Below are 57,671 nucleotides of genomic sequence, written 5' to 3' on the forward strand. Positions count from 1 at the left end.
CCGCGCCCTGACCAGGGGGGCGGTCTGTTCCTGCCTGATGGCCATCGAGCATATCGAGACCGACGAGGAACTGATCGTCACCAACGGCGACCAGGTGATCGAGGCCGACATCGCCGCGGTGGTCCATCGCTTCCGGCGGCAGCGGCTGGACGCGGCGGTGATCACCTTCGATTCTGTCCATCCCCGCTATTCCTACATCCGCTCCGGCGACAACGGGCTGGTGGTGGAGGCGGCGGAGAAGCGCGTCATCAGCCGCCATGCCATCGCCGGCTTCTATTATTTCGCCGCCGGCCGGCTGTTCGTCGAGGCGGCGATGGACATGATCCGCCACGACGTGCAGATCGACGGCGCCTTCTACATCGCCCCCACCCTGAACGAACTGGTGCTGACCGGCCGCCGGGTCGGCCATTGCCCGGTCTCCGCCGACCGCTACCACAGCTTCTATGCGCCGACGCTGATCCCGCAGTATGAACGGCTGCTGCAGGGTCGCCGCCTCGCCGGCGGCGCCGGGGCCGCCACGGGACCGAAGCGGCTCAACGTGCTGATCCCGATGGCCGGCCGCGGCAGCCGCTTCGCCCGCGTCGGCTATGCCAAGCCCAAGCCCTTCATCGACGTCGCCGGCCGCACGATGATCGAGCGGGTGCTCGACAATCTGGCGATTCCCGGCGCCCGCTACATCCTGATGGGCCGACGCGAGCATTTCGAGGCCGAACCGGAGCTGGCCGCCCAGCTGGAGGCGCGGCCGGACGTGGTGCTCTGCCCGGTCGATCTGGAGACGGAAGGCACCGCCTGCACCGTCCTGCTCGCCCGCGGGCTGATCGATGGCGACGAGCCGCTGCTGATCGCCAACTGCGACCAGATCGTCGATTTCGACTGCGCTTCCTACATCGACGATGCCGTTCGCCGCGGGCTGGACGGTTCCATCCTGGTGTTCCGCGACAGGGACCGCGACCCGAAATGGTCGTTCGCCCGGCTGGGCGAGGACGGGCTGGTCCGCGAGGTGCGGGAAAAGGTGGCGATCTCCGATCTGGCGACGGTGGGCATCTACCATTTCCGCACCGGCCGGATCTTCATCGACGCGGCCGTCGACATGATCGCCAGCAACGACCGGACCAACGGCGAATTCTACACCTGCCCGGTCTACAACTACGCCATCGCCGCCGGGGCGCGGGTCGGCGTCTTCGAGATCGCCGCCGATGCGATGCACGGCCTCGGCACCCCGGAGGATCTGGAGCGCTATCTGGCCTGTGGTACCTGTGTTGATGGGGTCGGCGCCCCGTGAACGCCATCATCCCGCTGGCCGGGCCGGACTTCATCCATCCCCGCTTCGGCATCCGCCCGCTGGTCGAGGTGGAAGGCGAACCGCTGGTCCGCCGGGCGATCACCGGCCGCCCCTGGTGGCGCGACGGAACGCTCGGCCCCGCCGATCTGGTGTTCGTCCTGCGCGACCTGCCGGAGGCGCAGACCGTGCAGGACTTCCTGCGCGACTGGTTTCCCGGCTCGCGCGCCCTGCGCCTGTCCGACCTGACCGGCGGCGCCCTGCTGTCCGCCCTGGCCGGAACGGCCTTGCTGTCCCACCCGGCGGCGCCGGTCTGCGTCGATCTGGTGGACATCCTCTATGACGGCCCGGCGATGGCCGGTCTGTTCGCCGATCCGGCGGTCGGCGGCGTCCTGCCCTGCTTCCAGTCTGACGAGACCTGCTACAGCTATGCCGAGATCGCTACCGATGGATCGGTGGTCCGCACGGTGGAGAAGCGGGTGATCTCCTCCCACGCCTCGGCCGGGACCTATCTGTTCCGCGACGCCGCCCTGTTCCTGCGTGCCGCCGCCCATTCGCTGGAGCATGCCGACACCCTCGCCCACAAGGGGGCGCTGTTCCTCTGCCCGGCGATGAACGGCGTGATCGCCGAGGGGCTGCGGGTGCTGCCGGTTCCGGTCGGCAACGTCCGTCCGGTCAGCAAGAGCTTTGCCGAGCCGGCCGGGAAGGACGCCGACGTATGATCGCTCCCCGCGACGTTTCGGTGGTGGTCCAGGGTCCCTGGAGCCCGGACCAGACCCCCCAGGCACTGGCCAGCGTGCGCGCGCATCTGCCGGGCGCGCAGATCGTCCTGTCGGTGTGGAAGCAAGGCCCGGATTTTCCGGCCCATGCCGTAGACGCCGACACCGTCCTGCTGAACGCCGATCCGGGGGCGGTCGACCTGCGCGGCCTGCTTCATCCGGATATCGAGTATCGCACCGCGACCGCCTCTTCCAACTTCAACCGGCAGGCGGACTCCACGCTGGCCGGCCTGCGGCTGGCCGATCGCCCCTATGCGCTGAAGCTGCGCACCGACATGGTGCTGGAGCATGCGGGCTTCCTGGCCTATCCGGCGCTTTTCCGGGGGATCCCTGTGCCGATGCGGGTGTTCGGCGAGCGCATCGTCACCACCAACGTCCGTTGTCCGCAGCGCTCCTTCGCCATGTTCGTGCAGGATTTCTGCTCCTTCGGCCGGACCGAGGACATGCGGCTGCTGTGGGAGGCCGAGCGGCATCCGTCACGCGAGGCGCTGCTCGCCATGCCGCGGGAGGAGCGGGATGTCCGGATCCTGGTGCCGGAACAGCAGCTGGTGGTCTCCGCCCTGCGCCGCCGGCACGAGATCCCGATGCCGAATTCGCTCGCCAACGGCCCGGCCCTGGCGGAGCTGACCGAACGGGCGGTGGCGGGGAACTTCGTCTGCCTCGACGTTCGGCGCTTCGGCGTGCGCACGCTGAAGCCGTCGCTGGAGTGGGTCAACAGCGCGGATGCGATGCGGCTGTCCTGGCTGTGGATCCTGCGGGCGAGCTACGAGGAATATCTGTCCTGGTGCCGGCGCCATTGCGGCGAGGCCGTGGATGCGCTGATCGCGGAGTGTGGCGACGGCTACGCCCCGGCGATGGAGGATGCCGCCCTCAAGCAGCGGCTGGTGACCGCTCCCAACACCCTGGCGCCGCAGCCGTTGTTCGACGAGGCCCTGCGCTGCTGCCTCGCCGGACGGAACGACGATGCCCTGCATGGGGCGACCACCCTGCAACGCGCCGGCCTGCGCGATCCGGCGCTCGACCGGCTTTTCGAACGGCTGGGCCACCGGCCGCCGGGGTGATTTCCGGAGTAGGACCGGGTGTTCAGGCGGAAGGCCGGCCGGGCTGCCCGCCGCATCGCTCCTCGCACCAGTGGCGCCACATCAGCCGATAGGCGCTCTCCAGGTTGCGCATGAAGCGCGCCTCGTCGCACAGCGCCGAGGTTCGGACCCGCTCGCGCATGCCCATCCGCAGCCGCATCAGCCGGCCGAGGTCGCCAGCCAGTTCGGCGGCGATGGCGGCATAGCGGTCGGGGGTGGCGGCGACCAGCTCCGGCAGGCCGATGGAGGCCATCAGGCTGGAGCCGACGCGGGCGGCGTGCCGCCCCCCCGCCAGCGTGACCAGCGGCGCCCCCATCCACAGCGTGTCGCAGGTGGTGATGGTGCCGTTGTAGGGGTGCGGATCCAGCGCGATGTCGATGCGGTTGTAGGCGGCGAGATGGCCCGCCGCATCCTTGATGAAGCCGACGAGGTCGAGCCGGTCCGGGTCGATGCCGGCGGCGGCGAAGCGTGCCCGAAGCCCGGCGGCGGTGCCCGGATCGGACAGCGGCCGGTCCTTCAGCAGCAGGCGCGCATCCGGCACCCGCCGCAGCACCGCCGCCCACAGCCGGACCGTCTGGTCGGTGATCTTGGACAGCTTGTTGAAGGAGCCGAAGGTGACGTGTCCGGTCGCCCCGGCCGGCAGCGGCACCACCGCCGGCGCATCGGACGGCGGACGGAAGCACAGGAAGGGCGGCGGCAGCCGCACCAGCGTCTCCACCGCATGGCCGTCGGTGGACCCGACCGGGTCGCTGACCGGATCGACGATGCGGTAGCCGACCGTCTCCATGCCGGTGCCGTTGGGATAGCCCAGCCACGTCACCTGCACCGGCGCCGGCCGGCGGGCCAGCATCGGCAGCCGGTTCAGCCCGGAATGGCCGGCGAGATCGACCAGGATGTCGAGGCCGTCGGCCTGGATCAGCTCGGCGAGGGCGGCATCGTCCAGATGGCCCACCGTGCGCCAGCCGTCGGCCTGCGCCTTGAAGCGGGCGGTGTAGGCGTCGGCATGGGTGTCCGGCAGGATCGAATAGCAGACGATCTCGAAACGGCTGCGGTCGGCGGCTTCGAACAGCGGCGTGAGGAAATAGGCGCCCAGATGCTCGCGGAACTCGACCGACAGGTAGCCGATGCGCAGCCGCCTCTCCGGGTCGGGGCGGTTGGCATGCGCCACCGGTGCCGCGGCGGGCCGGCCGAAGCGCTCGTCGAAGCGGCGGTGCTCGGCCAGCAGCCGGTCACCGGGAAGTTCGAGGTAATTCAGGCAGAGCAGACGCTGGCTGGCGATGCGCGGATCGCCGGGAGCCAGCCTTTCGGCCTGTCCGAAACACAGGGCCGCCGCCGCCGCCTCGCCGCGCATCTGCCGGACCACGCCCAGGTTGAACCACAGGTTGGCTTCCTGGTTCGGGTCTGCCTGGATCGCCCGGCTCCACAGCCGCACCGTCTCGTCCAGCCGGTCGTTGCCATAGGCGTCGCCACCCAGCCCGACCCAGGGCCTGGCGTAGTCCGGCCTGAGGGCCAGGGCGCGGCGCAGCGCCGCCACCCCCTCGGCCGGCCGGCCGAGTTCGCTCAGGACGAAGCCCAGATTGTTCCACAGGTCGGCCGCCATGCCGTCCCCGGCCAGCAGCTCGCGGTAGAGCGACGCGGCCTCCTCCAGCCGTCCGCCGACGAAGGCGTCGAGCGCCCGGCGCTTCAGGGCATCGTTTGAGGACGACGCAGCGGAAGACGGCCGGGCGGCCGAGGGAACGGTGGGCAGGGACATCAGGCCAGTCGGGCTTCGACCTGTTCGCACAGATAATGGTACAGGCAGATGTGGACCTGCTGGATCAGCGGGGTGGAGCGCGAGGGCACGTCGAGCAGGATGTCGCTCAGCTCCGCCATCTTGCCGCCGCCCTCGCCGGTCAGCGCGATGGTGGTCATGCCCAGGCTCTTCGCCACCTCGAAGGCGGCGATGACGTTGCGCGAGTTGCCGCTGGTCGAGATGCCCAGGATGACGCCGCCCGGCTCGCCATAGGCTTCGGTCTGGCGGGAGAAGACGGTGTCGTAGGAGTAGTCGTTGCTCCAGGCGGTCAGCACCGCCGGGTTGGAGCTGAGGCAGATCGCCTTCAGGCCGCGGCGCTCCTTCAGGAAGCGGCCGACCAGCTCGCCGGTGATGTGCTGGGCGTCGGATGCCGAGCCGCCGTTGCCGCAGACCAGCAGCGCCTTGTTGGCGCCGAGCGCCGCAGTGACGGCGGCAACGGCGGCCTCCACCCGGGCGGGATCCAGGCTGTCCATGGTGCGCCGCAGGACATCGATGGCGGCGGTGAGGCAGCCGTGCAGGGCGGCGGCGGAGTCCTGGGAGGCCATGGGCGGAACACCTTTGTGCTGAGGCGGACGATATGGGGCGGGCAGGAGGAGTGCCGGGGCCGGCCTGGACGGTCTCCGGTCCGGTGCGCAGTGCATCCTACGGATCACCGTCGCCTGTCAACCGGGCGCCACGCAATGACCGCTTTGCCACACCGGGCGGAAAGCTTATTTTCCACCGATGCTCCCGAAAGCGGGAGAGTGGATGGCGGAACTGGCCCATGACAACGCGAACGGTCCGATTAGGGCCCCTCAGCGTGAAGATGTACTGTGCGATTGGCATGATCGCCGTGTCTTGGGCCCAGCTCGAGGACATGGTTTCGCTGTGCATCTCACGCCTTCTCGGCACCGACCATACCGATTTCCTTCCCATCGCCTCCAACATGCAGGTCAAGGCCCGCTTCGACGCGCTGAAGACCATCGCCACCCTGCGTCTGCCCGCCGACGAGGCCAAGGCATTGATCGCCCGCTGCGACGAGGCGCTGGAGCTGGGGCGGGAGCGCAACAAGATCCTGCACGGCTCCTGGATCCAGGGGGAAACCGACGACGTCGCCATCCGCCTGAACTACCGCGCCCATGGCCGCGTTTCCGCCAATGCTCCGGTCATCTCCGCCCGCGAGATCGCCGAGATCAGCGACCGCATCACCATGCTGACCGAAGGCTTCGCCCAGATCCTGCAGCGGCTGGGTCTGCTCGATCCGAAGAATCCGATGCGAAGCCCGGCGCGCGCCGCCGGGGGCGATGGCGGCGGCAAGCCGCGGGAGGCGGTCGAGGACTGAGGCGCTCCCGCCGTTCCCCTTACCGCCGCCTCCTACTTCCAGGGATCGAAGGTTTCCAGGGCGGCGTTGCCGGGGGCGGGGCGCAGCAGCATGTGCGGGGACGGGTTCAGCGCCGCGGCGGTGGCGGCGAAGGAACCGGTGCTGATCGCCAGGATGTCGGAGCGGGTCAGGACATGGAAGTCCTGCAGATAGTCCAGCCCCTCCCACTGGATCGGGAAGTCGTCCTTCGTTACCGGGGAGAAGCGGGCAAATTCCGGCACCACCTTCGGCTCGTCGGTGGCAATGAACAGGACCGGATCCTCCAGCGTCGGCCACAGCCCGTCCAGCCAGTCGAGATAGAGCGACAGCGGCGTGTAGTCCTGGTTCCACCAGTCGGTCTGGCGGATATGCACGGCGACCAGGGTACGGCCGCGGCGGCGCAGCATCTCCACCGGCGGTTCCAGGAAGCGGTCCCAGCAGGACCGCGGCGTCAGCCAGGACAGGATGTCGGCCCGCCGTTCCTTCACCATCGCGTCGACGGGCGAACCGCCCAGGAACAGGTCGCGGTCGCGGAGCGGATTGGCCACCCGTTGCGCGAAGCCGTCGGCGAACTCCCTGCGGCCGCGCAGCCAGCCCTGGAATTCCGGCAGGATCGCCGGATCGAGCCGGGGGTCGTCGAGGTCGAAGAAGGCGTGGCCGACCCAGTCTGGGGTCAGGAACTCCATGCCGTAGGTGTCGGCATAGAGGCGGACGGCGACATACTCGTTCACGGTCTGGGCGAAGCGGCCGTAATTGCCGAGCGAGGCCATGCTGAGCCAGGGGCGGTCGCGCCTTGGCTCCCGCCGCCGGTTCCATCGGGCGTCCGGCGCCAGCGAGCAGTCGAAGCGCATCAGCGAATAGGCGATGTAGGCCGGCGAATAGTTGTTCTTCAGCTCCACGGCCCGTTCCAGCAGCGCATAGGCGCCGTCCGCGTCCCCCTTGGCCCTGAGCACCTCGGCAAGCCCGGTCATCGCCTCGGCATAGTCGGACCGCGCGCCCATGGCGCTGCGGAAGGCCAGTTCCGCCCGGTCCAGCTCCCCGGACAGCAGCAGGGCGATGCCCAGGTGATGGATGGTGTCGGGGGAGGCCGGGTTCCGGCGCAGCGCGAGGCTCAGGATCGGCACCGCGGCCGCCGGGTTCCGGGCCTTGTAGGCGGCTATGCCCTTGACCAGCAGCGCACCGGCGTCCTCCGGGGCAGCCTCCAGGATGCGGTCGCAGATGGCGCTGCTGATGTCGAGCCATCCGGAATTGCAGTAGTCGAGCGCCTGCCGCACGGCATCGGGCAGGGACAGCCGCTGCCCGGCTATGGTTTCGATCCGGATGGACATGACGGTTCCGAAGGCTCTTGCTAAAGGGCTACCCCACATGGATCGGCCTGACTTGCACCCTTGTCCGCGAGGGGTCAAGTTGCCTCGTTGCAAAGCCTCAAGATTTCACCGATCTTCCCGGCCGTTTCGCCAGCACCCGTCCCGCTCCAGGATGCCAGTTCCGACATGACCTCGATCCAAGACATCCTGAAGAAGGCCGTCGGCCTGCATCATGGCGCGGAAGCCGGCCGCGCGGCGGCGCTCTACCGTTCCGTCCTGGCGCTGGAACCCGCCCAGGCGGATGCCCTGCATCTGCTCGGCCTGCTGGTCCGCCGCGACGGCAGGACGGCGGACGGAGCGCTGTTGATGGCGCGCGCGCTGCTGCTGGAGCCGATGCATTCGGGGCGCTCCTCAACCGCGCCCTCACCTTGCAGCAGCTCGGGAAACTCGACGAGGCCGCGGCGCATCTCCGGCGCAATCTGGAACTGGACCCGGCGTCCGACATCTCCCTGTCGCGCCTGGCCAGCGAAGCGCTCGCCTGCGGCCGGCTGGCGGAGGCGGGCCGGCTTCTCCGCCGCTCCGCCGTCTTGGGAGCGGCCGGCGGGACCCCGGCCGACCGGCAGCGCCGTGCGCTGGAGCGTCTCGCCACCGCCCGCGCCCTGCGCGAGGACGCGGAGGACCGGACCCTGCCGCCGGGGCTGGTGGTGCGCGGGGTGTTCCGCGACAGCAGCGGCTATGCCTTCGCCGTCCGCCGCTTCGTCAGGGGGCTGGTGGAGGCGGGAATCCGGGTCCGGCTGGTCGACCTCAACTATGCCGACACCGACAATCTTCCCGACGACCAGATCGATCCGCTGCTGTTCACGCTCGACCGGCCGGTGCGGGCAAAGGCGGTGCTGACCATCACCACCCCGCCGGCGGTGGAAGCGGTTCCCGGTCTGAAGACCATCAATTACACCATGTTCGAGGCTCTCGACATTCCGCCCCTATGGGCGGCGCAGAGCCGGCGCCACGACCATGTCGTCGTCGCCACCGGGTCCTCGCGCGAGGCGTGGCTGCGCGCCGGCCATCCGCCCGACCGCGTCCATGTCAGCCCCGCCGGCGTCGACGCGGTGGAGGCCGGCAGCATCCCCCTCTCGGCCATCGTCGACAGCGCGGGCCGCCGCCTGTCCGATTACCGGGTGCGCGTCCTCAACGTCTCCGACTTCAACGACCGCAAGAACCTCGACGGTCTGCTGCGGGTCTGGCTGGGCACGACGCGGGCGGAGGATTCCGCGGCCCTGCTGCTGAAGGTCGGCAAGGGCGGCGGGGTTTCCGACGGCATGCGCGACCTGCTGGCGCGGGTGTCGGTGCGGACCGGCCGGACGCTGGCCCAGGCGGCTCCGATCTTCATGGTGGAAGGCAAGCTGTCCGATGCGGACATGATGGGGCTGCATGCCGCCTCCACCCATTACTGGAGCATGTCGCACGGCGAGGGCTGGGACCTGCCGATGGCCCAGGCCGGCGCCATGGGCCTGACCCTGCTGGCGCCCGATCACAGCGCCTACCATGCCTATCTCGACGACCGGGTGGCGCACATGATCCCCAGCCCCGTCACGCCCGGCATCACCGCCTACGCCGCCCAGGACTGGTGGAGCCCCGACGAGGGCGAGGCCGCACGCCTGCTGCGCGCGGTCATCGACGATCCCGACGGCACCCGCCGCTCGGCACAGGCCCACCTGCTGGAGCATTTCAGCTGGCAGGCCGCCACCCGCCGCCTGATCGACCTTCTGCGGGAGCTGGACGCGCTGTGACCGGTCCCATCATGCCCAACGCGAACCTGCCCGATCCCGTCACGCTCTTCTGCTGCCTGGCCCCGCCCGACTATTACCGCCGGCCGCTGTTCTCCGACCGGGAGGTGTTCTGCGGCCCCGACTGTCCGACGGTGGAGACGGGCGACGGCTTCTCCTCGCTGAACACGCCGCACGGCGAGTACGACCTGGCGGCGGTCGTCGCCCGGCTGCCGGCGCACCAGCGGCCGGAGCTGATCGTGGTGAAGGCCGACGCCACCCGGCGCAACCTTCCGCGCGGGCTGGACCGGCTGCCCGGAACCAAGGTTCTGCTGGTCGGCGACAGCCATCATCTCGCCGGCCCGCTACGCACGCTGCTGGCCTATGGCGCGATGGAGAGCTTCGACGCGGTGATGCTCGACCACACCCGCCAGCATGCCCACGTCTTCCTGGAGGCGGGGTTCGAGCGGGTCTATTGGATCCCGGCGGTCGATTATGCGCTGCGCCGGCGCGACATCCTGGCGGAGCCTCCGGCTGAGTTCCGGTTCGACCTCACCTTCGTCGGGCAGATCGGCGCCTTCCACCCCTGGCGGCGCCATGTGCTGGACCGGCTGACCGCGGCGGGGCTGCCGTTGGTGGGCATGCGGGCGGAGCCGGAGAGGGCGGCCGACGTCTATGCCGCCTCGCGCGTCACGCTGAACTGCTCGCTCAACGGCGACCTCAACCTGCGCGTCTTCGAGGCGCTGGGAGCCGGCGGCTTCCTCCTCACCGACGCGCTGTCGCCGGATGCCGGGCTGGAGCGCTGCTTCACCCCCGGACGCCATCTTGCGACATACCGCTCGCCGGACGAGCTGGTAGAGCTGGCGCGCCATTATCTCGACCACCCGGGCGAGGCGATGGCGATCCGCCGCGCTGGACAGGCGCATCTGCTGGAGTTCCACAGCCCGCAGGTCAAGCGCGCCCAGTTCTTCGCCGCCGTGTTCGACGACCGCGTCGATCCGGCGCTGGAGCTGCGCTCCGAACGGCGCGGCCTGAGGGCGCTGCCGGCGCGGGGCATAGGGTTCCAGCGCCGCCTCGCCGCATACGAGGCGCTGCAGCTGCTGCAGCTGACGGCATCGCGGCTGACCGTGCATACCGGCGCGGGGCAGGGCTCCGGTGGGGGCGCGGATGAAGACGGCTTCGCCGCCGACCTGCGCGCCATGGTCCGCGACCTGCCCCGCGTGGCCTTCGCGGCTGCGGACGGGATGCCCCAGCCGGTGGCCCTGCCGCTGCAGCCGTCCGCCGATCGGGTGCGGAATGAGGCGGTGATGCTGCTGCCCTGGCCCGACCGGGCGGAGACCGACCGGCGGATGGTCCGGCTGCCCGGCGCCTCCGCCCTCTGCCCCACCCTGTCGTCACGCGACCATGCCGCGGCGACCGCCCATCTGGCCGACTGGGGCTTCGTGCCGACCGAGCCCGGCGGCATCCTGTTCCAGTGCGCCGACGCCCTGCGCTATGCTGCCCGCTCGCTGTCCGATCCGGTCCTTGCGGCGGCGCTGACGCCCGACCTCAAGCGCGCGCGCCTCGCGGCGCTGGAGCCGCTGCTGTGGACCGCCGACCAGATGATGGGGGTGGCCCAGCTCGCCAACCGCCTGGGCGACGGCGCCCTGACGGAGCGCTTCCTGCTGCGCTGCGCCGCGCTGGACCGCCAGCAGCCGGACGCGCTCGTCGGGCTGGCCCGCCTCTGCGCGGCGGGCGGGCGGCGGGCGGAGGCCGCCGTCTATCTTGCCGAGGCCCGGCGGGCCGCCCGGCTTGCCGATTTGCCCGATCCGGCTCCCGACCTGGGCGCCGACGCGCTTTCCGACGCGGCCGATCATCCGGCTCTGGAGCGCTACCGCGTGCTGTTCCGGCAGGCGACGGTTCCCTCGACCGGGCGGCCCCGCCGCATCCTGGTGGTCACCAACCTGTTCCCGCCGCAGGAGTTCGGCGGCTATGGCCGCAAGCTGTGGGAGTTCTCGGCCGAGCTGATCCGCCGCGGCCATACGGTGAAGGTGCTGACCGCCAACGTGCCCGAACTCGCCCGGCCGGGCATGTCGGGGACCGAGGATATCGAGGCGCATGTCGAGCGTTCGCTGACCCTCTACGGCTATTGGCGGGACGGGCGCGCCTTCACCCACGACGACTTGGCCCACTGCGCCGCCCTGATCCGCGCCAACATCCGCCGCGTGCTGGAGACCGCCCGCGACTTCCGTGCCGACGCCTGTCTGGTCGGCAACCTCGACATGCTGGCGACCGAGTTCCTCGACCCGCTGACCCGGCAGATGGGCGTGCCGGTGCTGCATTGCCTGGGCAACCAGCATCCCGGCTACGCGCCGGAGGCGGCACCCCGCTCCCCGCTCTACCGCGCCGGGCCGGCCAGCGGCTGGGTGGCGGAGCGGCTGACCGCCGGCGGCTATGGCCTGTCCGCCACGGTGATCCATCCCGGCGCCCGCGTCGATTATTTCCACCGCGCGGTGATGCCGGCGACCGACCGGCTGCGCATCGCCTTCGCCAGCCTGTTCGTCAACTACAAGGGGCCGCAGACGCTGGTCAACGCGCTGGGGATCCTGCACCGCGAGGGCATCGACTTCGACTGCACCTTCGCCGGGGAGGCGCCGGACGCCGATCTCGCGGCCCGCTGCCGCGATTTCGTGGAGCGCAACGGCATGGCCGGCAAGGTGCGCTTCACCGGCTTCCTCGACCGCCGCGGCCTGTCCGACCTGTTCGCCCGCTGCAATGTCCTGGTCTTCCCCAGCGTTTTCCAGGAGCCCTTCGGCATCTCGCAGGTGGAGGCGATGGCTGCCGGCCTGACCGTGATCGGCAGCGGCACCGGCGGCAGCGGCGAGGTGCTGCGCGACGGCGTCGACGGCCTGTTGTTCAAGGCGGAAGACCACGAGGCGCTCGCCGACCGCCTGCGCAGTCTGGTCAGGGACCGCGCCGCCTGGCAGCGCATGGCCCTGTCCGGCCGCGACCGTGCCCGCGACTTCACCGTCGCCCGCTCCGTTGACCGGATCGAGGCGGTGTTCGAGGAACTGATCGCCCAGAAGGGATGACCGGAGGGAACCGCAGCCCGTCGCCTGCGCTCTATTGGCCGCCCTCTATTGGCCGGTGGAGAAAAAAGGTCGGGGTCTCCCTCCCCTTTCGATCGGGGAATGAAAGGTTGTAAAGTGGCGGGAGCCACAGCCCGCGGCGAAAGACATCCTCCCGGTCATGACGAACACCCTCTCCGACCTCTCCGCCGCCCCGATGCCTGCCTGTACATGCCTGCTGTGCAATGCAGCGAGCTGGGGTGCGGCCCCCCTGTCCGCCGGGCTCGATCCGCAAGGCGCGCTGCCGCAGGGCGCCGCCTCGTCCACCGTCCAGGCCCTGCTGGCGACGGGGACGCCGCGCTGGGGCAGCGGCGCGGTCGGCAGCGGGGCGACGGTCACCTACAGCTTCATGGAGCAGGCGCCATCCTATGCCACCACCGCGGACGGGACCGGCTTCGCGACGCTGTCCAGCGCCCAGCGCGACGCGGTGCGGCAGGCCTTCGCCGCCTGGAGTTCGGTCGCCAACATCTTCTTCGTCGAGACCTCCGACAGCGCAAACAGCGGGCAGGGCGGGTCGATCCGCATCGGCACCAACCGGCAAAGCTCCAGCGCCGCCTACGCCTATTATCCATCCGGGTCGCTCTATGACGGCGGCGGCGACATCTATCTCGCCAACAACACCTCGACCAACACCAGCCCGACGCCGGGAACCTACGGCTACCTGACCATCCTGCACGAGATCGGACATGCCATCGGGCTGAAGCATCCCGGCAACTACAACGCCACCGGCGGCGGGGGCGAGCCGCCCTACCTGTCCTCGGCCGAGGACAATTACCGCTACACGCTGATGTCCTACAACCGGCACCCCAGCCTGGGCTTGAACGGGCTGCTGACGGGGCCAGCCCTGTACGACATCGCGGCGGCCCAGTACCTGTACGGCACCAACACCGACACCCGCATCGGCGACGACCGCTATGTCTTCGGCAGCAACAGCACGCCCTTCTCCCAAGCGATCTGGGATGCCGGCGGCACCGACAGCATCGACGCCGGCGGGCAGGCGTCGGCCGTCACCATCGACCTGACCCCCGGTGCCTTCAGCTCCATCGGTCCCAACGGATCGGGCGGGCTGGCGGTGGGGAATCTGGCGATCGCCACCGGCGTCACCATCGAGAACACCACCGGCGGCGCCGGCAACGACATCCTGATCGGCAACACCGCCAACAACCTGCTGATCGGCGGCGCCGGCGACGACACGCTGACCGGCGGCGCGGGCGACGACACGCTGCAGGGCAACGGCGGCATCGACACCGCGGTCTACAACGGCAGCCGCTCCTCCTACACCGTCACCGTCACCGCCGACGGCGCCACCATCTCCGGCGGCGAGGGCACCGACACGCTGACCGACGTCGAATACGCCCTGTTCGCCGATACCCGGATCAGCCTGACGCCTCCGGCGGTCACCGCCAAGGCCGGCCGGGTTTCCATCGGCTCCTCGATCAACCTCGCCAGCCTAGTGACGGCGACCGATCCGGCCGGCGGCCTCGTCACCCAATATGAGCTGGTCGACAACACCAGCGGTGCCGGCTCCATCATGGTCGGCGGGGTGGCTCAAGGGACCGGCGCCGTGGTCTCGCTGAACGCCGCCGCCTTCGCCGGCGTCACCTTTGCCGCCTCCGCCCTGACCAGCCTCGACGAGCTGTCGGTGCGCGCCTACAACGGCGTGGCCTGGAGCCGCTGGATCGGCTTCATCGTCTCTTCCCGTCCGGCCAACCGGCCGCCGACCGTCCAGGGCGACAAGACCCTGACCGTCCTGGAAGGCGGGCCGGCCATCGCGCTCGGCATCGACCGGCCGAGCGACCCCGACGAAGGCGACGTCATGGCGGTGACGCTGGCCCGGCTGCCGGCCGCCGGCACGCTCCGTCTGGCGAACGGCACCGCCGTCACCGCCGGGATGACGCTGGGCACCGCCGATCTGGCCGGCCTGACCTATCAGGCGCCCTCCGGCACCCCGGCATCGCCGGGCTCCTTCGCCTACACCGTCACCGACAGCCAGGGTGCGGTCAGCGGGCAGACTGTGACCTTGCGGGTGACCCCGCTGGCCGAGACGATGGCCGGCTTCGACCCGCTGGCCTATCTCGCCTCCAATGCCGATCTGGCCGCCGCCTTCGGCACCGACGCGACGGCGGCGCGCGAGCATTACCTGGGCTTCGGCCTGGCGGAGGGGCGGGCGACCCGGTCCTTCGATCCCCTTTCCTACCTTGCCGCCAACCCGGATCTGGCGGCGGCCTTCGGCGCCGATCCTGCGGCGGCGAGCCGGCATTATCTGGCGCTGGGCCGACGGGAAGGCCGGCCGGCCGGCAGCTTCGACCCGCTGGCCTATCTGGCCGCCAACCCGGATCTGGCCGCCGTCTTCGGCACGGACACCACGGCCGCCACCCGCCATTACCTGTCCAGCGGCCAGCGGGAGGGGCGCAGCACGCGGTTCGACGGCTACGGCTATCTGGTGTCGAACCCGGATCTGGCGGCGGCCTTCGGGCTGGACCCGGCGGCGGCGGCCCGCCATTACGTGACCTCGGGCCGGATCGAGGGGCGCGGCATCACCTTCGACCCGCTGGCCTATCTTGCCGCCAACCCCGACCTTGCCGCCGCCTTCGGCACCGACACCGCCCGGGCGGCCAACCACTACCTGTTCAGCGGCCGGCGGGAGGGGCGCGGCACCAGCTTCGACGCTCTCTCCTATCTGGCGGCGAACCGCGACCTCGCCGCCTCCATCGGCAACGACCCCGTGCGGGCGCAGGAGCATTACATCCGCTACGGCCGGCTGGAGAACCGCGCCATCAGCTTCAACGCCCACGACTATCTGCTGGCCAACCCGGACCTGCTGAGCGTCTTCTCGGGCAGCGAGCAGCAGGTGAAGCTCTATGCCGTCCTATACGGCCACATGCCGCGGCGCGACGCCGCCGGCTTCGACGCGCTGAGCTATCTGGCCGCCAACCCGGATCTGGCAGCAACCTTCGGCACCGACACCGCGGCCGCCACCGCGCATTACCAGTCCACCGGCGAGATGGACGGGCGCCCGACCCGGTTCAACGCGCTCGCCTATCTGATGGCCAACCCGGACCTGAGCGCCGCCTTCGGCAGCGACCAGCAGCAGGCGCTGGTCCACTTCATCCAGCATGGCCGCAACGAGCCGCGCCCCAACCCGATCGGCTACGTCCGCCCGCAACCGGCCGGCTTCGCCGCGGCGGATGCCGGACTGCTGGCGGTGGCGATGGGGTAGGGGATGGGGTCGCCCCCCAACCGTGGCCCCGACCTTATGACTTGCTCTGGCGTTGAGCGATATGGACGGCGGCGGGTTCGTTCGCGACGCTGTCCCAAACCTCTGCCAGCGTTTCGATGCGGGAGAACAGGACGTTGCAGGTGTAGGTCTGCCTGACCTCGGTTCCGGGCGGCACGAGGCGGGGCAGGGCTCCGTTATGGTCGAGCAGGAACATGTGATAGCCGTGATCCAGCATGAACCGACGCAGTTCGTTCTGGGTCGTGCGGTTCCTTGCCAGTCCGGGGAGATTCAGCTCCGCGGCGATGAAGTCTATCTTCTTCCCGCGAAGAAGACCTTCGGCACCCTTCAGGACGTTCAGTTCATGTCCTTCGGTGTCGATCTTCAGCAGGCGGATGCTCTCAAGGCCGCTGCGGCTTGCTAGGCTGTCGAGCGTTTCGGCGCGCGCGACGAACTGCGTGATGGTGTCGTTGCTTTCCAGCGCTTCTCCCGGCGTCTTTTCGGGAACGACGCCGCCGTTGCTGTCATTGGGCCCGTTCGATCCGAAGACGATCTGTCCGTTGCGGTCGCTGATCGCCACATTTTCCACGGAAAGATGCGAAATGTCGTTCAGCGCGGCGCTGTCACGGATCAGCTTGGCAAGGCCGGGGTTGGCTTCGGCAGTCACCACGCGGCCCTGCGCCCCCACCTGGGTCGCGGCAAGCATCGTGAAATAGCCTGCATTTCCACCGACATCGACGGCCGTATCGCCAGGGCGCAAAGCTTTCAGGAACAGCAAAGACGTTTCATGCTCGTACATTTGGCCGCTGAGGAAATGGGCGATGACGTCACGCTGCGCCATATCCTGCGGGTCGAGCTGCAAAAAGAACTTCATTCCATTTGCAGCAACGATGTCAAATTTCTGAAGAGCCATGTCTTTGCTGATCCGTCGCTGAGAGCCCCGGGCAATCTATGAGGATGGACTTCATAGATCAACGCCGCAGCCATCCGGAAGACTTGAGACGAGAGGATTTCAGAAGCCCGTCTCTCGGATCAGCACCGACGCGGCGATGCGCCAGAAACGCTCGGCGATGCTGCGGGCCTCGCCCGCCACGCGGACGATGCCGCGGGTCACGCGCTCCGGCCCCTCCTGCGCGTTGCCTGCAGCTCCGGGTGCAATGTCGGCCGGCTCGACTTCCAGGCTGATGCGGTAGACCGCCTCCACCGGGGAGAGCGCGCTGCGGCCGGCACCGCCATGCGGCTGGCCGGGCTGCGGTCCCGCCTGTCCCTCCACCGCCACCGGGCCGCCATTGACCGAGGCGAGCGCCGGCACGTCCAGAATCGATACGGCGACCGGATCGACCGCGCGCACCCGCGCCGCGCGCCGGGGAGCGAGAGGGTCGTCCGGATGGAACTCCGCCCCGGCACCCGGGCTCAGCCGGTCGAAATCGCCCTCGCCGACATAGCCGACCAGTTCGCCGCTGCCCGGCGCCACCACCATCGCCAGCGGCAGCTTCGGCCCGATCCAGCGGCCGGGGGTCAGCGCATCCTCCATGTCGCGCACGGTGCCCGACAGGGGAGCGCGCACCACCAGCCGGTCGCGGCTGTCGAGAAGCCCCTGCCGCTCGGCCAGGGTGGCGGCCAGATCCTCCTCCATCGCCCGCACGCGGTCGAGCTGCTCGCGGCTGGCGGTCATGCGGGCGATCTGTTCCTGCATCCACTCGATGCGCAGCTCCGCTTGGCGCAGCTTGCCCTCCAGGTCGGGGGCGGTCAGGCGGAACAGCGGCTCGCCCTCCACCACGCTTTGGCCGCGGGCGACCAGCGTCTCCTCCAGCCGGGCGGGGAAGGGGGCGTATACGGTGGCGAAGCCGGACGCCCGCCAGACCACCGGCACCGACACGGTGGTGGTCACCGGCAGCAGGGTCAGCCCGACCCCCGCCGCCAGCCCAGCCAGCGTCAGCCCGGTGCGCAGGTTGACCCGGAAACGGTCGCGCAAGGACCACCAGACCTTCGCCTCGTGCAGGAGGGGCCGGGCGATGAACCAGCCGATCTCGATGACGAACAACAGGATCCCCAATACCTTGATGGCGACGTGGTAGACCAGCAGCGCGATGCCGAGGAACAGCACCAGCCGGTAGACCCAGGTGACGTAGGAATAGACCAGCAGGATGCGGCGCCGCCCCGCCGGCATCTCCTCCGGCGGGGCCATGCCCAGGCCGAACAGCCATTCCCGCAGCTTCCAGCGCGCCATGGCGAAGCCGCGCTCCTGCAGGTTGGGCACGTCCAGCGCGTCGGACAGCAGGTAATAGCCGTCGAAGCGCATGAAGGGGCTGAGGTTGATCGCCAGCGTGGTGATCCAGCTCACCGTCGCCAGGAAATAGGCGGCGCTGCGCAGCGGCCCGTCGGGCAGGAAGCTCCAGGCCAGGGTGGCGAAGACGGCGATCGTCAGCTCGGTCAGCATGCCGGCCGCCCCCACCGCCAGCCGCTGCCGGCGCGAGACCAGCCTCCAGGCGTCGGTGGTGTCGGTGTAGAGCACCGGCCACATCACCAGGAAGGCCAGCCCCATGGTCGGCACCCGGCAGCCGTAGCGCTTGGCGGTGTAGGCATGGCCCAGCTCGTGGCAGATCTTGGTGCCCAGCAGCGTGACGCCGTAGAGCGCCAGCCCTTCGGGCGAGAAGAAATGTTGGAAGGTGTGCAGGAAGGCGTCCCATTGCCGCGCCACCAGCAGCCCGGCCAGGACCGCGGTCAGCAGCACCAGGACCAGCCAGGCCCGGCTGTAGAAGGGCGCCACCAGCCCCACCGTCGCCGACAGGAAACGGTCGGGCCGCACCAGCGGGATGCGGAAGAACAGGTAGTTGTGGACCAGCCACCAGAACCAGCCGGTCTTCCGCGCCGCCGCCTGACGGGCCAGAAAAGCGGTGTCGACGGTGACGGTCAGGTTGTTGGCCGCCAGGAACTGGTAGAAGCCCATGATGTCGTCGAGCGTCGGTTCGAACAGGCTCTCCTCCGCCACCGCCGCGGCGATGGCGGCCGGGTTGGCGTGGTGCCAGTGCGCGATCAGCGCGAAGGCCTCCGGCCCGATGCGGAAATAGCGGTTGCGCACCGGATCGTGGATGGTCCAGCCCGGCGCCCCGTCCTGCCCCGCCGGTGCCGGCAGCAGCGCCAGATCGTCGCGCAGGCCCGGCAGCCGCAGGGAGGCCCGCGGGTCGGCGGGGGCGGAACCAGCGGCGCCGGCTTTGGCGGCGCGGAGGCTGGCGCCTGGACCAGCGGGAGGGGTGAGGGCGATGGACACGGGAGGACGGCGTCCTTTTCGGGAAAGCGGGTCAGAAATGGCGTGGAGCTGTGGAGCGGAGGCGGCGCCGAGCCTGCATCGCCGTTGACGGTGTGGGCGAACGGGCCCAAGTTACATGTAACCGATGATGGGGGCCCGCCATGCCTGCAATCCGCCAGAGCTCGCGCGAAAAGGTGAAGGCGCATCGTGCGCGGCTTCGGGCGCAGGGGCTGCGTCCGGTGCAGATTTGGGTCCCCGACGTCCGCAGCCCGGCCTTCGTCGCCGAAGCCCGGCGCCAGTCCCTGGCCGTCGCCCGCAGCCCGCAGGAGGCCGACGACCAGGGCTTCGCCGATGCCGCGGGCTGGGGATCGCTGGATGACGGTGAATGAAGCGGGGCGAGATCTGGACGGTGGCCGGCGGGGCCGACTATGCGGGAAAGCCGCGTCCTGTCGTCATCCTGCAGGACGACCGCTTTTCCGGCACCGCCTCGGTCACCGTCTGTCCGTTCACGACCGATCCGACCGACGCGCCGCTGTTCCGCCGGCTGGTCCAGCCGACCGGCGGCAATGGCCTGAGCCAGTCCTCCCGCATCATGGCGGACAAGATCATGACGGTTCCGCGGGCCAAGGTCGGGAATCGGATCGGCGTGCTCGAAGCCGCCCATCTGGCCTGGATCGGCAAGGCCGTCCTCGTGTTCCTCGGTCTGGCCGGAGGCGGCTTTGCCGAGGAGGAGGCATCCGCTCAGGTCCTTGCCGAGTGATGGAGGGGGCAGGCTTTCCATCCCCGGTTCCTTCCCCTCAAATTCCCAGCGACTGGCGCAGCAGGGCCAGCGGGCGGCGGAACAGGTAGAGCGCCAGCGGCACGCGGTCGCCCAGGATCTTGGCGGTGCCGCGCAGGCCGATGCGCGGCGGGACGTCCCCCGGAGTCTGGCCCGGTTCCAGCGCCGCCTTGACACGGTAGGACAGCACGCCGGACGCCGACAGGCCGGCTTCGTAGCTGGCATGGGTCAGGCGGGCCCGGAGGGGGTGGAGCGGATCGACGTTCAGGAACAGCTCCACCGGCGAACCCGGCTCCAGAACCAGGGCGTCGCCGACCGGCACCATGATGTCGATCTCCGGCGCCTGCGGGTCGGCCAGCGTCAGCACGCGCTCGCCCACCGACAACGGCTTGCCCAGCCAGTCGTTAACGTCGGTGAAGACGGCGATGCCGGCGCGCTCGGCCTTCACCGTGACCCGGTCCAGCAGGTCGCGGGCGAGCGCCAACTCGGCCCGGCGCAGCTCCACCTGGGCGCGGAGCTGGGCGACGCGAGCCTTGGTCTGCGGATCGGCGAAGGCGGCCTGGGAGGCGGTCAGCAGTTCGGCCTCCGCCTGGGTCAGGCCCTTGCGCGCCACCTCGAAGCGGCTGCGCAGCACGGTGGAATCGAAGCTGAACAAGGGCTGTCCGGCAGCCACCGCCTGGTTCGGCTGCACATGGAAGCGCTCGATCACGCCGTCCAGCGGGGCGGCGACGATCACCGGGTTGCTGGTCTGGATCTCGGCCGGGGCCAGGGTCGACATCGGCACCGGGATGGCAAGCGCGCCGGCGGCGGCCAGCAGGACCAGCAGGGGCAGCAGGGCACGGCGCAGCCCGCGCCGCTTGGCGCGCTTGCCCGACAGCGCCCACCAGGCATGGCCGTAGCCCTCCGCCAGATGGCTCAGCAGCAGGATTTCGCCGTCGGTCCAGGGCTCGTCGCGGCCCAGCCACAGGCCGGCCAGGGACGGAGCGGCCTTGCTCCGGCTTCCCGCCGGGACGCCGGGCGCGGTTTCCCGCTGGGGTTCCGGCTTGCGCAGCGGGCACCACAGGACCTGTGCCGGCCCCCATTCGCCCCAGGCGCCGCGGACGTCGGCGGGCAGGGCAGCGGGGTCGACGACATGGACCGTATCGGCCTGCGCCCCGGCGGCGACGGCGCGCACCGCCTGCTCCAGCCATTGGGCGAAGGGGGCGTTCGGTTCCAGCACCGCGATGTTGGACACCGCCTCCAGCGTCGGCCGGCCCCGGTCCGCCAGGGTCAGGAAGGCGGCCTGCCGGTAGGCGATCAGCCGGCGGGTCTGGTTGACGATGTGATAGCGCAGTTCCGGCGCCGTCGCCTGCCGCCACGCTTGCCGCTGCAGTTCCAGCAGCATCAACAGGCCGTTGACCGGCTGCGGTGCCGCTTGGGTCGTCGCTTGCGGCGCCGCCTGCTGGGGCGGGGTCTGGGCCATCACGGCGCTCATGGCTTCGCGGTTCCGGGTTTGGGAGTTCCCTGGGGAGCGCCCTGAGTCCCGGCCGGCAGCGCCGACACCGCCGGTTCCGGGAAGATGGCGGTGCCGCTCATGCCGGCGACAAGCGCCTGGGACGGAGCATCGCCGGTCAGCTTCGCCGTCACCTTCACCGATTGGCTGGCCGGATCGACCTTGGCGCCGGGCAGCACCACCTCGCCCGGCAGGGTGACCCCGGTCTCGTCGACCCGCAGGTCGAAGCGCTGCCCCGGCCTCAGCCACACCAGCCAGGAGGAGGGGACGATCAGCTCCACCTTCAGATCGCGGTCGGACAGGATCTCCAGCAGCGGCGCGCCGGCGGCGACCGACTCATGCTCCTGGATCCGGCGTTCGACCGCGCGGCCGTCGAAGGGCGCCTTGATCTCGCAGCGCCGGGCCTGCACCTCCGCCTTGCGGACGTCGGCGCGGGCGACCTGGGCCTTCGCTTCGGCCAGCTGCACCTCCGCCTCGCCGATGGACCGCAGGCTGTTCAGGCGCCGGTTGACCCGCGCCGTCACGTCCGCGGCGTTCAGCTGGGCGCGGGCGGCGTCCAGCTCCGCCTGATAGCTGGCGCAGTCGAAGGCGACCAGCAGGTCGCCGGCCTTGAAGCTCTGGCCGGCATCGACGCTCATGCGGGCGATGCGGCCGGGGATCTCGGAGGACAGGACCGCATGCCGCCGGGCCTCGATCAGCGCGCGGACCTGCCCCTGGGATGAGTCCTGGGCCAAGGCCGGGGCGGAGGCGAGGCCCCCGCCCAGCAGGACGGCCACGAATGCGGCGGCTTGGGCGGTGGCTTTGGCCGCAGCACCAGGACGGATCACAGCGACGCGACCCTGCCCATCGGCAGGCCGTCGAACTGGATGTCCTGAGCCGAGAGGGTACGAACGGTGCATTCCCGCTGCTTGTCCTTCACACGATGACAGAACCGCTCGGCCGCGGCGCGGTCGGCGAAACCGCCTGCGCGCAGTTGGACGATCGGCTTGCCGTCCTCGCTGCGCCGGGTGGTGACGTACAGGGCGCCGGCCCCTTCCGTTCCCGTTCCCAGGCGTTTGGCGATCATACCCCATTCCTGCTCGGCAAGCCTGTGGCTTGCGTAAGCCCCAAGCTCGGCCTGTATGACGGGAGAGAAGGACGCCGTCGCAACCGGAGCGGCGACGGAAGGCGATTGTTTCGCTGCCGTAACGGGGGCGGGGGCAGGGGAGGGGGGCGCAATCGGAGCCGGAACCGGGGCCTGTTCGGGTTCCGGGGCAGGCTTTGCGGAAGACGCCAGAACGAAAGGCGTGGAGGCCGGAGCCGGTTCGGCCGCCGCGGCCTTCGGCGCTTCCGCAGCCGGAGCGGGGGGCGCAACGGAGGCCGCAACAGGGGCCGGGGCCGGCGCGGCCGGCGCGGCCGCCATGGGCACCGCCGCCTTGGCGGGCTCCGGCTTCACCGGTTCGGCCTTCGCCGGCTCCGGCTTTTCGGCCTTGGCCGCGTCCTTCGCCACCAACTCTTTCACGCGGAGCATGCTGTTGGCGCGCTCCTGCCAGGAGGACAGGCCCTTGCCCACCGCCTGGGTCAGGCTGGGCAGGTCGTCGGCGGCCATCGTCTCGGGCAGCGGATCGACGCCGGCCGACACCATGACGCGGGCATAGGCGTTGTGCAGGTCGGCCAGCACCAGATCGCGGCGCAGATCGGACAGCAGCGCCGTTACCTCCGACTGGATCACGCCCAGCTCGCCCACCTGGCCGGCCTCGCCGACGTTGGTGTATTGCGAGCGGATGCGGGTGTCGAGGTCGGCCTGCTCGGCGGTCAGGGCGAATTCCTGCTTCAGTTCGCGGAACTGCAGCACCGCCACATGCACCTGGCTCAGCACCGCCATGCTCAGCGCCTGACGGCGGAAGGCGACCAGCTCCTCCTGCGCCTCGGCGTAGGACTTGGTGGCGGGGGCGGAGACCAGATTGATCAGGTTCCAGCTGATCCGCGCGCCGTAATCGGCCCAGCGCTGGTTCAGCAGGAAGCTGTTGCTGTCGTAGCGCAGGGCGGTATTGACGTCGATGCCCGGCAGCAGCTTCAGCAGCGACCGCCAGGTCTCGTCGGCGGAGATGCGCTGGTTGTAGCTCTCCTCCAGCAGCTCCGGCCGGTTCAGCAGGGCGTAGGTCTCCAGCGCCTCCACCGCGACATCCAGCTTGGGCGGCGCCTTCATGACGCTGGCCGGCGGCAGCTCGATCTCGAACGGCTCGCCCGGCGGCAGCCCCATCAGCGCGCCCAACTGCGACTTCGCCGCCACCAGCTCGCGCCGCAGCGACTGCAGCTGGCGCAGGGTCTCCACCAGGGTACGGGTGTAGGTCAGCGCCTGCAGCGGGGCCTGGACGCGCAGCGCCTCCAGCGTGCGGGCGTCGCGGCGCGCACCCTCCACCCGCTTCTCCACCGGCTCCAGCCGCTTCAGCAGCCGTTCGGCGGCCACGGCGCGCCAATAGGCGGTGCGCACGTCCTGCATGATGCCCTGGACGACGCGGCGGCGGCGCTCGTCGGCGATCAGCACCAGATTGGCGTTCTGCCGCGCCCGCAGATAGCTGACGCCGAAATCCAGCACGTTCCAGGTGAAGGCGAGATCGCCGGTGCGGCGGTGCTTGTCGGTGGCGGTGGTGCTCTCGCCCGTGCGCCGGCCGGTGGCGAGGTTCAGGCTTTCCGACCCGGCGTCGTTGTTGCGCCCGACATAGCCGGCGCCGGCCACCACGCGCGGCAGCATGTCGTAGCGCGACAGGTCCAGCTGGTCGGTGGCGACCGCCACCTCCATCAGCTTCACGCGTTCGTCGAGGTTGTACTTGATGGCGCGCGCCATCGCCTCGTCCATCGAGACCGCCTTGGTCAGCGGCTCCTGCGGGGCCATCACGACCCCCAGATCCTTGCGCACGCGCGCCAGATTCTCCTCGGCCGTCAGCGGCTCGGGTTTGACCGCGCAGCCCGCGGCCAGCAGGGATGCCGTCAGGACGGCGACGGGAACCACCGAAGAAAGCAAGCGGCGGCGGAGTTGAGCGGTCGAAGTCTTCATGGCGGGAGCAATTCCGTTCGGCGGAAAAGGATTGGACGAGGAAACGATGCTGGAAGGAAGGGGTACTGAAAGGGGGTGGGCCGCCGTCAGGCGGCCCGGCTGTCGGGCAGGATGTGGCTGGCGAGTGCCGCCAGCAGGTCGGCGGCGTCGGCCGGACCGCCATGGGCGCTGGCGACCTGACGGGCGAAGCCGGGGGAGGCCGGCATGATCTCGGCACGGTCGTCCGCACCACGCTCCGCCGGCTGTCCGGCCCCGTCCGCCGGGGTGCCGCCGCCATCCTGGGGGGCGTCCTGGTTCTGGGGCTGGTTCTGGTTTTGCGGCTGGCCCTGCGGCTGGCCCTGTCCTTGGCCTTGCTGGCCCTGACCCTGACCCTGCTGGCCCTGCGGACCCTGGGTCCCCGGCTGTCCGGCCGCCGGGCCGCGGCCCTGTCCGGTGCCGAGGCCGTTGCCCCGCTCCTGGCCCAAGCCTTGTCCCTGTCCTTGGCCCTGGCCCTGACCGTTGTTCAGGCCGTTGCCCTGCGTGCCGGTCTGGCCGGGAGTGCTTTGGCCAGGAGTGCTTTGGCCGGGAGTGCCCTGGCCGCCGGTATTGGTGCCGGTGCCGAGGCCCGTGCCCGTTCCGGTCCCCCCGGGCGTGCCGCCGGTGCCGAGGCCGCTGCCCAATCCATTGCCGCCGAGGCCGCCGCCGTTCAGGCTGCCGCCAAGGCTGCCGCCCAGACCGCTGCTCAAACCACCGCCCAAACCACCGCCGAGCCCGCTTCCCCCCAGCCCGCTGCCGGAGCCGCTGCTGGAGTTGGACGAGCCGCCGCCGATGCTGTTCAGCGTCACCGACCGGCCGGCATCCGTGCTGGACGAACCGCCGCTGATGTTGCCCAGCGTCACCGACCGGCCGGCGTCCGTGCTGGACGAACCACCGCTGATGTTGCCCAGCGTCACCGACCGGCCGGCATCCGTGCTGGACGAGCTGCCGGGCATCCCGCCGCTTCCACCGCTGCCGGTGCCGCCCGGCAGCGTCGGTCCGGCCCCGGTGTTGCCGGTGCCGCCCAATGCGCTGTTGGAGGAGCTGTTGGAGGACGGGCCGTTGGACGAGGAGCCGGTCGTCGAGCTGCCGGACTGCGACGGGCCGTTGCCGCTGACGGTGACGGGCGTGGTCGTCGCCGGGGTCGTGTTGGTGGTGGTCGTGCTGGCGCGGGCCACCGTGACCGTCACCGTCGCCGCGGCCGAGCTGTTGCCGGCAAGGTCGCGGGCCTGGATGCTGATCGACCGGCTGGTCGCCGTCCCGGCGAAGCTCGGGTCGCCGGCGCTCGACCGCAGCCCGATCGCCCGCACCGCCGCCTGATAGTCGGCGGCCGACGCCGCGCCGGTCAGCACGATGCTGTTGCCGTCGCGGGTCGCGGTGATGCCGGCCGGCAGGGCGCCGATCACCAGCTCGTCGCCGCTGCGGGCGTCGGTCAGGGTGACCGTCACCCGGTTCAGCGAACTGGCGTCCGACAGCGAGACGGCGGAGCCCAGCGTCGCCGTGCCGCCGGCGCTCAGCGTCGGGGCGGTCCCGCCGGCGGAGACCGTCGGGGCCTGGGTGTCCACCGTCAGGCTCAGCGTTCCCGACCGGCCGATGTTGCCGGCGCGGTCGGTGGCGGTGGTCACCACGCTGTGGGCGCCGTCGGCCAGCGGGGTGGTGACGGCGAAGCTCCAGGACCCGTCGCTGCCGGCGGTGGCCGTGCCGACGGTGACGCCGTCGATGATGACGGTCACCGTGCTGTTCGGATCGGCGGTGCCGGTCAGGATCGGGCGGTTGACCGGGGTGACGTTGGCCGCGTTGTCGATACCGCCGGAGATGGCGGGGGTCGACAGCACCGGCGGCGTGGCGTCGACGGTCAGGGTCAGTGCCGCCGAGGTGCCGCTGCTGTTGCCGGCCGGGTCGGTCGCCCGGCTGGTGATGGCATGGGTGCCGTCGGGCAGCGGGGTGGTCAGCGTGTAGCTCCAGCTGCCGTCGGTTCCGGCCGTGGTGGTGCCGACCGCCACGCCGTCGACCAGGACGGTGACGGTGGAGCCGGCTTCCGCCGTGCCGCCGACGGTCGGACGGTTGATGTTGGTCAGCCCGTCGGTGGTGGAGACGCCGGTGTCCTGTCCGGGCGCCAGCACCGGGACCGACGGAGTGGCCGGGGCGACGGTGTCGACCAGGACGTTCTGCAGGCCCGGCATGCCGGTCAGCGTCGAGGGCAGCGGGATGCGGGCACGGTCGGTGATGCTGCCGCCGTTCAGGTTCAGGCCTGTGACCGCGATGCCGTCGGCGTCGGCGTCGCCCGCCTGCACCACATAGTCGAAGCGCAGGACCGTCCCGCTGCTGGCCGCCGGGTTGTAGACCGCCTGACGGGTCTGGCCGCCGACGTCCAGCGTGATCGTCGGGACACCGTTGACGATCACCACCTCGCTGGTCTGGACATAGAAGCTCATCGTCCTGTCGACGCCGTAGGTGCCGTCGGTGGGGGCGACGATGTTGCGGATCGTCGGCGCCGTGGTGTCGATGGCGATGTCCTTGTTCAGGCCCAGCGACCGCACGTCACCCGGCATGGTCAGGGTCAGGACCCCGGCGTTGCCGGCGGTGTCCGTGATCGACCCGGTCAGCGCCGAGCTGCTGACGGCGTCCAGATCGGCGGCGGTGTCGCCGGCCTGCACCGTGTAGGTGAAGGCCAGCGTGTTGGTGCCGGCCCCGCTGCTGTAGGTGGCGGTGCGGCCGGTGTTCAGCGCCAGCGTCGGGGTGCCGTTGACGGTCACCGCCTCACTGAAGGTTACCTGGATCGAGATGGTCTCGCCGGTGGTGTATGTGCCGTTCTCGGTGCCGGCGGTGACGTTGGTGACGGTGGGATGGACGCTGTCGATGCGCACGCCCCCCATGCCGGCGACGTTGTTCAGCGTGCGGATCGCGCTGTTGCCGACCAGGTCGGCGATGCTGCCGCCGCTGATCGAGCCGCCGATGCCGATGCCGTCGGCATCGACCAGGTTGGTGCCCACGGTGTAGCGGAAAGTCAGCGCGGTGCCGCCCGACCCCGACAGGTAGGTCGCCTGCACCACCGTGCCGTTGTCCAGCGTGATGCCGAAGGTCGGCGTGCCGGTGACGGTGACCGCCTCGTTGAAGGTGACGGTGACGTCGATGGTCTCGCCGGCCCGGTAGGTGCCGTTCACCGCCGAGACGGAGCTGACCGTCGGGGCCGCGGTGTCGATGACGATCGCCTTGTTGGCGCCCAGCGAGCTGGCACCCCCCGGCGCCGCCAGCGTCAGGATCGCGTCCAGGCTGGTGGAGCTGTCGGCGATGCCGCCACCGTTCAGCGTCAGCGCATTGATGGAGGCGTAGTCGAGGTCGGTCGCGTTGTCGCCGTCCTGCACCGTGTAGGTGAAGGTCAGCGTGGTCGTCCCCGACCCGCCGCTGTAGGTGGCGTTGCGGCCGATGTTCAGCGCCAGCGTCGGCGTGCCGGTTACCGTCACCGCCCGGTTGAAGGTGACGGTGACGGTGACGGTGCTGCCGGCCTTGTAGGTGCCGTCGGCGGTGGTGGCGGTGACCGACGAGACGGTCGGGTTGACGATGGCGTTCAGCACCAGGTCGTTGCCGGTGCCGCCGACATAGTCGACGGTGTAGAGGTCGCCGTTGCTGGTCATGGTGGCGCCCTGCGCCAGCCCGGACAGCGTGTTGGACACCGCCCCGACCCCGGTCTGGTCGATGACCGTATAGCTGGAGTTGGTGGCGGCGAAGCCGTTGACACGGGTCACGGTGACGGCGCTGGAGCCGCCGGACAGCGTGACGCCGCCGCTGACGATCACCTGGTCGTAGTTGGTACCGGGGGAGCCGGTGCCGGCGATCTCGACCGCCAGGGTGCCGCTCATCGACAGGTTGCCGTTGACGGTCAGCGTGCCGATGCCGTTGCTGATGCCGGCGACGCCGGGCGCCAGCGTGGCGCCGGAGGCCACCGTCAGCGTGCTGGACGAGCCGGCGGCGAAGATGCTGCCGGTGCCGCCCAGCGTGGCACCGGAGGCCACCGTCATTCCGGAGGTGCCGTTCAGCGCGCCCGTCACCAGCAGCGTGCCCGCGGACACCGTGGTCGGGCCGGCATAGGTGCTGGTGCCCGACAGGGTCAGCGTGCCGGTGCCGGTCTTGGTCAGCGCGTCGTTGCCGCCGATGGCGCCCGACAGCGTCACGGCGACGCCGGTGTCGATGGTGGCGCCGTTGACCCCGGTGTCGAAGGCGTTGTCGATGGTGCCCGCCCCGGTGACGCTCAGCGTGCCGCCGTTCAGCGTCACGGTGCCGCCGCCCAGGTTGGCGTCGCCGGCCACGCTCAGCGTGCCGCCGCTCCGCACCGTCATTTCGCCGGAGAAGCCGCCGCTGTTGCTTCCAGACAAGGTCAGCGTGCCGCTGCCGTCGAGGGTCAGGGTGCCGGTGCCGGTGAAGACGCCGGAGAAGCTGGTGCTGGTGTTGTCGGTCCCGGTGGTCAGGGTGTTGGCGCCGATCGCCACGGTGCCGGCCCCGGCGAGCGAGCCCACGGTCTCGCTGGCCGACAGGGTCAGGGTGGTGTCGGTGCCGACCGACACCGCACTGCTGTCGCTGATCGCCGAGCCGCCCGACACCGTCAGTCCGCCGCCGGACACCGTGGTGGCGCCGGAATAGCTGCTGCTGCCCGACAGGGTCAAGGTGCCGGCCCCGGTCTTGGTCAGGCCGCCGGTGCCGCCGATCGCGCCGGAGAAGGTGGTGGAGCCGCTCGACGGGTTGACCGTCAGGGTATAGCTGCCCAGCGACACCGAGCCGGCACCGGCCAGCGACCCGATGGTCTCGGCGGCCGACAGCGCCAGGGTGGCGCCGGAGTTGACCGACACCGCGCTGCCATCGGCGATGGCCGAACCGCCCGACACCGACAGGGTGCCGCCCGACAGGGTGGTGGTGCCGGTGTAGGTGTTGGCGCCCGATAGGGTCAGGGTGCCGGTGCCGGACTTGGTCAGGCCGCCGGTGCCGCTGATCGCGCCGGAGAAGGTCGTGCTGCTGTTGGCCCCGCCGGCCGTCAAGGTGTTGGCGCCCAGCGTCACCGAGCCGGCACCGGCGAGCGAGCCGATGGTCTCGCTGGAGGACAGGTCCAGGGTGGCGCCGGAGCTGACCGTCACCGCGCCGGTATCGGCGATGGCGCTGCCGCCGGTCACCGACAGGGTGCCGCCGGACACGCTGGTGGTGCCGGTGTAGGTGTTGGTGCCGGACAGGGTCAGGGTGCCGGTGCCGGACTTGGTCAGGCCGCCGGTGCCGGACAGGGCGCCGGAGAAGCTGGTGCTGCTGTTGTCGGCACCGGCCGTCAAGGTGTAGCTGCCCAGCGTCACCGAACCGGCACCGGCCAGCGACCCGATGGTCTCGGCGGCCGACAGCGCCAGGGTGGCGCCGGAGCTGACCGACACCGCGCTGCCGTCGGCGATGGCCGAACCGCCCGACACCGTCAGCGTGCCGCCGGACACGGTGGTGGCGCCGGTGTAGGTGTTGGTGCCGGACAGGGTCAGGCTGCCGGAACCCGACTTGGTCAGGCCGCCGGTGCCGGACAGGGCGCCGGAGAAGGTGGTGGAGCCGCTCGACGGGCTGACGGTCAGGGTGTAGCTGCCCAGCGTCACCGAACCGGCACCGGCGAGCGACCCGATGGTCTCGGCCGCACCCAACTCCAGGGTGGCGCCGGAGCTGACCGTCACCGCGCCGGTGTCGGCGATGGCGCTGCCGCCGGAGACGGCGAGCGTGCCGGCGCTGACGGTGGTGGCACCGCTGCGGGTGTTGGTGCCGGACAGGGTCAGGGTGCCGCTGCCGGTCTTGGTGAGGGCACCGGTGCCGCCGACCACGCCGGTCAGGGTGGCGGTGTTGGCCACGGTGATGGTGGCGCCGAAGGTGCCGGCGGTAACGGCGTTGGCGAAGCTGGCGCCGGTGCCGGTGATCGCCAGCGTGCCGTTGTCGATCGTCAGCGCGCCGGTGCTGATGTTGGTGGCGTCGGTCACCGACAGGGTACCGCCGCGGACGCTGGTGGTGCCGGTGTAGGTGTTGGTGCCGGACAGGGTCAGGGTGCCGCTGCCGCCCTTGGTCAGGTTGCCGGTGCCGGACAGGACACCGGAGAAGGTGGTGCTGCTGTTGTCGCCGCCGGTGGTCAGGGTGTTGGCGCCCAACACCACCGAACCGGCCCCGGCCAGCGAGCCGATGGTCTCGGTGGTGGACAGGGTCAGGGTGGCGCCGGAGGCGACCGAGACGGCCCCGCTATCCGTGATGGCCGAGCCGCCGGACACCGTCAGCCCGCCGCCGGACACCGTGGTGGCGCCGGTGTAGGTGTTGGTCCCCGACAGCGTCATCGTGCCGGTACCGGCCTTGGTCAGGCCGCCGGTGCCGCCGATCGCGCCGGAGAAGGTGGTGGTGCCGTTGTCGCCGCCGGTGGTCAGGGTGCTGGTGCCCAGCGCCACCGCGCCGGAGCCGGTGAGCGAACCGATGGTCTCGCTGGCCGACAGGGTCAGCGTGCCGCTGGCCCCCACCGACACCGCGCTGCCGTCCCCAATGGCGCTGCCGCCCGACACCGTCAGGGTGCCGGCGTTGATGGTGACCGACCCGCTATGGGTGTTGGTGCCCGACAGCGTGACCGTGCCGCTGCCGTCCTTGGTCAGGGTGCCGGTGCCGCTGACGGTGCCGGACAGGGTCAGGGCGTTGGCGGTCTTCACCGTGCCGGTGCCGGCGAGATCGATGGCGTTGGTCAGCGTCTGGCTGGCCGCCGTCGTGCTCAGCGTGCCGCCGTTCAGGGTGATGGTGCCGCTGCCGATGGTGCCGGAGGTGCCCAGTTCCACCTCGCCGCTGCCGATGGTGGTGCCGCCGGACCAGCTGTTGCCGGTGCTGCCCAGCGTCAGTTTGCCGGTACCGGACTTGGTCAGGCCGCCGGTGCCGGTGACGTCGCCCGACAGGGTGACGGCGTTGGCGTTGTCGATACCGGCGCTGGACGACAGGGCGATGGCGTTGTCGATGGTGGTGGCGCCGGTGACGGTCAGGTTGCCGCCGTTCATCGTCAGCGTGCCGGTGCCCAGGTTGGCGTCGCCCGCCACCGACAGCGTGCCGCCGCCGACGGTGATGGTGTTGATGCCGGTGCCGCTGGTGCCGCCGGTCGCGGTGTTGTTGGTGCCGCCCAGCACCAGCGTGCCGCTGCCGCTCTTGCTCAGGGCTGCGGTGTCGCTGCCGTTGTCGGCCAGGGTCGAGTTGATGGTCAGCGTGTCGCCGGTGCCGACGCTGACGCCGAAGCTGTTGCCCAGCGTGAAGCCGTTGCCGGTGATGGTGATCCCCCGGCTGTCGGTGTCGCTGTCCATTGCCAGCGTCACGCCGTCGCGCACCGTCAGGGTGGCGGGCAGCGTGATGGTGCCGCCCAACGTGGCGGCGAAGCGGATGGTGACGTTGCCGGTCACGGCGTTGGCAAGGGCGATGGCCTCCTTCAGGTCCAGGCCGCCGCCGTCGGTCTTGTCGCCGCTGTAGGTGCCGCTGGTGGTGCCGTCGATGGCGGTGACGTCGACCGTCAGGTCGTTGGTCACGCTGATGCTGAACGTCTTCTCGTAGGTGGCGGTGCCGTCGCTGACCTGCACACGGACCGAATAGCTCTGCCCGGCGGTCAGGACGCTGGCGTTGTTCGCCTGAAGTGACGTGCCGGAGATGTTGAACAGGCTGTTGTGGGTGCTGCCCGTGCCGCTGACCAGCGTGTAGGTGAAGGTCTGGCCGGTGTCGGCGTCGATGTTCGACAGGGTGCCGACCACCGCGTTGGTGCCGTCGAAGATGGTGACCGAGCTGTTCGACAGGGCGATGTCGGTGGGCGCGTCGTTGATCGAGCTGGCGGTGACCACCGTGCTGGTGTTGGCGCTGCTGCTGGTCGTTCCGTCGCTTGCGGTCAGGGTGAAGGTGGTCTGCACCGTGCTGCCGGGCGCCACCTGGTTGTTGGTGGGGGTGAAGACCAGCGCCTGCAGCAGGGTCTGCAGCCCGCCCGGCGTGGTGGCGGTCAGCGTGTAGTTGCCGGCACTGCCGCTCAGCCCGCCGCCGGCGCTGGACAGCGTGCCGTTGGCCGCGGTGTAGGTGATGGTGACGGTGAAGGTGCCGGTGCTGTCGTCGGCGTCGGCAACCGTCACGCCGCCGAAGGGCGTGGTGGTGGCGTTGTCGTTGACCGTGCCCGCCGTGGTGAAGGTGCCGGCCAGCGCCGGCGCCTGGTTGACCGGCCCGGTCAGCACGACGTCGTTGCTGTTGCTGCCGGCGGCATAGCTGACGGTGATCGACCCGCTGTTCAGGGTCAGCGTGGCGCCCGACGCCAGCCCGGTGAAGGTGCCGCTGACGGCGTCGCTGCCGTCGTTGGAGATGATGGCGAAGCTGTCGCCGCCGGTCGTCTTCACCGGAGTGTAGCTGCCGCCGGCGGTCAGGGTGGCGCTGCTGACGTTGACCGCCCCGGTGACGTTCACCTGATCGTAGCTGCTGGTGCTGACCAGATCGACCGCCAGGGTGCCGCCGGACTGGATGGTCAGGCCGCCGTTGACGGTCAGGGTGCCGACGCCGTTGTTGGTGCCGGCGATGCCGGGGGACAGGATGCCGCCGGACTGCACGGTCAGACCGCCGTTGACGGTGCCCGTACCGGCCAGCGTGCCGCCGTTGCCCACCGTGACCGCGCCGGACCCGTTCAGGGTGCCGGTGACCACCAGCGTGCCGGCGCCGACCGTTGTTGTGCCGGTGTGGCTGTTGGTGCCGGACAGGGTCAGCGTGCCGGCGCCCGACTTGGTCAGGTTGTTGGCTCCGCTAATGACGCCCGACAGGGTTAGGGCGTTGCCGGTGCCGACGCTGACGGTGCCGTGGCTGCTGCCGAGCGCGACGGCGTTGGCCAGCGTGAGGGTGCCGGTGGAGGCCAGCGTGCCGCCGTTCAGCGTGACGGTGCCGGTGCCGAGGTTGGCGGCCGCACCGACCGACAGCGTGCCGCCGGTCACCGTGGCGGCCCAGGCGGTGGCGTTGTTGGTGCCGGTCAGGGTCAGGGTGCCGCTGCCCGACTTGGTCAGCGTGTTGGTTCCGGCGGCGATGGTGCCGGACAGGGTCAGCGCGTTGGCGGTGTTGACCGTGCCGCCGCCGGTGCCGACGGTCAGGCCGTTGGCCAGCGTGACGCTGCTGCCGGTCACATCCAGCGTGCCGCCGCCGCTCAGCGTGACGGCGGCGCTGCTGATGTTGCCGGACCCGGCGATCGACAGGGTGCCTTCGCCGACCGTGGTGGTGCCGGTGTAGCTGTTGGTGCCGCTCAGGACCACCGTGCCGCCGCCGACCTTGGTCAGGTTGAAGCTGCCGGACACCGCGCCGCTGATCGTCAGCGTGTCGCCGCTGTTGTAGGAGCCGATGTCTGCGTCCGCCGCCAGGGTGACGGTGCCGCTGATGGTGGCCGTTCCGCCGTTGACCTTCACCGCGCCGATCCCGGTCGACACGCCGATGCCGCTGATCGTCAGATTCTCGGCGACGGTCAGGCCGGTGCCGATGCGCAGGGTGGCGCCGCTGGCGATGGTGGTGCCGGCGGCGGTCGTGCCCAGCGCGTTGGCGTGATTAATGATCAGGACGCCGGCGCTGACGGTGGTGGCGCCCGTATAGGTGTTGTTCCCCGACAAGGTCAGCGATCCGCTGCCGCTCTTGGTCAGGGCGTGGCTGCCGCCGACGACGCCGGACAGGGTCAGGCCGGTGCCGGTCACGCCGATGGTGGTGTCGGCGGCCATGGTGACGGTGCCGCTGACGGTGGCGCTGCCGGTGGTGACCTGCAAGGCGCCGGCGCTCGACACGCCGCTGCCGGAGATGGTCAGCGCTTCCGCCAGCGTGACGCCGTTCGATACCGCCAGGGTGGCGCCGCTGGAGACCGTCGTGCCGCCGGCAGTGGTGCCCAGCGCATTGCTGTGGCCGGCCGCCAGCGTGCCGGCGCTGATTGTGGTGGAACCGGTGTAGGTGTTGTTCCCCGACATGGTCAGCGTGCCGGTGCCGTCCTTGGTCAGGGCGTAGGATCCGCCGACCACGCCCGACAGGGTCAGGCCGGTGCCGGACACGCCGATGGTGGTGTTGGCGCCCATGGTGATGGCGCCGCTGATGGTGGCGCTGCCGCTGGTGACCTGTAGCGCGCCGGCCGACGACACGCCGGTGCCGGAGATGGTCAGCGCCTCCGCCAGGGTGACGCCGTTCGATACCGCCAGCGTGGCGCCGCTGGCGACCGTCGTGCTGCCGACGATGGTGCCCAGCGCATTGTTGTGGCCGGCCACCAGCGTGCCGGCGCTGATGGTGGTGGAACCGGTATAGGTGTTGGCCCCCGATAGGGTCAGCGTGCCGGTGCCGTCCTTGGTCAGGGCGTAGGATCCGCTGATGACGCCGGACACGGTCAGGCCGGTGCCGGTGACGCCGATGGTGCTGTCGGCGGCCATGGTGACGGCGCCGCTGATGGTGGCGCTGCCGCTGGTGACCTCCAACGCGCCGGTCGAGGACGCGCCGCTGCCGGAGATGGTCAGCGCTTCCGCCAGCGTGATGCCGTTCGATACCGCCAGCGTGGCGCCGTCTGCGACCGTGGTGCCGGCGGCGGTGGTGCCCAGCGCGTTGCTGTGGCCGGCCACCAGCGTGCCGGCGCTGACGGTGGTGGCGCCGGTGTAGGTGTTGTTGCCCGACAGGGTCAGCGTGCCCGTGCCGTTCTTGGTCAGGGTGTTGGAGCCGCTGACCACGCCTGACAGGGTCAGCGTCTTGCTGCTGTCGACATTGACGGTGCCGTCGCCGCTGCCCAGCGCGATGGCGTTGGTCAGGGTGACGCTGCTGCCGGTGCTGTCCAGCGTGCCGCCGGCCAGCGTGATGGCGGCGTTGCTGATGCTGCCCGACCCGGCGATCGCCAGCGTGCCGCCGCCGACCGTCGTGGTACCGGTATAGGTGTTGGAAGTGCCCGACAGGGTCAGCGTGCCGCCGCCGGTTTTGGTCAGGTTGAAGCCGCCGCCGAGCACGCCCGACAGGGTCAGGCCGGTGCCGGTGACGCCGATGGTGGTGTCGGCGGCCATGGTGACGGCGCCGCTGAGCGTGGCGCTGCCGCTGGTGACCTGCAACGCGCCGGTCGAGGACGGGCCGCTGCCGGAAACGGTCAGCGCCTCCGCCAGGGTGAGGCTGCCGGAGAGCTGCAGCGCGGCGCCGCTGGCGACCGTCGTGCCGGCCGCGGTGGTGCCCAGCGCGTTGCTGTGCTCGACGATCAGCGTGCCGGCGCTGACGGTGGTGGAACCGGTATAGGTGTTGTTTCCCGCCAGGGTCAGGCTGCCGGTGCCGGTCTTGGTCAGGGCGTTGGAACCGCTGACCACGCCCGACAGGTGCAGGGTGCTCGACACGTTGAAGGTGGCGTCGGCCGCCAAGGTGACGGTGCCGCTGGCCATGACGCCGCTGCCGGAGACCAGGATGGTGCCGGAAACGGTCAGATTCTCGGCCGTGACGATGCCGCCGGCGAGCTGCAGCGTGGCGCCGTTGGCCACCGTGGTGCCGCCGGCGGTGCTGCCCAGCGCGTTGGCATGGCTGACCGTCACCGTGCCGGCGTTGATGTTGAAGGCGCCGCTGAATCCGCTGTTGTTGCCCGACAGGGTCAGATCGCCGCCTGCGGCCTTGGTCAGGGTGCCCGATCCGCTGATGGCACCGGAAAGGGTGGCGCTGCCGCCGGAGGCGATGTTGATCGTGCCGCCGTTGCTGCCGATGGAAACGGCGTTGTCGATGGTGCCGACGGTGCCGGTCAGACGCAGGACGCCGCCGTTCAAGGTGACGGTGCCGGCGCCCAGGTTGCTGTCGGAGGTCACCAGCAGCGTGCCGGTGGTGACGGTGATGCCGCCGGCGAAACCGGTGCTGTTGGTGGTGCCGTCCAGCGTCAAGGTCGTGGAGCCGCCCGTGGCGTTCAGCGTCAGGCTGGCCGACGAGGTGCCGGTGATGGCGCCGCTGAAGGTCTGGTTGCTCGTCTGGTTGATGGTCAGCGCGTTGCCGCCCAGCGCCAGCGTGCCGCTGGCGCCGCTCAGCGTGCCGATGGTCTCGCTCGCCGACGACTGGGTCAGCGTGCCGCCCGACAGGGTCACCGCGCTGCTGTCGGACAGCGCGGTGCCGCCGCTGCTGTTCAGCGCCAGGGTGCCGGCGCTGACGGTGGTGGTGCCGGTGTAGCTGTTGGTGCCGGTCAGGGTCAGCGTGCCGGTGCCGGCCTTGGTCAGGCCGCCGGTGCCGCTGATGACGCCGTCGAAAGTCGTGCTGGCGTTGGCGCCGATGGTCAGCGTGGAGCTGCCGAGCGTGACGGCGCCGCTGCCGGTCAGCGACCCGATGGTCTCGTTGCCGGACAGGTTCAGCGTGGCGCCGCTGGACACCGTCACGGCGCTGCTGTCGCCGATGCCGCCGTTGGCCGTCAGCGTGCCGGCGCTGACAGTGGTGGCGCCGCTGTAATCGTTGCCGCCGCTCAGCGTCAGCGTGCCGGCGCCGGTCTTGGTGATGCCGCCGCTGCCGGTGATCTGGCTGGAGATGGTCAGCGTGTCGCCGGTGCCGTTGGTCAGCGTCAGGGTCTTGCCCGACGAAACGCTGATCTTGTTGCCGCTGATGGTCAGGGTGCCGGGCAGATCGGCGTCGAAGGTCAGATCTTCGGTCACCGCCAGATCGGACGTGAGCGCGATGCTGGTCACGTCGCTGGCGAACTTGATGGTCTGGGTGCCGGTGGCGTCGGCCAGGGCGATGGCCACCGCCTCGCGCAGGCTGACGCCATTCGATACGTCGATGGTGCCGGCGTCTGCGTTGTTGGTGACATAGATGGTGTCGCTGGTCACCGTCACGTCGGCGTTGGTGCTGCCGCCATTCCCGTCGGTCATGGAATAGCGGATCACGGTGTCGCCGGTCGGCGTGTCGTTCCGATACTGGATGTTCCGCATCACCGTCTGGATCAGCGTCGCGGTGGCGCTGCCGTTGAAGGTGACGCTCAGGGTGCCGTTCGCGTTGCTGACGGTGCCGAAGACGGCATCGGAGTTCGCCGTATCCCGCAGGTTGCCGCCGCTTTCCGAGAAGGTCCCGTTGGTCTTGAACGAGAACACGTCCGACGTCAGCGGCGTCGCGGTGCCGGAAACGGAACGCCGGACGGTCAGCACGCTGCCGCTCCAGTTGCCGGCGCCGTTCTCCGTATCGGACAGGGTGGCGTCGGTGCCGAGATCCAGCGTCACCGTGTTGCCTTCGCCGGCCCAGGCGACACTGTTGCCGTCCAGGCTGCCGATGACCGGGTTGGAGTTGGCGGTCACCGTGATGGTGAAGGATTTTTCGTAGAAGAGGCTGCCGGTACCGTTGTCGGTGGCGCGCACCCGCACGCTGTAGGTGCCGGCGGACAGCCCGGTGCCCCCCACCACCAGATTGGAACTGGAAATCGAGAAGGAGGCGTTGTGGGTATCGCCGGTTCCGCTGACCAGCGTGTAGGTGTGGGTCTGGCTGGTTTCGGGATCGGTCGTCGTCAGCACCCCGACCGTGGCGCCCGCCGTGGCGGCGGCGGTGGTCAGCGTCGCATTCGCCAGAGTGACGTCGGTCGGCGCCTCGTTGGCGTCGGTGACGGTGACGGTGATCGTCCGGTCGGACGTGTTGCCGGCCGCGTCGGTGGCGCGGACGGTGACGACGTAGCTGTTGTTGGCGTCGCTGTCGGTGGGGTCTTCGTAATTGGGAGCGCTGGTGAAGCTGAGCGACGTTCCCGACAGAGTGAACTTGCCCTGGTCGCTGCCGCCGATGAGGGAATAGGTGACGCCGCCGCTGAGGGCGTCACTGGCCGACAGGGTCGCCACCGCCGTGGTGTTCTCGGCCACCGACAGGCTGGTCGAGGTGCTCCAGCTGGGGCCGGTGGCGTCGACGACCAGCGTCGAGGCGGCGGTGGAGGCGGCGCTGTTCGTGCTGCCGACGGTCTGGATCGCCTTGATGTTGGCGTAGCTCGCCTCCGACAGCGCGGAACCGACGGTCAGCGAGATGCTGGTGCCGCTGGCGGTGCCGCTGGCCAGCGTCTCTCCGGCGTCCGGCGTGCCGTTGCTGTTGGCGTCGTTGAACAGCGTGACGGTGGCGCCGCTGGTCACGCCGGTGATGGTGTAGGTGGGCGTGGTGGCGCTGGTCTTGCCGTCGCTGTTGCTGCTGCCGCTGTCGGACGCGGTGTCGAGCGTCGGAGTATTGGGGGTGGCCGGCGTGGTGGTGACGGAGACCTTCACCGGGCTGGACATCGCATTGCCCAGGGCGTCCTTCGCCACCACGTAGACGTCGTAGGCAGTGCCGGACGACAGGCCGGTGACGGCGCCGAAGCTGCTGGTGTAGGGAGCGGTGCCGACCGTCTGGTTGCCTGCCTTGAGTGCCGCCGCGCCGCTCGCATTGTTGCCGGCGATCACCTGGGCTGCGGTCGGCGCCGTATCGCCGCTGGCAACCACCACGTAATAGATGTTGCCCGCCTCGTCGATGCTGGCCGACGGGGTGAAGCCGGTGCTGGTGATGCTGCCGGTCGACGGCGAGACGTCGAATGTCGGGACGACCGCCTCCACCTTCGCGGTGGATTCGTTGCGCTGCGTATAGGTCAGGGTGGCGTTGTTGGTGTTGTCGCCGTGAGCGGTGATGGTCGCCCCGCCCGTCAGCGATATCCCACTGGCCGTGGCGGTCACGCCATCGGGATCGACATCGCCCGCCTGCACCGTATAGCGGAAGGTGAGCGTCGATGTGTTGGTGGACGTTCCGGTCAATGTGGCGGTTTTGGTGGAGCCGCCGAGATCCAGCGCCAGCGTCGGCGCTCCCGTAACGTCGACCGCCTGGTCGAAGGTGACGGTGACGTCGATGGTTTCTCCGGCAATATAGGTGTTGCTGTGGCTGCCGCCGGCGATCGACACGCCGGTGATATCGGGGACCGGCTTGACGGTGACGGTGGCCGCCCCAGCGCCGGAGCGGCGGCTATGTTGCCGGAATCCTTGACGCTGGTGACGGTGACGGTGCGGGTGCTGCCCCCCGTCGGCGTTTCGCTGCTGTTGTTATAGGTGATGGTTTCGATCAGCGACTTCATTTCGGCTTCGGTCCGGCCCAGGCCGCTGACCGTGACCGTCGCCGTGTTGCCGTTCTTGGTCACCGTGGCGGTGGCGTCGGTGGTCCCTCCCAGGCCAAGCCCGGTCAGGGTCGCCGTGCCGGCGTTCAGCGCCACGTCCACGCCGCCGATGTTCAAATATTCGTTGGTGTCCGTCACGTTGGTGACGGTCAGGGTCATGTTGGTGAAGGTCTGTCCGCTATCGTCCTGATGCGCGCCGACACTGGCGGTCACGCCGCTGAACAGGGTGGCCGCCCCCCCCTTTTCGACATAGGTCGTCGTGGCCCCGGTACCGGTAAGGCTGGGAGCGTCTCCAATGGGCGGCGGCGTAATATTGTCGAGCTTTATATTGTCGATTGCGAGATAAAGCCCGCCGCCGTTTTTTTTAGTTATGGTTACGTATTGAGCCCCCACAAGTGCTGAGTCAGCTATTGTCAGAACACTGCCGGCATTAGAATACGTAATATTTTGCTCACAGCTTCCTTTGTCGGTAGTAAATACAATATATTTACTTTCAGCTTCTTGATCTAGGATGGTTATCCCAGTAAAATCAAAAGTATACCCGGCGCCCGCGCTGATTGTGTAACTTTGAACATACCCATAATACCCTTCAACAATCTTCCCAGAAAAATTCGTTGCGTCTGTGTAATTCGTTGCGTCGACTACTGAGATAATGGGGGACCCATCTCCATCAGAATTTCCATCAACGGTTATGGTAATCGTGTCTCCGGATATGGTTTGGCTAATTGCAGTTGTTCCCGAGCCGCTTGTATCTGAACCCGTAGTTCCAAAATTGAATTCAGTAAGAAGGATGTAATCGTATGATTGGGTTGCGTCACTGTTGAATGCAATATTGGATTCAATTTTTCCTTTCTGACTTTCCAAGAGCCAGTTGCCACCTAAGTAAGCAGAACCTGTGGGATCCGTCGATGCAGCAACATCAGCGCTCGACAGGACCGATACAGTGGATATGAAATTTTGCCCAACGCCAGTTGCAACATCGCATCCGTAAAGCAGCATATCGCCACTATCGGTTAAAGCACGCCCTAATGTGGCGAGATCAGCCGCACGAGCAGTAGCTGCCGTCGTGTCAAGTGTCAGCGAACCAAGATTGACTTCTCCCTCGGCGCCATGGCTGACGACGTGAATCGCATCGTAAGCGCTGTGGGTCTGTGCCCACTCCGCCATTTGCGACAGACCATCCTTACTCGCATCAAGCAGGACGACTTCAATGCCGGCCTTCACCCCACTTATCAGACTTTGGTAATCGGCAACGTTGCTCTCGATGAAAACGACTTCCTTGCGGCCCTCGTTCTGCGCCGGGCCGGCGGCGCGCACCTCAACCGGCGCCGGAAGCGATGCGGTCGCAGGCGATGCATCCGCCACCGCCTGGGCCTGCCACTGGTCGGCGCTGTGGTCGGTGGTGTCGTGGCTGGCGGCGGCGGGATCGGCGCTGTGGTCCGTCGCCGCGTTCGGGTCGGCGGTGGCCGCACCGGCCGCGTCGAACATGAAGCGCGGTTCCAGCGCATAGGCCAAGGGTGGACGGGCGGACGGCTTGTGCGCCGCCTGTGCCCCCGTCTTCGCACCGGTCTTCTTCGCCGAACCCTTCACCCGCGTGAACCTGGACTTCATCGCCACACCCGCCAGCAGCCCGAAAAGGGGAGTTATCAAACCAACCGTAGATTTCTAAGAAAGAAACCCACCATTCGCAACATGCGAATATGCGCCGAAATGTAGCACGGGATGGAATATTATTCCTGCCGCATCGCAATTTTCAAACGAGAATTCGTGAAGGAAATTCGGCAGCATAGGCAAGGGGTCGGCGGTTATCATCCCTATGCGGGAGTGATTCCGGACTTTTGCACCAATGAACCGATTTTGGAGAAGAACAGTTAAGGAAGTTTTGCGTGCGGATCGTCCGCCGAACCGGGTCTGCCGGATCGGATGAGGAAGCGTACATACTCCTGCATGTAGTCTTCGAAAATAATCGCAGAAAATCGCTGTTTTCCGGGTGAATTCGCAGAGAAAAATCCGGGAGCCTGATTTCAGTCGCTCCTAATTTCGGTAAAACAGGGGCTTTTCGGGCGAAAGTCACGAAAAGAGGGAGGGTGGGGGAGAGAATCAGGCGGCTTCGGGGTGGGAGGGCTGCCCATTCTCCCCGGATTTTCCGTTTCCGTCCTTTTTTCACCGGTCGCCGATGGAGGAAAAAATTGAGGATGAGCGGCGCGACCGGACGGGGCCATGCCGGCGGTTCTTGGCGGTGACTTTTGAAAGACAGGTTCGGCAGGAGGGCAGGGCAATCGCATATAAAAATCCTGTTCCTTTCCAAGGAAACCAGTCATCCCCGCGAAGGCGCTACGGGATGCACAGATCTCGCATCTGCGAAAGAACAGGAGCCTTTGGCAGCGAATAGCCCTTCTCCCCTTGCGGGGCGGGATGAGGGGTGCGATCGGCTGAAAGCCGGTGGAAACCAGGTCTACGCCCCTCACCCCAACCCCTCTCCCGCGAGGGGATAAGGGCCTTCCTCAATGCCAAGCTGCACAATTTTCGGCAAGCGCTAGCTTTGTTCATCCCGTAGCGCCTCCGTGCGGATGACGGTCGACGAAATCCATCGAGTCTTGTCCGTTACATAAATCTGAGATCAGCGCATGCCCCGCTCCGCGAATGAAGGGGGCGCGGCAAGACTCCAAACGGTACCGGGCCGGTGCGCGCATTGCGACACTTTATTAAAACATTATTCGCTGTTTCGGAAATAAACGTGCAGCCATGGCGCATGACGGTAGCGAAGCCAGGGAATAGACACTACCCTGCCATCGGCGATCTTTGGTCGGCCATGCGCCCTGGGGAACAACCGATGCATAGGATGCTGGTCAGCTTCTTTCGTGCAGGTGGGCTGTCTCATGGGAAAAAGCTATTTTGCGGCCAGCGTCATATGTGCACGATGATCGCAATTCATTATAAAAAAGCAAACATTGCGAGAAATTGAGACGGCGTATCGACTCTCGCAGATTACATTGGTATAGAACGACAACCGGCAGGGAGCGATCTTTAGTCGGGTTCCCGTTAGTTGTGCATAGCACAAAAATATTCCAAAGAGAGGATTTTCAATGGATCCGATGCTCGGTATGGTGTTCATGGTTCCGTGGAGCTGGGCGCCGATGGATTATGTCCGCTGCACTGGCCAGCAGATGAACCTCCAGCAGTACGCGGCGCTCTACTCCCTGATCGGGACCATCTATGGTGGCAACGGCTCCACCACCTTCAACGTGCCGAACCTGCAATGCCGCATGCCGATGGGCTCCGGCCAGGGCACGATCGGCACCGGTGTCGGTGTGCTGAACGTCGGCCAGACCGGCGGCGCCTTCGTCTCCACCCTGAACCAGGCCAATGTGCCGTTCCACACCCACACCTCGACCTTCACCTCCGGCGGCGCCGGCGGCACCACCACCATCACCGGCACGGCGTCGCTGCCGTTCAGCACCACCGCCACCCTGCCGGCGACGGTGAGCGGTGACCTGACGATTGCCAGTGCGGCTGGCGGTGGTGTCGTCACGCCGGCGAACAACAGCGTTCTGACGAAGGGTGGCGCCCAGGCGAACATTTACCTCGCGGGTACGGCGAACATTCCGATTGGCCCGACCCAGACCCTCAGCGGCACGGCCAGCGGTTCGGTCAGCGGCACCGCGTCCGGCCCGATCACCCTGACCGCCAGCGGCGGCACGGGCGGCGGCACCGTCACGGTCGGCCCGAACGTCAACGGCGGCAGCACGCCCTTCAGCACCGTGTCGCCCTATCTGGCGCTGAACTTCATCATCGCCGTCAACGGCCTCTATCCGAGCCGCAACTGATGACCGATCTCAGCCAACTCTCCGCCGGCCTCTTCACCCCCTATCTGAACAGCGTCTTCACCATGACGTCGGAAGAAGGTGTGGTGATCGAGGCGACGCTGACGGCCTGCACGGAAAACCCCAAGGGCACCATGCCCGGCAGCCCGCGCACCGCCTTCAGCCTGTTCCTGGAATGTCCGGCCGACGGGTTGCCCTTCTTCAACGGGGCGTCCTTCACCGTCACCCATCCGCAGATGCCGGCCTTCGGGCCGGTCCATATGGAACGGATCCTGCCGGAAGCCGGCGGATCGGAACGGGCGGTCTTCCAGATCACGTTCAACTGAGGCTCGCCTCACGGTCGGCCGCCGCCTTTCCCTTGGGGGTTCCCTCCGGGGGAAGGCGGCGGCCTTCCGCCCTTCATTCCTTTGCCATTCCTTCGCGGAGGATACGTCGAACCATGTCCGGTTTTTCCGGTTCCTTCCCCTTTCCCGGCAACCTGACCGCCCGCTTCGCCACCGCCGGCGACGAAAGCTTCCTGCTGGACCTGTTCATCGAGGCGCGCCCCTGGCTGGCCTGGGCGCAGGGGAGCCCCGATTTCCTGCGCGCGCTGTACGAACAGCAGTACCGGGCGATGCGGGCGGGGCAGGAGATGGTCTATCCCGAACACATCGATCTGGTGATCGAGAAGGCCGGCGACCGTGTCGGCCGGGTGGTGGTCGACCTCGGCTATCGGAACTGGCGGGTGTCGGAATTGCAGGTGCTGGAACGCGCCCGCGGCAAGGGCATCGGGTCGGACGTGCTGCGCGGGCTGCAGGCGGCGGCGGCCGGGCCGATGATGGGCATCACCCTGTCCACCCCGATCATCGGATCGCACGGGCGGCAGGTCTACCAGCGGCTGGGCTTCCGCACCACCGGCTACGAACCGCCGCATTTCCATATGGGCTGGCTGCCCCCCGGCCATCCGGAAGCCGACGCACTGGAAGCGCTGTCCGCCCAGGTGGAGGCGCAGGCCCAGGCACACATCTCCAGGATGATGGCCATGCAGGCCCACGCCCAGGCCCGGACCGCGGGCGGCATGAAGGGCGGGGCCTGAGATGCAGTCCCTGCTGGCCGGTGTCACCGCGGCGGACATCCGCACCGATCCCTTTCCCCACATCGTCCTGTCCGACGTTCTGGACGAGGAGACCCACCGGGCGCTGAACGCCGGCTTCCCCGGATTCGCCCAGATCGGCTGGGCCGACCCGCGCCGTCCGCCGGGCAGCAACCGCCGCTATCAGCTGTCGGCCTCGCTCATCATCAACCATCCGGAGCTGCCGCAGGTGTGGAAGGACTTCGCCCGCCGGCACAGCTCCCCCGAATGGCTGGCCGAGGTGGCGGCGCTGTTCCGCGGCCACTGGCCGGACGGCCTGCTGCGCGCGCTGGGCGGCAGCCTGACCGGGCACGGGACGGGACTGATCCTGCGCGACGGCTTCGACCGGGCGCGGATCCTGATGGATGCGCGGGCCGAGATCAACACGCCGGTCACCGGCCCGGCCTCCTCCTCGCGCGGGCCCCATCTGGACACGCCGAACCGGCTGTTCACCTGCCTTTATTACCTGCGCCGGCCGGAAGACGACGCCGAAGGCGGCGACCTGGAGCTGTTCCGCTGGAGGGATGGCCGCATCGCCAGCCTGGAGCATTACGAGCTGCCGGCCGACGCGGTGGAGCGGGTGGCCGTCATCCCCTACCGCTCCAACCAGATGGTCATCTTCCCGCAGAGCGCCCACGCCCTGCACGGTGTCGGCATCCGCCATCCCACCCCGCACATCCGCCAATACGTCTTCATCAGCGCCGAGATCGAAGAGGACTGGCTGACGGCAGGGCAGGGGACGGAGCGGGCGGCCTGACCGCTCCGCCGCGAAAGCAAGGAAATCCCCCAGCGATGCGTCTCCTGGTCTACGGCATGCAGTCGAGCGGTGCGACCGCCTTCACCCTGTTCCTGGCCCAGCGGCCGGACTGCCTGGCGCTGGTCGACATCCTCAACAACTATGCCGCCCCGCGGGTGGACACCGAACTGGACATGGTGGTGAAGGCGGTGGTCACCACCGCCTACCCGCTGGAGGTCCACCGGGAGCGCTTCCGCCCCGACCGCACCGTCCTGCTGCTGCGCGACCCGCGCGACACCTACCGCAGCCTGTCGGCCAAGCCCTACCGCAACCATTCCGGCCTGATCGACGAGAAGTTCGCCCTGATCGACGAGGTCTTCGCCGGCCGGGAGGAGCGCTTCGACGCGGTGGTGCATTACGAGGATTTCGTCGCCCGCGATCCCGTCGTGCTGGCCGCGATGACGGCGCTGGGCTGGCCGGTGGATGACGGCTTCTACGACTACCGCCGCCGCCACGACGAGCTGGCGGGCGCCCTGTGGCGGCATGTGCCCGACCTGATGGAGCGCATCGAGTTCGCCTTCGGCAACGTGCAGGGCCGGGCGGTGTCGGAACGGGTCCGCGAGAAGCCGCAGGATCCGGAGTTGGAGGCGAAGCTGCAGACGCTCTGCCCGCGCCTGCTCGCCCACTACCGGGAGAGGGCTGCTGCACAAACGGCGCCGCTTGCGCTATAACCGGGGGACAATCCTCGGAAAGGAAGAGAGCCTCCGATGCGTGCCCACACCCGTTTCACCCGGATCGCCGCCGTCGCGCTGCTTGCGCTGTCCACCACGCTGGCCGGCTGCCAGACCGGTTCGATGGGCAGCAAGGAAGGGTTCGGCACCGTCGGCGGCGCCGTTGCCGGCGGCCTGATCGGCTCGCGCTTCGGCGGCGGCTCGGGCAAGCTGGTGGCGGTCGGCATCGGCACGCTCTTGGGCGCCTTCGCCGGGCGGGAACTCGGCGCCTCGCTCGACCGTGCCGACCAAGCCTATGCCGACCGTGCCGCGACCCAGGCCTACAGCGCGCCCATCGGCCAGCGGATCACCTGGAACAACCCGCAGTCCGGCAACCAGGGCGTCATCGTGCCGCTCAAGGACGGCTATGACGGCTCCGGCGCCTATTGCCGTGAGTTCCAGCAGACCATCGTCGTCGGCGGCCGCACCGAACAGGCTTTCGGCACCGCCTGCCGCCAGCCCGACGGGTCGTGGAAGATCGTGGGATAAAGCGATCGGAGCAGACTGGTCGCCGCCGACCGCCCGCGGCCGTTCACGTCAAATCGATTTCGATTTGCCGCGATCCGCTCTAGGATCGGCGCCCGGTATCGCCCCTGCCGGGGCACAACCAAAGGGTACAGCATCCATGTCCGCACCGGCCATGCCCCTGACTGACGAGCAGATCGAGCTTTGGCGCAGGCGGATCCGGGAAGACGTCTCCTCGAACTACTATTTCGAGATGGGGAAGGCGCTTGCCGCCCAGGGTGAAATCCAGCCTGCCGTCGATCAGTTCCAGCGCGCACTCGCCGCCCGCCCCGATTTTCCGCTGGCCTTCCGCACCCTGCAGCTCCTGTTGATCCAGGCGCAGCGGCCGGAAGAGGCGGAGGCCGTCCGGCAGGCCGCCCTGCGGGCCAATCCCGATCACGAGGCGGCCTCCAGGCTGGCCGAGATCGAGCGGCTCGAAGGGCGCGACGACCTCGACGCGGCGAACCGGCTGGTGGCCGAGTTGCTGGAGATCGCCCCCGGCAGGGTGGAGGCGCTGCACTGGCAGGCCTATCTCGCGGCGCGGGCCGGCAGCATCTCCCTGCCGGCCGCGGTCGCCGCCCTGCCGGCTTTGAACGACCAGGTGCTGCGCCGGACTCTGGCCGACCGTTACCGCTGGGTGAGCCTTCCCCATATCGAGCGCCGCCATTTGGGCAAAGTGGTCCGGCTGCTCGACATCGCCCGCTTCTACGATCCGGGGGAATGGGGCTGGGCCGCGCGCCATGCCGCGGCCATGCTCTGCGTCGGACGGATGGGGGAAGCGGTCGATCTGCTGGACGCTCTGCTGGATGCCGCCTCCGGCCCGAAGGGCATCGAGCCACCTGCGGCAAACCTTCTCATCCGTGCCAATCTCGCCGCCGGACGTGTCGACCGTGCCGTCGCTCTGGCAGAGGCTGCTCTCACCGGACCGTCTTCCACGCCGGACGCGCGGAGCCTGCTCGGCCTGTGCGCCGCCAACCGGGGCGACTGGCGGGCAAGCGAGACGATCCAGCGCGAAGCCCTGGCCGCGAAACCGGACGACGCCTTCGCCCGCACCAATCTCGGGCTGGCACTCCAGGGACAGGGCAGGCTCGCGGAAGCGATCGAGGCCCATCGGGCGGCACTCGCAATCCAGCGCGACGATGCTTGGACGCACACCAACCTGGGTCTCGCCCTTGCCGCCGCCGGCGATGCGGCCGGCGCGCTCGATGCCCACCGGACGGCCATCGCGCTGGGCAAACCCTTCCTGCTCTACACCTTGCCGCAACGGCGTTGGGCATTGGATGAGCTGATGCGTGTCTATCGGGAACTCGGCGCCTTCGAGGAAGGCGAAAGCGGGAACGGGGCGGGATGAGCGGCCCGCCGAAGCCGGAATCGTTCGGCTCTCCGGACGGTTCGGACGACCGTCACATCGTCGACCACGACCGCCTGCGCCAGGCGCTGCGTCGTGCCGAACCGGCCGCCCCCCGTCCTTTCCTGTTCCTGGGTGATTCCACCTACGAAAGGCTGGGCAGCGCCGACGACGACCGTCGTTCCTTGGGACGGATGATCCTCGACCGTTTCGATGCGGAGGATGGCGGGCGGGCGCCGGTGCGGATCATCTCCTACGGCGCCTATAACCTGCGCCTGTTCCGCCATGTGCTGGAAGCGGCCGAACAGGCGGGCTGGCGGCCGCGGACGGTGACCTTCGTCGTCAGCCTGCGGTCCTTCGGTCCGATCTGGATGGGCACGCCGGAATGGCAATGGGACGGACATGCACGGTGGCTTGCCGCCTTCGCCGCCGGGCGCGACCCTATGGCCGTCGGTGATGGCGATGCCGGTGCGGAAACGGACCTGCCGTCCGATCTGCCCGCACGGCAGGCGGCCTTCCTGGCCAGCGGCCTCGATACGCTGGGGCCGATCCCCGGCGTGGTTTCCAAGACGGTCGCCGATTTCCAGGCCCTCCTGGAGGACAAGTCCGAGGAGGCCCGCGTCCGCCGGCTGACGGAGGTGTTCGCCGTCTATCACGGCTTCGCCATCGCCGACGGCCATCCGCTGCTGGCCGAACTGCGCCGGGCGGCCGACGCGGCGGCACGGCTGGGGGCGGAGGTGCACGGCTACATCCCGCCGGTCAATCTGGAAGCCGGGACGCGCTATCTGGGAGAGGGGCTGCGCCGGCAGGTCCGGGCCAATGTCGCGGCGGTGCGGACCGCCCTCGGCTCCGGACTGGATACCGGCGGTTTCCGCCTGCATGACTGTTCCGAGATGTTCCCCGCCGCACTGTTCCTGCGTCCCGAACAGCCGACGGAGCATCTGAACGACCATGGGCGGCGCAAACTGGCGGAACTGCTGGTCCATGCCGTCCGCTGACGCTGCCTGCCGATTGGGGAAAGCCGCCAAGTGACCGACCAGCCTGCAAAAGAGTCCTCTGCCGCGCAAAGCGACGTCCTGACCTTCTACCGGGCCAACCGGGTCAGCCCCGTCGGGCAGGCGATCCAGGATCTCGATGCCCATTTCCGGCGCCGGCGTTCGCTCTACCAGATGCTGGGGCTGTCGCCGCTGGCCGTCCGCGGCCGGCGGGTGATCGAGTTCGGTCCGGGGTCCGGGCACAATCCGCTCCACACCGCCAACCTGCGGCCGGCCACCTACGTCCTGGTCGACGGCAACGACACCGGGATCGCGGAAACCAAAGCGCTGCTGGAGGCACACGGCCTCTATGGCGATGGCGTCCGGCAGGTGAAGAGCCTTTTCCTCGACCATCCGCAGAGCCCCGACTACGACCTCGTCCTGTGCGAAGGGGTGACGAACATCCAGAAGGACCCGGCGGCCCTGGTCCGGCACATCGCCGGCTTCGTGGCGCCGGGCGGCATCCTGGTCGTCACCTGCGTCGATGCCGTCTCGTTCCTGTCGGAGATCTGCCGGCGGTTCCTGGCCCGGCTGGTCGCCCCGCCGGACCTTCCGCTCGACAGGCGGCTGGAGTTGGTCCGCCCCTATTTCGCCGACCATGTCGGCGCCCTTCCCGGGATGAGCCGCTTCCCCGACCATTGGGCGATCGACGTCCTGCTGGTTCCGAGCCTCGGCCGCTTCTGGGGAATCGGCGAGACGATCGGGCAGCTCGACGACCGCTTCGATCTGTTCGGGGCCTCGCCCCGCTTCAGCGCCGACTGGCGCTGGTACAAGACGGTCGACGGCGAGTTCAACGGGCCGGCCATCGACGAATTCCATCGCCGGCACCATGTGCTGCTCGACCATCGCCATCTGCCGGACGCGGCGTCGGCGGACGAGACCCGTGTCCTGGCGACGGCCTGCGACGAAGCCTGCACGGCGATGCAGGACGCAATCGAACGGCCGGACCCGCCCGACCTGTCCGGCGTGCTGGACGCCATGGCGCGCGTCAGGGCGTCGGTGGCCGCCCTGGCCCCTGCGACGCTGCCGGCGGTCGAGGACTTCATGGCGATCCTGGAAGACTGGCGGCCGGGACGGGAACTCCGGCGGGCAGCCGCCTTCGCTCCCTGGTTCGGACGCGGCCAGCAATATCTCAGCCTGGTGCGGCGGGACGGGGCTTGATGGGGCGGGACCGTCTCCTCGTCCTGGGGGGAAGTGGCATCATCGGCCGCGCGCTCGCCCGCCGGCTGGGGCCGGAGCGGGTCGTCCTGACCGGCCGGAGCCGGACGGGATCGGGCGTGTTGCCGTTCGACGCGGCGACCGACGATGCCGGGCGGCTGATCGATGGACTGGGTCCGCTGGACGCCGTCGTGCTGATGTTCGGCATCACCTCCCCCGACGCCTGCGCCCGCGATCCCGAGGCCGCCCACCAGATCAATGTGGAGGCGATGGAGCGGGCGGTCCTCGCCTGCGCCTCGCGCGGGGTGCCGGTGGCCTTCCTGTCCAGCGAAGTGGTGTTCGACGGCCGCCGGGGGAATTACCGCGAAGACGACAGGCCGGCGCCGCTGATGCTCTATGGCCGCCAGAAGCTGGCGGTCGAGGAGATCATCGCCAGGGAAGCCGAGGGACCGCACCGCCTGAAGGCCGTCATCGCCCGCTGCGCCCGGGTCGTCGGCACCCGGCCGGGCGACGGCACCCTGGTCACCGACCTGCTGGAACGGCTCGCCCGCGGAGAAACGCTGCGGGTGGCGGCGGATCAGCGCTTCTCGCCGATCCTGGACGACGACGCGGCCGATGCCTTGGCAACCCTCCTGAACCGCGGGCGGACGGGCATCGTCCATCTCGCCGGCCCCGAGGCCGCCGGCCGCCTGGAAATCGCCGAGCGCTGCCGCCGCCGGTTGCGCGACACCGCTGACGGCGGACAGAGTCCCCTGGAGATCGGCCGTATCGAGGCCACGAGGATGCGGGACTTCCCGACGCTGGAGCCACGTCCACAGGATGTCTCTCTGTCCATCAGGCGACTGACCGAATTTACAGAACTCGCCCTGGTGGGAATAAATGAAATGATTGAACGCTGTTTGAGCGCTCAGGTATAATATATGTGCCTTTGACGAGAAATTAACCAAGGTAGCGGCGATGGTCACCCAGGTTCTTGAGAATTCTTCCAATCCATCCGAAAATCCTGTGGATTGGGAGGAGGTGGCGGCGGCCTGGTTGATGGAATGTTTGTCGCGCATCGAAGGTGGCCTGCCGGCCTGGACACCGGAAACTTTTCCCGCCATCCGCCAATTCGCCTCCTGCGAGGAGGCTGCGGCAAGTCTCGACCGGCTGACGCGGCTCCATCCGCAGATGAAGAGCGCCATCCTCCGACTGGGCCGCGGCCTGAAGGAGAGGCGGGAGACCGGCGCCCTGCTGTCGCTGCTCGAAGCCGCCCTGACGCTGAGTCCGCTGTGGGGAAGCGACCTCGCTCCGCTCCAGAATGCCATCGTGGCGCAGGGAAGGCTCACCGACCTTCTCGGCCTTTACACGCGGACGGCGGCCATTCATCCGTCCTTGCCCATCCATCTGCTGCCGCATGCCCGCGCCGAGGGGCTGGCCGCCGCATGGGACAGGCAGTTGCGCCGCAAGGAAGCGGGACTGCCGGGCATTCTCCTGAACACGCTGCCCAAGACCGGCAGCATGTACCTGGCCGAACTGCTGTCGAAGAGCCTCGACCTTCCCTGGTCGACTACGGCCATTCCCGACCATGCCCTGCGCGACCGGGCGGTTCGCCCCTGGATGGCGCAGTTTGCCCTCGGCGGCGCCCTGTCGCAGGAGCATCTGCCGGGAACCCCGGAAACCATCGAGGCGCTGCTGGCCAGCGGGATCGACCGGCTGATCGTCCATGTCCGCGATCCGCGTCAGACGATGTTGTCGTGTCTCCATCATTTCGTGAAGGAATTCGACCAGATCGTCGAAATCCACGCGCCGTACCTTCCGGACGACTTCAACCGCCGTTCCCTTGCGGACTGCGCGGATTTCCTGATCGAGAATTACTTCGCCGAGCAGATGGAGTGGATCCGCAGCTGGGCGCAGGTGGCGGACGCCGGCATGGGCCTCCAGATCCTGTTCAGCGTCTATGAGGACTCGGTCAGCAACCCGTCGGCATTCCTGTCCAAGGCAATCGACTTCTATGGGGTCGGCGGGCTCGAGGGCGTCACCGAGGTGGAGGTCAAGCCGTCGGAGTCCCTGCATTTCCGCCGCGGGTTGAAGGACGAATGGCGCACTTCCTTCACGGCCGCGCAGCAGGCACGCATGCGCGCCATGATGCCGGACGATCTGGTGACCAGATTCGGCTGGCCGGATTGAACGGCGCGATGACCTTGCCGGCACCAGAAGCGGATGGGGCACGTCCGGCCGCCGAACCGGTCTTCGACGACGCGGCGTTCCACGACTGGTCCATCGCCTGGATCGCCGCCCGCGCCGAACGGCTCGCTCCGCTGCGGACCGGTCTTGCCGGCCTTGCCCGCCGGGCGGCGATCCTGTTCCGGCGCCAGGGCAAGACGGTCCGTGCCGCCGCCCTTCGCCGGATGGTGGAGGTCCTGGGGGCCGATTCGGCCGGCCGGCCGGCCCGGCGCTCCCAGTGGCGGGCGGCGCTCGAACAGCGCGCCGCCAGGGATCGGCTGGACAGCCCTGCCGGTCTCTTCCCCGATCTGCCGGCAGCCGTCGCCGCCGGTCCCCGGCCCGACCTCGCCCACGGGAATCCGGCCCTGTGGGAAGCGCTGTGGACAGACCTGGAGCGGGAGGAGTTGGGCAGGGCTCTCGGTAGGGAGGGAGATGCCAGCCGTGTGGTGGATCCGCGCCTGCTCGACCTGTTGATCGCCCAGGCGGCACGGCAGATTCCGCTCCGGCCGGCCGATGCGGGATTCGGCTGCCGGGCGGCGGAGACGATGAGCGGGATGCTGGAACTGGCCGGGTTCGGCGAGGCGTCCGTGGTCGCGGCGATGCTGGCCGTCTATTTCAATCCACGCGACGGCTTCGCCCATCTCAGGCTGGGCGAAGCATTGGCCGCCATCGATCCGGGAGCGTCGGCCGAATTGCACCGGGGCTTGGGCTTCCGGCTCGAATGTCTGCGCTCCGCGGCGACGGAACCATGCCAGCCGCTTTGACGCCGGCCCCCGGCTTTCCGGATCAGCGATCCACCAGATAGAGTTGGCCGAGCCCGGTGTCGACCGGACCGCCGACAACCTGCAGGGCGGGCAGGGTGCCGCCGCCCAAGCTGCGCCCCTCCATGACGCCGGCCGCCGCACCGGTCCCGGGCAGGATGCGGTCTGCAAGCCGCTCCGCCCCCGTTCCGGACAGCAGCAGCCTCAGTTCCGCGGCTTCGGCCGGCAGGAAGGCCCGGTAGGGGCGAAGGCGGGCGACGGACAGGGACAGACGCCCGCCCAGGGCGGCGGCGGTCAGTTCTGCCCCCAGATCCGTCCGCCCAACCTGCCGCAAGGCCCGGGCCGCCGCCAGCATCTCGGCGACCGCCAGACCGTCCATGGCCGCCCGCCGGGATTGCCGGGCCGCACGCGCCAGATCCGCGGCTTCGCCCGGCCGGTCGCTGCCGCGGCAGCGGATCGCCCGCGCCAGGAAGCGCCCGCCATGCAGTGCGTGCTGTTCGCCCTGTTCGTGGAACCACCGCCCGGTGACCACCGCGTCGGGCGCAGGGTCGAGCCGGGCGCGACCGAGGAAGCGGCGGGCGCGGGCGATGTCGACCAGCATCAGATCGTCGCTCGATCCGATCATCGCGATCTCGGTCTCCGCCAGCCCAAGCGTTTCGACGAAGCCGCGGTCGATGGTGCCGTTGAAGCCGCACTCATAGCCGGTGCCCACGACGACGAGCGGCACGGCATGGAAGATGGTCTGGATGAAGGAACGCTCGCCGCAGGGGCGCAGCCAATGGGACGGGGCCTCCGGACGCAGCCGGCCATCGGTCAGGGAGGACGCGAAACTCGGATGCATATGGTCGATCGCCAGCCCGACCAGTTCCTGCCCGGACAGCGCGACGCTCCCGTCGGGCCGGACATGGTCGCGCAGGATTGCCGGAACGAAGCTTTCCATGGTCACGCGGACCCCGCCGCACAGGACCAGGCGCTTTCCGGCCCGCAGCAGCCGGCCGAGGGTGCGGAAGCTGCCGTCGGACCAGAAGCCGTCCGCCGCCTGGGGCACGAAGGCGGCGCCGGCGGCGGCGGCCTGCCGGATGGCCTCGCGCAGCAGGTTCGACATCCCGCCATAGGTCTGCGACAGGTCGAGATGGTCGCAGGGCACGATGTCGGTGCGGATGCGTCCGGTGAAGCGGCGCCAGATCGGGCTGGACCGGATCAGCCCGGCATCCGCCGACCGGGTGAAGATGCGGAACCGGACGTCGCAGACCTCAGCCAGGGCGGGGAGATTGCCCTCGGCCAGCAGGCTCGGCATGCTGACGTCCGTCAGGACCGAAACATAGCGCTCGCCCCAGACCGGGACGCAGTAATGCAGTTCCATCCACTCGCTCTTCCACCGCTCACCAGCGCCGCGTCACCCGGTCAGGACCGCAGGACCCGCTGCATGTAGGCCTCGATCTCTGGCCGCGGCGACCGGCCCGGCGCCCAGTCGGCCCAGTCGGTGCCGGTCTTGTCGAAGGGACCCAGGATGGTCTCCAGATAGACGGTTCCATTCGACGTCGAGGTCATGGTGTGCCAGATGCCGGAATCGAAGCGGGCGATCGGCCGGCTTTCGGCATCCAGTTCCAGCCGGCGCAGAACCTCTCCCGCCTCGTTGAAGAAGACCACCCGGAGCGCGCCCTTCAGGATGAGATAGGATTTCTGCCGCCCGACCTGCCGGTGCGGACGCAGATAGCCGTGGTCGGCCAGGGCGATGACCATCTCGTGCAGCGGATCCTGCTCGTCGCGGTGCAGGCAGATCCGCACCCGCCCTCGCGGGTCCTGCCGGCTTTCTTCCAGCAGCGCATCGAGACGCTGCGCATCCACCTCGAAGCAGTCCGTCCAGGGCTCGAAATAGGCCTTCGAGGAATAGGAGTTGGGATCGGGGGACGATGACGTCATGGCATCCAGGCTCCGCGGGAAATCCGTAAAGCGGCGTGAACCGAGTCCTCTGCGGACGCAACGAAGGTTCGGAAGCGCCGATGTGGGAAACGCCGATATGGAAAACGTTGAACGAACGGGCGGGATGGGCGGCAAGCCGCAGCTTCGGAAAGGATGCCAAGTATCCGCCAGACCGCCGCACGCAGGCAAGACCTTCCTGACGCCACGCAACCAAAGGGGTTGCCTCGTTCAGGTTGCCCCATCCGACGAGGAAGCGGGGTCGGGGGTGACATAGGGTCTTGGTGGTTGCGCCTGTGCTCGGGCATAGTGCGCTACCCCATTTGCGGAGCATCACCAGCGTTGGCCGGCCAAGACGACAGCCTGACGGAAGCCCATGGCAGGAGCGGCCTGTCCCTCGCCACGGGTGCCGATGCCTTCCCCGAAAATCCCTGGGCGGCGTTTCCCGCCGCCGGACCGTCGGAGCTCCGAACGCTGGAGGCCTGGGCGCTCGCATGGCACGGCGCCCCACGCGACATGGCACTCGCCGAGCGTTTCTGCCGCGCCGCCCTGCCGCCGGGGCGGGTTCTGGTACATGGCGCCGGCAGCCATTCCGCCTGGCTGATCCCGGCGCTGAAGGCGATGCCGGGGGTCGAGCCGGTCGGCGTACTCGACCGCATGGCCGGCGCGCTGACGGACTTCCACGGCCTGCCGGTCCATCCGCCGGCCGAAGCCCAGTCGCTGGACGCGGATTATGTGCTGGTGGCCCACACCTCCTTCGAGCAGGAGATGGTGACGGCGCTGACGGCGGCCGGCTATCCGGCGGACCGCATCCGGACCCTCTACTCCTCCGCCGGCTATGCCGCCTTCAGCCGCGAGCGGGTGGGCGCGCTGGTGGAGGCCGCGGCAACCGGTCCGGTCGACAATCTGGTCGTCACCTCCGCCACCGCGGAGGTGGTTCCCGAACGGATGCTGGCCGGCCTGCTCGAGGGGGGCCGCACGCTCCATGCCTTCCTCGGCCGCGCCGCCGGTTCGGATCCGTCCAGCCTGTTCGAGACGGCCGACCTGCTGGAATCCCTGCAGGCGTTGAAGGCGCTGCTGCAACGGGTGCGACCGCGGACGGTCTATGTCCGCACCATCCTCTACAAGAATTTCCTGCTGCCGCTGATCAAGCTCTGGTCTCCGGACTCGGTGGTGATCGGGGAGCCGTACGACCTCACCATCCTGTGGAGCGATCGCGACCTGGAGCTTCTCTTCGGCCTGGACGCCCAGACCATCCGCATGCTGCGGCTGGGTGAACGGCTGGCCGGCGGGACCGACATGCTGGTCTCCAAGCGCGGAGGCGCCCTGTGGGAGAGGGTGGCCCGGCCCTGGCAGGCGGAGTCCGTGCTGTTCTTCCCGGCGCTGCAGGCGCCACCGGGCGAACGCCGGGCACCGGGGTCGCTGGGCGACATCGTGTATGCCGGCTTTTTCCCCGCCGCGGCCTTCCTGAAGGATTTCCGCAGCGGCTACAATTTCGTGCCGGTGCTGACGGATCTGTGCCGGCAGAGCGGCATGACGGCGGCGCTCTACAATTCGGCCCATATGCCGGGGGCGGGCGACGGGCTGTTCGCCGAGTATCTGGAAACGCTGACCGGCCCGCTGCACTACCATCCGCGGCTGCCCTACGCCGACATGCTGTCGGCCCTCACCGGCTATCGCTATGGCTGGCTGTGCGACCACCGCGACCGTTTCCAGGGCGACCGCCATGTCTGCGTGTGCAACCGCTGGACCAGCTACATCTGCGCCGGCCTTCCGGTGCTGATCGACAAGGACTGGAGCTTCATGGGCGACCTGACCCGGCGCTTCGGGGCGGGGATCATCGTCGACGCCCTGACCCCCGACGCCATCCTGGCGCAGCTCGCCACAGCCGACTACCCGGCCCTGCAGGCGGGTGCCGAAAGCCTGCGCCGGCATCTGGACGCCTGCAACGGGACGGTTCTGGACCGGATCGCCGCCCGCATCGACGGCGGCGCCCGCCGGACTCTCCAGCCGAATTGAAGGAGCATACCGTGACCGACCGCCCCATCGATTACCGTCAAGCCCCGGCGATCTACCTGTACGGCAGCGGCGGGCTGGGGGCGATCTTCCGGCGCAAGCTCGAACGGCTGGGCTACGGCAACGCGAAGGGCTTCATCGACAGCTTCAAGGGCAGCCGCGAGGATGCCGGATTCCCGACCTACCGGCTGGACGAGTATCTGGCCGACGTGCGCCGGCCGGGCGACGTCATCCTGATCTCGTCGATGTACGAGGCGGAGATCCGGACGCTGCTGGCCGAAAAGGGGATCGTTGGCGGGATTACCGGCGGCGTCATCAATTACAGCGAGTTCGCGGCCGCCCACATCCGCAACGACATCGACATCATCGCCGGCGACATCGTCGACAACGCCTATGTCACCCCGGCCTCGATTGCCTTCATCGACGCCATCACCAGCCAGAACCACAACCATGTCTTCTGCGGCGACCGACTCATCACGATCGACAAGACCAACGGCTTCCTGGCGGACGAGCGGTTCCAGGCGGCGTTCCGGTCGATCTTCGGCGTGCAGAGCTACGACCAGTATGGCGGACCGCACACCATCGCCCATCGCCTGAACACGCTGGTCTGGGCGGCGCAGAACGCCCTGGCGCTGGACGGCGACTTCGTGGAATGCGGCGTGCTGCGCGGCGACATGTCCTGGGTGGTCGTCAACGCCACCGATTTCCCGCAGTCCGGCAAGCGTTTCTATCTCTACGACAGCTACGAGGGTTTTTCGGACCGCTATTCGTCCCCGGCGGATTTCCCGGAGAATCCCGGCTTCTACGAGTATGTCCAGCAGAACTACCGCAGCAACAGCGCCGAGGCGGTGCGGCAGCGCTTCGCCCCCTGGCCGCAGGCGACGGTGATCCAAGGCTTCCTGCCGGACAGCCTGTCGATCGAAAGCCCGGAACGCATCGCCTATCTCCACATCGACCTCAAC

Annotated in this window: 36 protein-coding genes (2 of these 36 cut by a window edge); 23 read left to right on the forward strand and 13 right to left on the reverse strand. The window is 69.1% G+C overall.

What is annotated here, in order from left to right:
- The 3 genes in view from F1643_RS02315 to F1643_RS02325 are tightly spaced (each overlapping or abutting the next) and all read left to right on the forward strand, a layout consistent with a single transcriptional unit that may run on beyond the window.
- A protein-coding gene (locus F1643_RS02315) for a glycosyltransferase family 2 protein (protein ID WP_194910355.1) crosses the window boundary here: on the forward strand, positions 1 to 1,282 show its 3' portion. 242 nt of this gene lie to the left of the window's left edge; the window shows 1,282 of its 1,524 coding nt (coding positions 243–1,524); its start codon lies beyond the left edge, outside the window; it ends in the stop codon at positions 1,280 to 1,282.
- Positions 1,279 to 2,001: a hypothetical protein gene (locus tag F1643_RS02320; protein WP_194910358.1), complete on the forward strand. Its 723-nt coding sequence runs from the start codon at positions 1,279 to 1,281 to the stop codon at positions 1,999 to 2,001. Before F1643_RS02315 ends, F1643_RS02320 begins: the two co-directional genes overlap by 4 nt.
- Positions 1,998 to 3,119 (forward strand): WavE lipopolysaccharide synthesis family protein, encoded by a 1,122-nt coding sequence (locus F1643_RS02325; RefSeq protein ID WP_194910359.1) that lies wholly within the window; start codon positions 1,998 to 2,000, stop codon positions 3,117 to 3,119. Before F1643_RS02320 ends, F1643_RS02325 begins: the two co-directional genes overlap by 4 nt.
- A gap of 22 nt (positions 3,120 to 3,141) precedes the next feature.
- Here the strand turns inward: F1643_RS02325 and F1643_RS02330 are convergent, their stop codons facing one another.
- Both F1643_RS02330 and F1643_RS02335 read right to left on the reverse strand, forming a co-directional pair.
- Positions 3,142 to 4,890, reverse strand: coding sequence for a glycosyltransferase family 41 protein (locus F1643_RS02330; RefSeq protein ID WP_194910362.1), 1,749 nt, complete (start codon positions 4,888 to 4,890; stop codon positions 3,142 to 3,144).
- Positions 4,890 to 5,474 carry an SIS domain-containing protein gene (locus tag F1643_RS02335; protein WP_194910364.1) on the reverse strand — a complete coding sequence of 195 codons (585 nt, stop codon included), beginning with the start codon at positions 5,472 to 5,474 and terminating at the stop codon, positions 4,890 to 4,892. The genes F1643_RS02330 and F1643_RS02335 overlap by 1 nt, the downstream gene beginning before the upstream one ends.
- A gap of 278 nt (positions 5,475 to 5,752) precedes the next feature.
- Between F1643_RS02335 and F1643_RS02340 the strand changes: the two genes are divergently transcribed.
- Positions 5,753 to 6,250: a hypothetical protein gene (locus F1643_RS02340; protein ID WP_255542321.1), complete on the forward strand. Its 498-nt coding sequence runs from the start codon at positions 5,753 to 5,755 to the stop codon at positions 6,248 to 6,250.
- A 32-nt stretch (positions 6,251 to 6,282) separates the two neighbouring features.
- Here the strand turns inward: F1643_RS02340 and F1643_RS02345 are convergent, their stop codons facing one another.
- Positions 6,283 to 7,596 carry a tetratricopeptide repeat protein gene (locus tag F1643_RS02345; RefSeq protein WP_194910368.1) on the reverse strand — a complete coding sequence of 438 codons (1,314 nt, stop codon included), beginning with the start codon at positions 7,594 to 7,596 and terminating at the stop codon, positions 6,283 to 6,285.
- A gap of 105 nt (positions 7,597 to 7,701) precedes the next feature.
- Complete coding sequence (locus F1643_RS02350; protein WP_194910371.1) at positions 7,702 to 7,974, reverse strand: hypothetical protein; 273 nt, start codon at positions 7,972 to 7,974, stop codon at positions 7,702 to 7,704.
- Positions 7,975 to 8,003: 29 nt separating this feature from the next.
- Here F1643_RS02350 and F1643_RS02355 point away from each other — a divergent pair, with 29 nt between their 5' ends.
- The 3 genes from F1643_RS02355 to F1643_RS02365 all read left to right on the forward strand — a co-directional run bounded on the left by F1643_RS02355 (position 8,004) and on the right by F1643_RS02365 (position 15,668).
- Positions 8,004 to 9,365 carry a glycosyltransferase gene (locus tag F1643_RS02355; RefSeq protein WP_194910373.1) on the forward strand — a complete coding sequence of 454 codons (1,362 nt, stop codon included), beginning with the start codon at positions 8,004 to 8,006 and terminating at the stop codon, positions 9,363 to 9,365.
- Positions 9,362 to 12,412: a glycosyltransferase gene (locus tag F1643_RS02360; protein ID WP_370540438.1), complete on the forward strand. Its 3,051-nt coding sequence runs from the start codon at positions 9,362 to 9,364 to the stop codon at positions 12,410 to 12,412. The genes F1643_RS02355 and F1643_RS02360 overlap by 4 nt, the downstream gene beginning before the upstream one ends.
- Before the next feature lie 157 nt (positions 12,413 to 12,569).
- Positions 12,570 to 15,668 carry a M10 family metallopeptidase C-terminal domain-containing protein gene (locus F1643_RS02365; protein WP_194910374.1) on the forward strand — a complete coding sequence of 1,033 codons (3,099 nt, stop codon included), beginning with the start codon at positions 12,570 to 12,572 and terminating at the stop codon, positions 15,666 to 15,668.
- A gap of 34 nt (positions 15,669 to 15,702) precedes the next feature.
- Here the strand turns inward: F1643_RS02365 and F1643_RS02370 are convergent, their stop codons facing one another.
- Complete coding sequence (locus tag F1643_RS02370; RefSeq protein ID WP_194910375.1) at positions 15,703 to 16,578, reverse strand: FkbM family methyltransferase; 876 nt, start codon at positions 16,576 to 16,578, stop codon at positions 15,703 to 15,705.
- A 99-nt stretch (positions 16,579 to 16,677) separates the two neighbouring features.
- Positions 16,678 to 18,936: a biotin/lipoyl-binding protein gene (locus F1643_RS02375; protein WP_194910376.1), complete on the reverse strand. Its 2,259-nt coding sequence runs from the start codon at positions 18,934 to 18,936 to the stop codon at positions 16,678 to 16,680.
- A 140-nt stretch (positions 18,937 to 19,076) separates the two neighbouring features.
- Here F1643_RS02375 and F1643_RS02380 point away from each other — a divergent pair, with 140 nt between their 5' ends.
- The gene (locus tag F1643_RS02380) at positions 19,077 to 19,304 is read left to right on the forward strand and encodes an antitoxin MazE family protein (protein ID WP_194910377.1); all 228 of its coding nucleotides are present in this window, start codon (positions 19,077 to 19,079) and stop codon (positions 19,302 to 19,304) included.
- Positions 19,301 to 19,675 (forward strand): type II toxin-antitoxin system PemK/MazF family toxin, encoded by a 375-nt coding sequence (locus tag F1643_RS02385; protein ID WP_194910378.1) that lies wholly within the window; start codon positions 19,301 to 19,303, stop codon positions 19,673 to 19,675. The genes F1643_RS02380 and F1643_RS02385 overlap by 4 nt, the downstream gene beginning before the upstream one ends.
- A gap of 37 nt (positions 19,676 to 19,712) precedes the next feature.
- Here the strand turns inward: F1643_RS02385 and F1643_RS02390 are convergent, their stop codons facing one another.
- The 5 genes from F1643_RS02390 to F1643_RS02410 all read right to left on the reverse strand — a co-directional run bounded on the left by F1643_RS02390 (position 19,713) and on the right by F1643_RS02410 (position 40,810).
- Positions 19,713 to 21,167, reverse strand: a complete 1,455-nt coding sequence (locus tag F1643_RS02390) for an efflux RND transporter periplasmic adaptor subunit (RefSeq protein WP_194910379.1) — start codon at positions 21,165 to 21,167, stop codon at positions 19,713 to 19,715.
- Positions 21,164 to 21,961 (reverse strand): efflux RND transporter periplasmic adaptor subunit, encoded by a 798-nt coding sequence (locus F1643_RS02395; RefSeq protein WP_194910380.1) that lies wholly within the window; start codon positions 21,959 to 21,961, stop codon positions 21,164 to 21,166. The genes F1643_RS02390 and F1643_RS02395 overlap by 4 nt, the downstream gene beginning before the upstream one ends.
- A 47-nt stretch (positions 21,962 to 22,008) precedes the next feature.
- Positions 22,009 to 24,222, reverse strand: a complete 2,214-nt coding sequence (locus F1643_RS02400; protein ID WP_206692266.1) for a TolC family protein — start codon at positions 24,220 to 24,222, stop codon at positions 22,009 to 22,011.
- A gap of 86 nt (positions 24,223 to 24,308) precedes the next feature.
- Positions 24,309 to 39,077 carry a beta strand repeat-containing protein gene (locus tag F1643_RS24215; protein ID WP_370540441.1) on the reverse strand — a complete coding sequence of 4,923 codons (14,769 nt, stop codon included), beginning with the start codon at positions 39,075 to 39,077 and terminating at the stop codon, positions 24,309 to 24,311.
- Positions 38,966 to 40,810, reverse strand: coding sequence for a DUF4347 domain-containing protein (locus F1643_RS02410; RefSeq protein ID WP_194910381.1), 1,845 nt, complete (start codon positions 40,808 to 40,810; stop codon positions 38,966 to 38,968). Before F1643_RS02410 ends, F1643_RS24215 begins: the two co-directional genes overlap by 112 nt.
- Before the next feature lie 1,598 nt (positions 40,811 to 42,408).
- Here F1643_RS02410 and F1643_RS02415 point away from each other — a divergent pair.
- The 12 genes from F1643_RS02415 to F1643_RS02470 all read left to right on the forward strand — a co-directional run bounded on the left by F1643_RS02415 (position 42,409) and on the right by F1643_RS02470 (position 52,776).
- Positions 42,409 to 43,149, forward strand: coding sequence for a phage tail protein (locus F1643_RS02415; RefSeq protein ID WP_255542322.1), 741 nt, complete (start codon positions 42,409 to 42,411; stop codon positions 43,147 to 43,149).
- Complete coding sequence (locus F1643_RS02420) at positions 43,149 to 43,472, forward strand: hypothetical protein (protein WP_194910382.1); 324 nt, start codon at positions 43,149 to 43,151, stop codon at positions 43,470 to 43,472. The genes F1643_RS02415 and F1643_RS02420 overlap by 1 nt, the downstream gene beginning before the upstream one ends.
- 113 nt (positions 43,473 to 43,585) lie before the next feature.
- Positions 43,586 to 44,221 (forward strand): GNAT family N-acetyltransferase, encoded by a 636-nt coding sequence (locus F1643_RS02425; RefSeq protein WP_194910384.1) that lies wholly within the window; start codon positions 43,586 to 43,588, stop codon positions 44,219 to 44,221.
- A 1-nt stretch (position 44,222) separates the two neighbouring features.
- A complete protein-coding gene (locus F1643_RS02430) occupies positions 44,223 to 45,014 on the forward strand; it encodes a 2OG-Fe(II) oxygenase (protein ID WP_194910386.1) in 792 nt (263 codons plus the stop codon).
- A 35-nt stretch (positions 45,015 to 45,049) separates the two neighbouring features.
- Entirely contained in the window at positions 45,050 to 45,724 is a 675-nt protein-coding gene (locus F1643_RS02435; RefSeq protein WP_194910388.1) for a hypothetical protein, read from the forward strand.
- 36 nt (positions 45,725 to 45,760) lie between these two features.
- On the forward strand, positions 45,761 to 46,252 hold the full coding sequence (locus tag F1643_RS02440; RefSeq protein ID WP_194910398.1) for an RT0821/Lpp0805 family surface protein: 492 nt from the start codon (positions 45,761 to 45,763) through the stop codon (positions 46,250 to 46,252).
- A 136-nt stretch (positions 46,253 to 46,388) separates the two neighbouring features.
- Positions 46,389 to 47,618: a tetratricopeptide repeat protein gene (locus F1643_RS02445; protein WP_194910400.1), complete on the forward strand. Its 1,230-nt coding sequence runs from the start codon at positions 46,389 to 46,391 to the stop codon at positions 47,616 to 47,618.
- Positions 47,615 to 48,613, forward strand: coding sequence for a hypothetical protein (locus tag F1643_RS02450; protein ID WP_194910402.1), 999 nt, complete (start codon positions 47,615 to 47,617; stop codon positions 48,611 to 48,613). The genes F1643_RS02445 and F1643_RS02450 overlap by 4 nt, the downstream gene beginning before the upstream one ends.
- Before the next feature lie 30 nt (positions 48,614 to 48,643).
- Positions 48,644 to 49,810, forward strand: coding sequence for a methyltransferase domain-containing protein (locus tag F1643_RS02455; RefSeq protein ID WP_194910405.1), 1,167 nt, complete (start codon positions 48,644 to 48,646; stop codon positions 49,808 to 49,810).
- Positions 49,810 to 50,724, forward strand: coding sequence for a sugar nucleotide-binding protein (locus F1643_RS02460; protein ID WP_194910408.1), 915 nt, complete (start codon positions 49,810 to 49,812; stop codon positions 50,722 to 50,724). Before F1643_RS02455 ends, F1643_RS02460 begins: the two co-directional genes overlap by 1 nt.
- Positions 50,725 to 50,854: 130 nt before the next feature.
- Positions 50,855 to 51,976, forward strand: a complete 1,122-nt coding sequence (locus F1643_RS02465; RefSeq protein ID WP_194910409.1) for a sulfotransferase domain-containing protein — start codon at positions 50,855 to 50,857, stop codon at positions 51,974 to 51,976.
- An 8-nt stretch (positions 51,977 to 51,984) separates the two neighbouring features.
- Positions 51,985 to 52,776: a hypothetical protein gene (locus F1643_RS02470; RefSeq protein WP_194910411.1), complete on the forward strand. Its 792-nt coding sequence runs from the start codon at positions 51,985 to 51,987 to the stop codon at positions 52,774 to 52,776.
- 22 nt (positions 52,777 to 52,798) lie between these two features.
- On the opposite strand, the gene F1643_RS02475 is transcribed toward F1643_RS02470, so the two are convergent.
- Both F1643_RS02475 and F1643_RS02480 read right to left on the reverse strand, forming a co-directional pair.
- Positions 52,799 to 54,136: a hypothetical protein gene (locus tag F1643_RS02475; RefSeq protein WP_194910412.1), complete on the reverse strand. Its 1,338-nt coding sequence runs from the start codon at positions 54,134 to 54,136 to the stop codon at positions 52,799 to 52,801.
- 41 nt (positions 54,137 to 54,177) lie between these two features.
- Positions 54,178 to 54,696: a WbuC family cupin fold metalloprotein gene (locus tag F1643_RS02480; RefSeq protein ID WP_194910422.1), complete on the reverse strand. Its 519-nt coding sequence runs from the start codon at positions 54,694 to 54,696 to the stop codon at positions 54,178 to 54,180.
- 339 nt (positions 54,697 to 55,035) lie between these two features.
- On the opposite strand from F1643_RS02480, the gene F1643_RS02485 reads away from it, so the two are divergent.
- Positions 55,036 to 56,712, forward strand: a complete 1,677-nt coding sequence (locus tag F1643_RS02485; RefSeq protein WP_194910424.1) for a hypothetical protein — start codon at positions 55,036 to 55,038, stop codon at positions 56,710 to 56,712.
- 11 nt (positions 56,713 to 56,723) lie between these two features.
- Positions 56,724 to 57,671, forward strand: partial view of a TylF/MycF/NovP-related O-methyltransferase gene (locus F1643_RS02490; protein ID WP_194910426.1) — the 5' portion only. The gene runs 192 nt beyond the window's last position; 948 of the gene's 1,140 nt are visible here — the first part of the coding sequence; it begins with the start codon at positions 56,724 to 56,726; its stop codon lies beyond the right edge, outside the window.

This window comes from Azospirillum sp. INR13 (assembly GCF_015390205.1).
Classification (GTDB): Bacteria; Pseudomonadota; Alphaproteobacteria; order Azospirillales; family Azospirillaceae; genus Azospirillum.

What these genes read in the sequence shown, in the direction of transcription:
- F1643_RS02325 (WP_194910359.1), top strand. Translation starts at nt 1,998, where the DNA reads ATGATCGCTCCCCGCGACGTTTCGGTGGTGGTCCAGGGTCCCTGGAGC.
- F1643_RS02330 (WP_194910362.1), bottom strand. Translation starts at nt 4,890, where the DNA reads ATGTCCCTGCCCACCGTTCCCTCGGCCGCCCGGCCGTCTTCCGCTGCG.
- F1643_RS02335 (WP_194910364.1), bottom strand. Translation starts at nt 5,474, where the DNA reads ATGGCCTCCCAGGACTCCGCCGCCGCCCTGCACGGCTGCCTCACCGCC.
- F1643_RS02340 (WP_255542321.1), top strand. Translation starts at nt 5,753, where the DNA reads ATGATCGCCGTGTCTTGGGCCCAGCTCGAGGACATGGTTTCGCTGTGC.
- F1643_RS02345 (WP_194910368.1), bottom strand. Translation starts at nt 7,596, where the DNA reads ATGTCCATCCGGATCGAAACCATAGCCGGGCAGCGGCTGTCCCTGCCC.
- F1643_RS02350 (WP_194910371.1), bottom strand. Translation starts at nt 7,974, where the DNA reads ATGCATCGGCTCCAGCAGCAGCGCGCGCGCCATCAACAGCGCTCCGTC.
- F1643_RS02365 (WP_194910374.1), top strand. Translation starts at nt 12,570, where the DNA reads ATGACGAACACCCTCTCCGACCTCTCCGCCGCCCCGATGCCTGCCTGT.
- F1643_RS02370 (WP_194910375.1), bottom strand. Translation starts at nt 16,578, where the DNA reads ATGGCTCTTCAGAAATTTGACATCGTTGCTGCAAATGGAATGAAGTTC.
- F1643_RS02380 (WP_194910377.1), top strand. Translation starts at nt 19,077, where the DNA reads ATGCCTGCAATCCGCCAGAGCTCGCGCGAAAAGGTGAAGGCGCATCGT.
- F1643_RS02385 (WP_194910378.1), top strand. Translation starts at nt 19,301, where the DNA reads ATGAAGCGGGGCGAGATCTGGACGGTGGCCGGCGGGGCCGACTATGCG.
- F1643_RS02390 (WP_194910379.1), bottom strand. Translation starts at nt 21,167, where the DNA reads ATGAGCGCCGTGATGGCCCAGACCCCGCCCCAGCAGGCGGCGCCGCAA.
- F1643_RS02400 (WP_206692266.1), bottom strand. Translation starts at nt 24,222, where the DNA reads ATGAAGACTTCGACCGCTCAACTCCGCCGCCGCTTGCTTTCTTCGGTG.
- F1643_RS02410 (WP_194910381.1), bottom strand. Translation starts at nt 40,810, where the DNA reads ATGTTCGACGCGGCCGGTGCGGCCACCGCCGACCCGAACGCGGCGACG.
- F1643_RS02415 (WP_255542322.1), top strand. Translation starts at nt 42,409, where the DNA reads ATGGATCCGATGCTCGGTATGGTGTTCATGGTTCCGTGGAGCTGGGCG.
- F1643_RS02420 (WP_194910382.1), top strand. Translation starts at nt 43,149, where the DNA reads ATGACCGATCTCAGCCAACTCTCCGCCGGCCTCTTCACCCCCTATCTG.
- F1643_RS02425 (WP_194910384.1), top strand. Translation starts at nt 43,586, where the DNA reads ATGTCCGGTTTTTCCGGTTCCTTCCCCTTTCCCGGCAACCTGACCGCC.
- F1643_RS02430 (WP_194910386.1), top strand. Translation starts at nt 44,223, where the DNA reads ATGCAGTCCCTGCTGGCCGGTGTCACCGCGGCGGACATCCGCACCGAT.
- F1643_RS02435 (WP_194910388.1), top strand. Translation starts at nt 45,050, where the DNA reads ATGCGTCTCCTGGTCTACGGCATGCAGTCGAGCGGTGCGACCGCCTTC.
- F1643_RS02440 (WP_194910398.1), top strand. Translation starts at nt 45,761, where the DNA reads ATGCGTGCCCACACCCGTTTCACCCGGATCGCCGCCGTCGCGCTGCTT.
- F1643_RS02445 (WP_194910400.1), top strand. Translation starts at nt 46,389, where the DNA reads ATGTCCGCACCGGCCATGCCCCTGACTGACGAGCAGATCGAGCTTTGG.
- F1643_RS02450 (WP_194910402.1), top strand. Translation starts at nt 47,615, where the DNA reads ATGAGCGGCCCGCCGAAGCCGGAATCGTTCGGCTCTCCGGACGGTTCG.
- F1643_RS02460 (WP_194910408.1), top strand. Translation starts at nt 49,810, where the DNA reads ATGGGGCGGGACCGTCTCCTCGTCCTGGGGGGAAGTGGCATCATCGGC.
- F1643_RS02470 (WP_194910411.1), top strand. Translation starts at nt 51,985, where the DNA reads ATGACCTTGCCGGCACCAGAAGCGGATGGGGCACGTCCGGCCGCCGAA.
- F1643_RS02475 (WP_194910412.1), bottom strand. Translation starts at nt 54,136, where the DNA reads ATGGAACTGCATTACTGCGTCCCGGTCTGGGGCGAGCGCTATGTTTCG.
- F1643_RS02480 (WP_194910422.1), bottom strand. Translation starts at nt 54,696, where the DNA reads ATGACGTCATCGTCCCCCGATCCCAACTCCTATTCCTCGAAGGCCTAT.